This is a genomic window from Planococcus sp. ISL-110, assembly GCF_018613575.1.
In the GTDB taxonomy this organism is placed as follows: Bacteria; Bacillota; Bacilli; order Bacillales_A; family Planococcaceae; genus Planococcus.
The window spans coordinates 115,344-172,172 of record NZ_JAGGPX010000015.1 but is presented as its reverse complement, the minus strand read 5'-3'; the positions used below and the strand labels follow the sequence as shown (position 1 = coordinate 172,172).

At 45.4% G+C, this 56,829-nt stretch carries 58 protein-coding genes, 5 pseudogenes and 1 riboswitch (1 of these 64 cut by a window edge); of the genes and pseudogenes, 16 read left to right on the top strand and 47 right to left on the bottom strand.

Annotated elements, in window-relative coordinates:
• Positions 1-66: 66 nt before the first annotated feature.
• Positions 67-372, bottom strand: coding sequence for a TIGR04104 family putative zinc finger protein (locus J7I83_RS10915; protein ID WP_215100724.1), 306 nt, complete (start codon positions 370-372; stop codon positions 67-69).
• A gap of 18 nt (positions 373-390) precedes the next feature.
• Positions 391-657, bottom strand: coding sequence for a hypothetical protein (locus tag J7I83_RS10910; protein ID WP_215100723.1), 267 nt, complete (start codon positions 655-657; stop codon positions 391-393).
• 167 nt (positions 658-824) lie between these two features.
• Here J7I83_RS10910 and J7I83_RS10905 point away from each other — a divergent pair, with 167 nt between their 5' ends.
• A complete protein-coding gene (locus J7I83_RS10905) occupies positions 825-1,643 on the top strand; it encodes an aldo/keto reductase (protein ID WP_215100722.1) in 819 nt (272 codons plus the stop codon).
• 502 nt (positions 1,644-2,145) lie between these two features.
• Here J7I83_RS10905 and J7I83_RS10900 read toward each other — a convergent pair.
• Positions 2,146-3,213 (bottom strand): M42 family metallopeptidase, encoded by a 1,068-nt coding sequence (locus J7I83_RS10900; RefSeq protein ID WP_215100721.1) that lies wholly within the window; start codon positions 3,211-3,213, stop codon positions 2,146-2,148.
• Positions 3,214-3,703: 490 nt separating this feature from the next.
• Here J7I83_RS10900 and J7I83_RS10895 point away from each other — a divergent pair, with 490 nt between their 5' ends.
• The 3 genes from J7I83_RS10895 (at position 3,704) to J7I83_RS10885 (ending at position 7,420) form a co-directional block, all read left to right on the top strand.
• Complete coding sequence (locus J7I83_RS10895) at positions 3,704-4,522, top strand: alpha/beta fold hydrolase (protein WP_215100720.1); 819 nt, start codon at positions 3,704-3,706, stop codon at positions 4,520-4,522.
• 540 nt (positions 4,523-5,062) lie between these two features.
• The gene (locus J7I83_RS10890) at positions 5,063-6,397 is read left to right on the top strand and encodes a hypothetical protein (protein ID WP_215100719.1); all 1,335 of its coding nucleotides are present in this window, start codon (positions 5,063-5,065) and stop codon (positions 6,395-6,397) included.
• Between the two features lie 57 nt (positions 6,398-6,454).
• Positions 6,455-7,420 (top strand): class F sortase, encoded by a 966-nt coding sequence (locus J7I83_RS10885; protein ID WP_215100718.1) that lies wholly within the window; start codon positions 6,455-6,457, stop codon positions 7,418-7,420.
• Positions 7,421-7,480: 60 nt separating this feature from the next.
• Here the strand turns inward: J7I83_RS10885 and J7I83_RS10880 are convergent, their stop codons facing one another.
• The 3 genes from J7I83_RS10880 to J7I83_RS10870 are packed head-to-tail and all read right to left on the bottom strand — an operon-like array spanning position 7,481 to position 9,431.
• Entirely contained in the window at positions 7,481-7,972 is a 492-nt protein-coding gene (locus J7I83_RS10880) for a methylated-DNA--[protein]-cysteine S-methyltransferase (protein WP_215100717.1), read from the bottom strand.
• Positions 7,969-8,838, bottom strand: coding sequence for a DNA-3-methyladenine glycosylase family protein (locus J7I83_RS10875; protein WP_251047591.1), 870 nt, complete (start codon positions 8,836-8,838; stop codon positions 7,969-7,971). The genes J7I83_RS10880 and J7I83_RS10875 overlap by 4 nt, the downstream gene beginning before the upstream one ends.
• Before the next feature lie 23 nt (positions 8,839-8,861).
• Positions 8,862-9,431, bottom strand: a complete 570-nt coding sequence (locus J7I83_RS10870; protein ID WP_215100715.1) for a bifunctional transcriptional activator/DNA repair enzyme AdaA — start codon at positions 9,429-9,431, stop codon at positions 8,862-8,864.
• Between the two features lie 228 nt (positions 9,432-9,659).
• On the opposite strand from J7I83_RS10870, the gene J7I83_RS10865 reads away from it, so the two are divergent.
• The gene (locus J7I83_RS10865; protein WP_215100714.1) at positions 9,660-10,016 is read left to right on the top strand and encodes a hypothetical protein; all 357 of its coding nucleotides are present in this window, start codon (positions 9,660-9,662) and stop codon (positions 10,014-10,016) included.
• A 459-nt stretch (positions 10,017-10,475) separates the two neighbouring features.
• Here the strand turns inward: J7I83_RS10865 and J7I83_RS10860 are convergent, their stop codons facing one another.
• The 6 genes and pseudogenes from J7I83_RS10860 to J7I83_RS10835 all read right to left on the bottom strand — a co-directional run bounded on the left by J7I83_RS10860 (position 10,476) and on the right by J7I83_RS10835 (position 15,407).
• A complete protein-coding gene (locus J7I83_RS10860; protein WP_215100713.1) occupies positions 10,476-10,721 on the bottom strand; it encodes a hypothetical protein in 246 nt (81 codons plus the stop codon).
• A 221-nt stretch (positions 10,722-10,942) separates the two neighbouring features.
• Positions 10,943-11,629, bottom strand: a complete 687-nt coding sequence (locus tag J7I83_RS10855; protein WP_215100712.1) for a FusB/FusC family EF-G-binding protein — start codon at positions 11,627-11,629, stop codon at positions 10,943-10,945.
• Between the two features lie 407 nt (positions 11,630-12,036).
• Complete coding sequence (locus J7I83_RS10850) at positions 12,037-12,735, bottom strand: aspartate/glutamate racemase family protein (protein WP_215100711.1); 699 nt, start codon at positions 12,733-12,735, stop codon at positions 12,037-12,039.
• Positions 12,736-12,883: 148 nt separating this feature from the next.
• Positions 12,884-13,627, bottom strand: a complete 744-nt coding sequence (locus J7I83_RS10845; RefSeq protein ID WP_215100710.1) for an SDR family NAD(P)-dependent oxidoreductase — start codon at positions 13,625-13,627, stop codon at positions 12,884-12,886.
• A 91-nt stretch (positions 13,628-13,718) separates the two neighbouring features.
• Positions 13,719-14,183, bottom strand: a pseudogene (locus J7I83_RS10840) (ABC transporter permease subunit); the annotation flags it as partial.
• Between the two features lie 534 nt (positions 14,184-14,717).
• Complete coding sequence (locus J7I83_RS10835; protein WP_215100709.1) at positions 14,718-15,407, bottom strand: GntR family transcriptional regulator; 690 nt, start codon at positions 15,405-15,407, stop codon at positions 14,718-14,720.
• Positions 15,408-15,649: 242 nt separating this feature from the next.
• On the opposite strand from J7I83_RS10835, the gene J7I83_RS10830 reads away from it, so the two are divergent.
• Complete coding sequence (locus J7I83_RS10830) at positions 15,650-16,687, top strand: PTS sugar transporter subunit IIC (RefSeq protein ID WP_215100708.1); 1,038 nt, start codon at positions 15,650-15,652, stop codon at positions 16,685-16,687.
• A gap of 131 nt (positions 16,688-16,818) precedes the next feature.
• On the opposite strand, the gene pabB is transcribed toward J7I83_RS10830, so the two are convergent.
• The 12 genes and pseudogenes from pabB to J7I83_RS10770 all read right to left on the bottom strand — a co-directional run bounded on the left by pabB (position 16,819) and on the right by J7I83_RS10770 (position 27,367).
• Positions 16,819-18,576 carry an aminodeoxychorismate synthase component I gene (gene pabB / locus J7I83_RS10825; protein WP_215100707.1) on the bottom strand — a complete coding sequence of 586 codons (1,758 nt, stop codon included), beginning with the start codon at positions 18,574-18,576 and terminating at the stop codon, positions 16,819-16,821.
• Positions 18,551-19,174, bottom strand: a complete 624-nt coding sequence (locus J7I83_RS10820) for an anthranilate synthase component II (protein WP_215100706.1) — start codon at positions 19,172-19,174, stop codon at positions 18,551-18,553. Before J7I83_RS10820 ends, pabB begins: the two co-directional genes overlap by 26 nt.
• A 144-nt stretch (positions 19,175-19,318) precedes the next feature.
• Positions 19,319-19,666, bottom strand: coding sequence for a GNAT family N-acetyltransferase (locus tag J7I83_RS10815; RefSeq protein ID WP_215100705.1), 348 nt, complete (start codon positions 19,664-19,666; stop codon positions 19,319-19,321).
• Between the two features lie 26 nt (positions 19,667-19,692).
• Entirely contained in the window at positions 19,693-20,097 is a 405-nt protein-coding gene (locus tag J7I83_RS10810) for a DUF1259 domain-containing protein (protein ID WP_215100704.1), read from the bottom strand.
• A 507-nt stretch (positions 20,098-20,604) separates the two neighbouring features.
• Positions 20,605-20,784, bottom strand: coding sequence for a hypothetical protein (locus J7I83_RS10805; RefSeq protein WP_215100703.1), 180 nt, complete (start codon positions 20,782-20,784; stop codon positions 20,605-20,607).
• Between the two features lie 27 nt (positions 20,785-20,811).
• Positions 20,812-21,288, bottom strand: coding sequence for a flavodoxin domain-containing protein (locus tag J7I83_RS10800; RefSeq protein ID WP_215100702.1), 477 nt, complete (start codon positions 21,286-21,288; stop codon positions 20,812-20,814).
• Positions 21,269-22,315: a ribonucleotide-diphosphate reductase subunit beta gene (locus J7I83_RS10795; protein ID WP_215100701.1), complete on the bottom strand. Its 1,047-nt coding sequence runs from the start codon at positions 22,313-22,315 to the stop codon at positions 21,269-21,271. The genes J7I83_RS10800 and J7I83_RS10795 overlap by 20 nt, the downstream gene beginning before the upstream one ends.
• A 12-nt stretch (positions 22,316-22,327) precedes the next feature.
• Positions 22,328-23,257, bottom strand: a pseudogene (locus J7I83_RS10790) (ribonucleoside-diphosphate reductase subunit alpha); the annotation flags it as partial.
• A gap of 280 nt (positions 23,258-23,537) precedes the next feature.
• Positions 23,538-24,158 carry a hypothetical protein gene (locus tag J7I83_RS10785; protein ID WP_215100700.1) on the bottom strand — a complete coding sequence of 207 codons (621 nt, stop codon included), beginning with the start codon at positions 24,156-24,158 and terminating at the stop codon, positions 23,538-23,540.
• A 142-nt stretch (positions 24,159-24,300) separates the two neighbouring features.
• Positions 24,301-25,665, bottom strand: a pseudogene (locus J7I83_RS10780) (ribonucleotide reductase N-terminal alpha domain-containing protein); the annotation flags it as partial.
• Between the two features lies 1 nt (position 25,666).
• Entirely contained in the window at positions 25,667-26,152 is a 486-nt protein-coding gene (locus J7I83_RS10775) for an acyl-CoA thioesterase (protein ID WP_215100791.1), read from the bottom strand.
• Positions 26,153-26,306: 154 nt separating this feature from the next.
• A riboswitch (cobalamin riboswitch) is annotated at positions 26,307-26,484 on the bottom strand.
• Positions 26,485-26,587: 103 nt separating this feature from the next.
• Entirely contained in the window at positions 26,588-27,367 is a 780-nt protein-coding gene (locus J7I83_RS10770) for a PAS domain S-box protein (RefSeq protein WP_215100699.1), read from the bottom strand.
• A gap of 239 nt (positions 27,368-27,606) precedes the next feature.
• Between J7I83_RS10770 and J7I83_RS10765 the strand changes: the two genes are divergently transcribed.
• The gene (locus J7I83_RS10765; RefSeq protein ID WP_215100698.1) at positions 27,607-28,911 is read left to right on the top strand and encodes an MFS transporter; all 1,305 of its coding nucleotides are present in this window, start codon (positions 27,607-27,609) and stop codon (positions 28,909-28,911) included.
• 75 nt (positions 28,912-28,986) lie between these two features.
• On the opposite strand, the gene J7I83_RS10760 is transcribed toward J7I83_RS10765, so the two are convergent.
• From J7I83_RS10760 to J7I83_RS10725, 8 genes are all read right to left on the bottom strand, one after another.
• Positions 28,987-29,172, bottom strand: a complete 186-nt coding sequence (locus J7I83_RS10760) for a DUF3934 family protein (protein WP_215100697.1) — start codon at positions 29,170-29,172, stop codon at positions 28,987-28,989.
• Positions 29,173-29,470: 298 nt separating this feature from the next.
• Positions 29,471-29,947 (bottom strand): glutathione peroxidase, encoded by a 477-nt coding sequence (locus J7I83_RS10755; RefSeq protein ID WP_215100696.1) that lies wholly within the window; start codon positions 29,945-29,947, stop codon positions 29,471-29,473.
• A 40-nt stretch (positions 29,948-29,987) separates the two neighbouring features.
• Complete coding sequence (locus J7I83_RS10750) at positions 29,988-30,425, bottom strand: MarR family winged helix-turn-helix transcriptional regulator (RefSeq protein WP_215100695.1); 438 nt, start codon at positions 30,423-30,425, stop codon at positions 29,988-29,990.
• A 23-nt stretch (positions 30,426-30,448) separates the two neighbouring features.
• Positions 30,449-30,868, bottom strand: a complete 420-nt coding sequence (locus J7I83_RS10745) for an organic hydroperoxide resistance protein (RefSeq protein ID WP_215100694.1) — start codon at positions 30,866-30,868, stop codon at positions 30,449-30,451.
• Positions 30,869-31,045: 177 nt separating this feature from the next.
• Positions 31,046-31,603, bottom strand: a complete 558-nt coding sequence (locus tag J7I83_RS10740) for a methyltransferase family protein (RefSeq protein ID WP_215100693.1) — start codon at positions 31,601-31,603, stop codon at positions 31,046-31,048.
• A gap of 552 nt (positions 31,604-32,155) precedes the next feature.
• Positions 32,156-33,808: a b(o/a)3-type cytochrome-c oxidase subunit 1 gene (locus J7I83_RS10735; protein ID WP_215100692.1), complete on the bottom strand. Its 1,653-nt coding sequence runs from the start codon at positions 33,806-33,808 to the stop codon at positions 32,156-32,158.
• The gene (locus tag J7I83_RS10730; protein WP_215100691.1) at positions 33,805-34,278 is read right to left on the bottom strand and encodes a cytochrome c oxidase subunit II; all 474 of its coding nucleotides are present in this window, start codon (positions 34,276-34,278) and stop codon (positions 33,805-33,807) included. Before J7I83_RS10730 ends, J7I83_RS10735 begins: the two co-directional genes overlap by 4 nt.
• Before the next feature lie 301 nt (positions 34,279-34,579).
• Positions 34,580-35,242 (bottom strand): Crp/Fnr family transcriptional regulator, encoded by a 663-nt coding sequence (locus J7I83_RS10725; RefSeq protein WP_483313454.1) that lies wholly within the window; start codon positions 35,240-35,242, stop codon positions 34,580-34,582.
• Positions 35,243-35,464: 222 nt separating this feature from the next.
• On the opposite strand from J7I83_RS10725, the gene J7I83_RS10720 reads away from it, so the two are divergent.
• Together J7I83_RS10720 and J7I83_RS10715 are read left to right on the top strand one after the other, a co-directional pair.
• On the top strand, positions 35,465-35,929 hold the full coding sequence (locus tag J7I83_RS10720; RefSeq protein WP_215100689.1) for a universal stress protein: 465 nt from the start codon (positions 35,465-35,467) through the stop codon (positions 35,927-35,929).
• A gap of 343 nt (positions 35,930-36,272) precedes the next feature.
• On the top strand, positions 36,273-37,628 hold the full coding sequence (locus J7I83_RS10715) for a murein hydrolase activator EnvC family protein (RefSeq protein WP_215100688.1): 1,356 nt from the start codon (positions 36,273-36,275) through the stop codon (positions 37,626-37,628).
• Between the two features lie 181 nt (positions 37,629-37,809).
• On the opposite strand, the pseudogene J7I83_RS10710 reads toward J7I83_RS10715, so the two are convergent.
• Positions 37,810-38,825: pseudogene (locus tag J7I83_RS10710) on the bottom strand (NAD(P)-dependent alcohol dehydrogenase).
• Between the two features lie 286 nt (positions 38,826-39,111).
• On the opposite strand from J7I83_RS10710, the gene J7I83_RS10705 reads away from it, so the two are divergent.
• Both J7I83_RS10705 and J7I83_RS10700 read left to right on the top strand, forming a co-directional pair.
• Complete coding sequence (locus tag J7I83_RS10705) at positions 39,112-39,522, top strand: MerR family transcriptional regulator (RefSeq protein ID WP_215100687.1); 411 nt, start codon at positions 39,112-39,114, stop codon at positions 39,520-39,522.
• Between the two features lie 83 nt (positions 39,523-39,605).
• Entirely contained in the window at positions 39,606-40,151 is a 546-nt protein-coding gene (locus tag J7I83_RS10700) for a site-specific integrase (RefSeq protein WP_215100686.1), read from the top strand.
• Positions 40,152-40,262: 111 nt separating this feature from the next.
• Here J7I83_RS10700 and J7I83_RS10695 read toward each other — a convergent pair whose 3' ends face one another.
• Positions 40,263-41,768: a murein hydrolase activator EnvC family protein gene (locus J7I83_RS10695; RefSeq protein ID WP_251047587.1), complete on the bottom strand. Its 1,506-nt coding sequence runs from the start codon at positions 41,766-41,768 to the stop codon at positions 40,263-40,265.
• A 500-nt stretch (positions 41,769-42,268) separates the two neighbouring features.
• Here J7I83_RS10695 and J7I83_RS10690 point away from each other — a divergent pair, with 500 nt between their 5' ends.
• A complete protein-coding gene (locus J7I83_RS10690) occupies positions 42,269-43,309 on the top strand; it encodes a zinc-binding dehydrogenase (RefSeq protein ID WP_215100685.1) in 1,041 nt (346 codons plus the stop codon).
• A 1,186-nt stretch (positions 43,310-44,495) separates the two neighbouring features.
• On the opposite strand, the gene J7I83_RS10685 is transcribed toward J7I83_RS10690, so the two are convergent.
• The 4 genes and pseudogenes from J7I83_RS10685 to panB form a co-directional block, all read right to left on the bottom strand.
• The gene (locus J7I83_RS10685) at positions 44,496-45,092 is read right to left on the bottom strand and encodes a class I SAM-dependent methyltransferase (RefSeq protein WP_215100684.1); all 597 of its coding nucleotides are present in this window, start codon (positions 45,090-45,092) and stop codon (positions 44,496-44,498) included.
• A gap of 269 nt (positions 45,093-45,361) precedes the next feature.
• Positions 45,362-45,730: a sensor histidine kinase gene (locus tag J7I83_RS17995; RefSeq protein WP_353048262.1), complete on the bottom strand. Its 369-nt coding sequence runs from the start codon at positions 45,728-45,730 to the stop codon at positions 45,362-45,364.
• Positions 45,719-45,868, bottom strand: a pseudogene (locus J7I83_RS17990) (histidine kinase dimerization/phospho-acceptor domain-containing protein); the annotation flags it as partial. The gene J7I83_RS17995 and the pseudogene J7I83_RS17990, both read right to left, overlap by 12 nt.
• 51 nt (positions 45,869-45,919) lie before the next feature.
• Positions 45,920-46,756 carry a 3-methyl-2-oxobutanoate hydroxymethyltransferase gene (gene panB / locus J7I83_RS10675; RefSeq protein ID WP_215100682.1) on the bottom strand — a complete coding sequence of 279 codons (837 nt, stop codon included), beginning with the start codon at positions 46,754-46,756 and terminating at the stop codon, positions 45,920-45,922.
• Between the two features lie 481 nt (positions 46,757-47,237).
• Here panB and J7I83_RS10670 point away from each other — a divergent pair, with 481 nt between their 5' ends.
• The gene (locus J7I83_RS10670; RefSeq protein WP_215100681.1) at positions 47,238-48,008 is read left to right on the top strand and encodes a nucleotidyltransferase domain-containing protein; all 771 of its coding nucleotides are present in this window, start codon (positions 47,238-47,240) and stop codon (positions 48,006-48,008) included.
• 68 nt (positions 48,009-48,076) lie between these two features.
• On the opposite strand, the gene J7I83_RS10665 is transcribed toward J7I83_RS10670, so the two are convergent.
• The 9 genes from J7I83_RS10665 to gnd all read right to left on the bottom strand — a co-directional run bounded on the left by J7I83_RS10665 (position 48,077) and on the right by gnd (position 55,409).
• Positions 48,077-48,445, bottom strand: coding sequence for a DUF4181 domain-containing protein (locus J7I83_RS10665; protein WP_215100680.1), 369 nt, complete (start codon positions 48,443-48,445; stop codon positions 48,077-48,079).
• A gap of 25 nt (positions 48,446-48,470) precedes the next feature.
• Positions 48,471-49,028 carry a GNAT family N-acetyltransferase gene (locus tag J7I83_RS10660; protein ID WP_215100679.1) on the bottom strand — a complete coding sequence of 186 codons (558 nt, stop codon included), beginning with the start codon at positions 49,026-49,028 and terminating at the stop codon, positions 48,471-48,473.
• A complete protein-coding gene (locus J7I83_RS10655) occupies positions 48,979-49,542 on the bottom strand; it encodes a GNAT family N-acetyltransferase (protein WP_215100678.1) in 564 nt (187 codons plus the stop codon). Before J7I83_RS10655 ends, J7I83_RS10660 begins: the two co-directional genes overlap by 50 nt.
• 39 nt (positions 49,543-49,581) lie before the next feature.
• Complete coding sequence (locus J7I83_RS10650) at positions 49,582-50,121, bottom strand: GNAT family N-acetyltransferase (protein WP_215100677.1); 540 nt, start codon at positions 50,119-50,121, stop codon at positions 49,582-49,584.
• Between the two features lie 60 nt (positions 50,122-50,181).
• Positions 50,182-50,586 (bottom strand): GNAT family N-acetyltransferase, encoded by a 405-nt coding sequence (locus J7I83_RS10645; RefSeq protein ID WP_353048261.1) that lies wholly within the window; start codon positions 50,584-50,586, stop codon positions 50,182-50,184.
• Positions 50,587-50,766: 180 nt separating this feature from the next.
• The gene (locus tag J7I83_RS10640) at positions 50,767-51,198 is read right to left on the bottom strand and encodes a DUF4181 domain-containing protein (protein ID WP_215100676.1); all 432 of its coding nucleotides are present in this window, start codon (positions 51,196-51,198) and stop codon (positions 50,767-50,769) included.
• Positions 51,188-52,381, bottom strand: a complete 1,194-nt coding sequence (locus J7I83_RS10635; protein ID WP_215100675.1) for an FAD-binding dehydrogenase — start codon at positions 52,379-52,381, stop codon at positions 51,188-51,190. Before J7I83_RS10635 ends, J7I83_RS10640 begins: the two co-directional genes overlap by 11 nt.
• 370 nt (positions 52,382-52,751) lie before the next feature.
• Entirely contained in the window at positions 52,752-54,296 is a 1,545-nt protein-coding gene (gntK, locus tag J7I83_RS10630) for a gluconokinase (RefSeq protein ID WP_215100674.1), read from the bottom strand.
• Between the two features lie 228 nt (positions 54,297-54,524).
• On the bottom strand, positions 54,525-55,409 hold the full coding sequence (gnd, locus tag J7I83_RS10625; protein ID WP_215100673.1) for a phosphogluconate dehydrogenase (NAD(+)-dependent, decarboxylating): 885 nt from the start codon (positions 55,407-55,409) through the stop codon (positions 54,525-54,527).
• 128 nt (positions 55,410-55,537) lie between these two features.
• Here gnd and J7I83_RS10620 point away from each other — a divergent pair, with 128 nt between their 5' ends.
• From J7I83_RS10620 to J7I83_RS10610, 3 genes are all read left to right on the top strand, one after another.
• Entirely contained in the window at positions 55,538-56,389 is an 852-nt protein-coding gene (locus J7I83_RS10620) for a MurR/RpiR family transcriptional regulator (RefSeq protein WP_215100672.1), read from the top strand.
• Entirely contained in the window at positions 56,386-56,574 is a 189-nt protein-coding gene (locus tag J7I83_RS17835; RefSeq protein ID WP_215100788.1) for a diguanylate cyclase domain-containing protein, read from the top strand. The genes J7I83_RS10620 and J7I83_RS17835 overlap by 4 nt, the downstream gene beginning before the upstream one ends.
• Before the next feature lie 205 nt (positions 56,575-56,779).
• Positions 56,780-56,829, top strand: the 5' portion of a protein-coding gene (locus tag J7I83_RS10610; RefSeq protein ID WP_215100671.1) for a dicarboxylate/amino acid:cation symporter. Its footprint extends 1,174 nt past the window's final position; only the first 50 of its 1,224 coding nucleotides appear in the window; it begins with the start codon at positions 56,780-56,782; its stop codon lies beyond the right edge, outside the window.

Genomic DNA, 56,829 nt, shown 5'->3' with positions numbered 1-56,829 from the left:
CCATATTTTTGAAATACGGTCCCCGCGGCCTTTCCCTGCCCTTCTCTGTATAAATGCAAATTTAGTTTAAGGCTGGAATGTTTTATCTTCGCTGGACAGCTTCATAAAGAATGGATAAAGGCTCAGAGTCCCAATCAGCAAGATGGCGGCAAGTAAAATAACCCCCAGCACACCCAAATCAAAAATCCTCCCGGAAGAAATAATAAGAAATGCTGGCAGAAAGCTGAAGACGGCTGTTTTTTTTCTGGACTTCGGTATGATGTATTGCGGTTTTCCGCAGTACGGACAGTTTACTTTGTTCGTGAGTTTTAGGGTTTTCAGGACAATGGCCTTCCACTGCCATTTTCGGCCGCAATTTTCACAGCTGGGCATAAAATTCCACTCCATTCACTAAGATTGTCTTGTGTTATCTGCTGGCAGGTAGCGGGTAAAATAAGCGCCGGTGATCAGCAAGGCTACCGTTAGCGCCATAGAGGCGATTCCAAGAAAACCAAACCAATAGCCCGCTAAATTGATCACGCCGATCAGCAGAAAGCAGATCGAAGTCACCAGGCTTTTTGGATCCGTGATAGGCGTTTTTTTCGTTTTTACGATGATTTTATTGATGGAGAGCCCTAAAATAAGAAGCACCAGTAAAGTTGCTATAGTCGGCCACAAAGTCAGCCACCTCCTTTTATTTACCTGTTTTATATTTACGGCGCTAGCCGCGGAAAGTTTCGTATTTCGAATCTTTTGCGGCTTAGAGCATCCTAAATTCTGGACCCTGTCTCCAGAAAAGTCGTACAATCAAAAAGAACGATAAGCAAAGGGGAGGAAATTTTTCTATGGCAAACGACAAGTTTTTCACGTTCCACAATGGGGTCCAAATTCCCCATATCGGATTTGGCACTTGGCAGATTCCGAACGAAGAAGCATACGCGGCAGTGACGACTGCTTTGGAAAGCGGCTATACGCATATCGATACGGCTTTGGCCTATCAGAACGAGGAAAACGTCGGCAAAGCGATCCATGATTTCAATATTTCCAGGGAAAACATTTTCATCACCAGCAAGCTCCCGGCCCAAATCAAAGGCTATGATGTGACATTGGAAGCTTTTGAGGAAACGATCTCGAACCTTGGCGTCGATGTGCTGGATCTTTATTTGATTCATGCGCCGTGGCCATGGGACGACATAGGCAAGGACTGTACCGAGGGCAATATTGAATCGTGGAAAGCGATGGAAAAGCTTTATAAAGAAGGAAAGATCCGCGCAATCGGCGTCTCCAACTTCTCGGAAAAGGATATCCAGGCACTTCTGGATAACTGCGACATCGTACCGATGGCCAACCAGATCCCGTTTTATATTGGCCGCGATCAGGCGAGCCTGCTGCAGTTTTGCAAACAGCATGACATTGTCGTGGAAGCTTACTCACCACTGGCAACCGGCCAAATCTTGAACAGCCCTGAAATCAAAGCGATGGCTGCTAAATATGATGTAACGCCTGCTCAATTGTGCATCCGTTATTGCCTGGAACACGGCACATTGCCGCTCCCGAAATCAACGAATAAAGAACGCATTATCGAAAACAGCCAACTGGATTTCACCATCTCTCCAGAAGATGTCCAAAAGCTTGACGCTTTTGAAGACGTTCGCGCTAAATAACCAAAAACCGCCCTCGGGCGGTTTTTTTCATTTGAATAAAGGGTTTATTTTGCTGGAATTTAGTGTTCAATGCGGATTTTGGGGGAATCACCTTAAAATCGGAGTATTAATTTCCAGCTATTTGGATATACATTCCAAAACGGGCAAAATACAGTCCGTTCTGCGCCAAATACTGTCCAAAACTACCTGAATACTGTCCAAACAACCCTACTTACCAACCAAACTCAGTTCGCAAGAAAAAATGGAAACAGTTTGCCAGGGCAAACTGCCTTTGTCCGTGAGCAAAACCCGCTCACGGACGACAATCACTCTTGGATTTCCATATCGTACTTTCATTTATTGATTAGATACCCCGGCATCTTGCACACGGTACAAGGAAAAGTCATCCAGACTTCTCCGCGCACCGCAAAATGTTTCCAGCACTCCATAACACCATAGAAAAACCGGAGCCATTTTCATTGGCTCCGGTATTTTTCATACTTTATGAAAACATGGGCCGGGTTCAGACAAATTTCATATCGCCCCACTCCGAACTGTCGCTCAGCATTTCTTTAAGCAAGTTAAAGCCTGCTTCAAAATCCTTCAAATCCGCCATTTCAATCGGTGAATGGGAATAGCGGCGCGGGAATGTGATGGCCGCCCCTAAAATGCCTTCTTTCACAAGATGGATCGCCGATAAGTCTGTCGTCCCATTGGGCATGACCGACAACTGGATCGGTACATCGTATCTCTCCGCATATTTAATAATGAGGTCTTTCATCTGCGGAGCCATCAAATTGCCTTGTGCACCTCCGCCGGAAAATAAGGGCAACACCGGCCCCCTGCCAATGGAGATTGGATACGCATTGCCGTCCGGGGTATCTGTGCACGCAATGGTGTCAAGGATGATGGCGTAGTCGGGATCAATCTTATAGCCAGCGATTTGTGCACCGCGAAGGCCCACCTCTTCTTGTACGGTAATCACACCGACCAGGGTTCCGCTGAAATCCTTATCCTGAAAGGCTTTGAATAATTCCACAAGCATGACACAGCAGCTCCGGTTATCGATCGCCTTGCCGCAAATCAAGTCACTATTGGTAAACCTGTCCAAATCACTGATATAGGTGATCGAGTCGCCGATTTGAATGCCCATTTTCAAGACTTTTTTTATGGAGCGAGCCCCGACATCGACGTACATGTCGCTAATCGGCAAAACTGTGGTTTTTTCGCTGGCGGTCTGAAGATGGCCAGCTTTCACGCCGATGACGCCAAAATGGCCATTCACGTCCACTTTGCGTCCGACCAGCAATGCATCCATCATGCCGCCGGTTCGCTCTATCCGCAGGAACCCTTTGCTGTCGATGGCGCTGACCATGCAGCCTATTTCATCCGAATGCGCAGATACCAAAACCGTCGGGCCAGGTTTGTTGCCTTCCAGAACGGCATAAATATTGCCCATATGATCAATCTCCACAGCTGCCAGCGGTTCCAGCAATTCTGCCAGCCGTTTGACCACCTGGTGTTCTCTTCCCGGACTGCCGGGCAATGCCGCCAGCTCTTTTAGTTCTTGAAAAAATCGCTCTTTGAACATATACTCTCTCCCTTTCTTGAATACTCTACAACGCCTATTCTACTTGAAAATACATTATCAGTCTTTCGGAAAATTCCATTTATTCAGAACAGAAACTATTAAATACCCGCCGGCGGGCTCGCCTCTCCTCCATATAGTGAAAAACCGGCAAAATGTCGGTGCTGAAAACGGCAGGACATATCGTTGATGAGATGATCATCCGCCCCCGTATGGATAACTTCCCTGACAGAAAAACCATTACTGTTCCTGTTGATTGTGAACATCTTCCTTCTATAAATATTAGCCGTCCATGGTCCTGTGGCTCCGAATTTGATGCAGTAATTCGAATTTTTTATTTCTGTAAAAAGGAGCATTCCATCTTCGCGATGCGGTGCTCCTTTTTAGCCGTAAGTGAAAATAAAAACAAGTCTTTGATTCATGACAGTTTACTTAGTAACAGTAACGGGAACCTTATCTCCAATACAGTTTTTAAATTGGAGGAGGAGAAGTTTTGGGACATTACATTGAAGTGGAAGACGGCGTGAAAGTTTATGCAGAAGATATTGGTTCGGGGCAGCCCGTAGTATTTATTCATGGCTGGCCGTTGAACAGCAAATCGTTTGAATCGCAGGTCAGTATCCTCGCGCAGCAAAATTTCCGGTTTATCGGCATCGATCTCAGAGGCTATGGAAAATCGGATAAGCCATGGTCAGGCTATGATTACGATACGGCAGCCAGCGATGTCAAAGCCGTCGTTGATCATTTGAAACTTGATAATTTCGTCCTTGCCGGATTTTCCATGGGCGGTCCGATCGCAATACGCTACTTGTCGAAGTTCGGCGAACAAGGCGTAGACAAATTACTGCTGATGGGTGCTGCTGCACCATTGTTCACGCAACGTGATGATTTCAAACATAACCTCAAGCCGGAAGAAGTGGATGGCATCATCAAGCAGCTTAAAGAAGATCGCCCGGCTTTTCTTGCTCAATTCGCAGACATGTTCTTTGAGCAGAAAAAGTCACCGGAATTCCTGCATTGGTTCCAGATGCTCGGCCTTGAAGCCGGTGCCCATTCGACCATCAACTCTGCAATTGCCTTGAGAGATGAAGACCTGCGCGGCGAATTGGCGGGCATCACAGTCCCGACAGCCATTTTCCACGGAAAAAAAGATGGGATTTGCGCTTATGAATTGGGCGAAGAGCTGGAAAAACAAATACCCAATTCGGTCCTTGTTCCTTTTAAAAACAGTGGACACGGCATCCATGCAGATGAACCCGAGCGTTTCAACAATGAACTATTAAGCTTTCTAAGAAGCTCTGGCGTTAAATAAGAAACTTCAGAAGATGTTCAAAATTTGATGCTTTCGAAAATGTTCACGCCAAATGATTTAAAAAACCGCCACTCGGGCGGTTTTTTTCATTTTTACTCAGATTGTATTCCTGTAATCGGCAGGTTTAGGCTGAGTAGGAGAGAAATCGGCTCCAATTCCAGCTTTTCTAGGTTTTTTCGGCATGCTCGTTTCCAGTTAAATGGATATACAGTCCAAGTTGAACAAAATACAGTCCATTCCACGCCAAATACTGTCCAAATCAACCGGGATACTGTCCAAACGCACCCATTTACCGGCCAAGCCTAATTTCCCACCTACAAGAACAGAATGGAAACAGTTTGCCGCGGCAAACTGCCTCTGTCCGTGAGCAAAGCCCGTTCACGGACGACAACCGCTCTTTCATTTCCATATTGACGCTATATTTATTGATTAGCTGACTCCGTGTACAACTTCTTTTTTATTTTTTTGCGAAAATGTGATCTAATTCCTGAACCGCTCCGTTGTGTATGTAAGAAACTTTAAAATGAGGAGTGGTTTTATATGAAATGGAAAAAAGTCTTAGCACCCGTACTCGGAGCTGCGTTACTGATTCCTGGAATGGGCACAACTGCATTAGCAAATGAGAATTCACCAACTGAAACGACAGGCGTGGAACTACGCGCAACATTGGATTCCTTATTGTCGGAGCATTATGCACTGGCCGTAGATTCCATGATGAAAGTCTATGATGGCGATAAAGCCGCAGAAGCTGCAGTAGCGGCACTCGATGCCAACGCTGCTGACATGGAGCCGGTCATCGCCTCCGTTTACGGTGAAGAAGGCGGAGCTGCTTTTGTCGAAATCTTCGATATGCACAATATGGGCACGGACGATTACGCCGCTGCAGTTAAAGACGGCGACGAAGCCATGCAAGAAGAAGCGTTAGTCGAAATCCAATCATTTGTTGACGACATGGGCGCATTTCTTGGCACTGCAACAGAAGGCAATCTTCCAGAAGACGGCGCGACTGCAGCACTTCGCCAGCATGAGGATTATGTACAAGACACATTCGACCTGTATGTAGCCGGTGAATACGAAGCCGCTTACACTTCTTATCTGGAAGGCTTTACGCAAATCTTTGAAGCCGGAAGTGCCATCAGTGGAGCGATTTCCGTTCAATTCCCAGATCAGTTTTCTGATCCGAACACACCAGCCGGTGATTTCCGTTCGACGGTAAACCGCATTGCAGCTGAGCATTTCGCTTTGGCGCAACTGAGCATGACAAAAGGATATAATGGTTCTGAAGACTTTGATTTTGCCGATTGGGCACAAGACCAAAACACAGAAGAATTCCGTGCAGCCCTCGCTTCTGTCTACGGTGAAGAAGCAAGCAAGCAATTTGTAAAACTATGGAACAATGAACATATTTCCGTTCAAAGCGATTTATCTTCCGCTGCAGCAGCTGACGATCAGTCCGCTGTAGAAGAAGCAACAAACACCTTGACGAGCACGTTCGCAACGGACCTTGGAACGTTCCTCAACAGCGCGACGGAAGACCGTATGCCTCTAGATGAAACCATTGCAGGCGTACAAGCACATGAAACCTCAGTTGTAGATACATTCCAACAATACGTAGCAGGCGATTATGCAGCATCGTATGAAACGTACCGTACAGGCTATGCGATCATGTTTGATATCGGCAAAGGCTTGAGCGGCGCAATCGTTGATCAATTCCCTGAGAGCTTTAAAAATACGGCACCTGAAAAAATGCCGGCAACAGGACTTGGCGGCACTGCTGGCCAGTCGAATACCATGATTCTTTGGATCACATTGAGCACGATGATCTTATTGGCAGCTGGAACAATCACGTACCGCCAAACCAAAAACCAGCAATAACAGTTCAGGGAGGGCCAGTGGCTCTCTCTGTTCCTGATAGGAAAAGAGGGAATGCAGATGAAGCAACTTGTCACTATGGGAACGGCAATCATTTTATGTCTCGCTTTGTTTATCATTTTGGAGCCTTTGGCTGCCAGTCCAACGGCTGAAAGAGGAGTCGCCCCCCTCGTAGAGGCTGAACAAACCGAACAAGCGGCAGATGAGGAAGAGGTGTCCGGCAACTATGTTGATAAGATTGCAGAGTTTCCCATCCTTCCGGAACAGCGGGAAAAACTGCAAATGCTGCAGCGCGAACGCCAGGAAAGCATAAAAGGCATGGAACCTTCCCAGATTGAAGTTCCTTCCATCGGGGTCAAAGCGGCCATCGAACCGACTGGCATTTTGGATAACGGCGAAATGGGTGTGCCGGAAGATGTGGATCAGGTGGGCTGGTTTGAGCCCGGCTTTAAGGCCGGTGCCAAAGGCCATGCCGTGTTGGCTGGACATGTCGACAGCTTGACGGGTCCGGCGGTCTTTTATGAATTGAAAGATGTAAAGGTCGGGGAAACCGTTATTTTGACGGATGCCGATGGACGCGAGATGGTGTTCGAAGTGAAAAACTTGACCAGCTATGAAACCGATAGAGCGCCGATTGAAGAAATCTTCGGCAACTCTGATAAGCGGATGATCAACTTGATCACTTGCACCGGTGATTTTAACCGCGATATTGGCTCACATGAAGAACGGTTAGTCGTGACAGCGGAATTGGTGTCCGATTCAAGTGTCAGTGAAACGCAGCCAGAGCCACCTGCAAACGTGGCGGCTACTGCTTTCAACATCTCTTGGCATGCGGTGCGTGACGATGCCATTATCGGCTACCGCATTTATGAAAAAGATATTGAGACAGGCGAAATAGAGAAAATCGAAACCGTCTCGCTGTTTGACAGAAAGAAAGTTGAACTCGAAACGGATGACACGAAGCGCTATTTCGTCACTTCGGTGGATGTTGATTTGAACGAATCCGAAAAAGCCGAAGCACAATAAACATGAATATCACAAAACCCCAGCTAATCAAAATCAGCTGGGGTTTTATTATTGCTTAGTTTAGGGTTTGGGTGTTTTAGCAAACTCTTTTTCATGGCGGAGCAGCCATTCTTTCCGGGTCAGCGTACCGGCGTAGCCTGTCAGTTTGCCGGTGGATCCAATGATCCGGTGGCAAGGCACGACAATGGTCAGCTTGTTTTTGCTGTTGGCATTCCCCACCGCCCTTACGGCTTTGTCGCTGCCGATTGCTTTGGCAATTGCCCCGTATGAGACGGTTTCGGCATATGGAACCTCGGTTAATGCAGCCCATACCTTCTGCTGGAATGGAGTGCCTGTAGATGTGACAGGAAAATCGAATTCCATGCGCTGTCCTTTAAAGTATTCTTCCAGCTGCTGTTGGCAATCTACAATTACCTGCGGGCTGTCCGGACTGATTGGGTAATCGACTCTGTTTTTTTCGCTGAACAGGATGGAAATGATTGCTTCGTCCGTTCCGACGATTTCTACGATGCCGATTGGGGATTGGAATTCTGCATGATGCAATTCATTCATAATAAAGACCTCCATAGATAGAATGTGGCATATGCCTGCCACCCTTCCCAATTTTTCGCCAGCTCAGTGATTTCTTCGGCTGTCGGTTTCCGTTCCATTTCTAATTGGGCCTTTAATGCATTGTGCAGGCCGACGTCCGCCAGCGGAAAGGCCGATTGGCTGTTCAGGCATTTCATCATGACATAATTGGCCGACCATGCGCCAATCCCCCGAATCTCCAGTAAAGAACGCTCCATGTCCGTTTCTTGGAGCAGCTGTTCTTTTTGCAGATCGCCTTTAGCCATTGCCGCAGCAATGCCCAGAATGTACTCCGCTTTCCTCCCAGTCAGCTGCAGCGCCTTTAAGTCAGCAACGGTCAGTTCGGCGATGGTCTCAGGACTTGGAAACGCCCAATAGTGCTCGCCTTCGTAAATGAGCGATTCCCCGTAATTCTCGACAAACCTTTTCTTCAAGGTATAAGCGAACGCCAGATTGATTTGCTGGCCCATGACCGCCCATACAAGTGCTTCAAACAAATCCGGAACGCCGATGACCCGTAACCCGTGGTATTGTTGGACCACCTTACTCAGCACCGGATCCGTTTCCGCCATCGCATAAAATCCCTTCAAATCCGTTTTCAGATCAAACCATTCTTCCACATGGACAGCGGCCATTTTTCTTTCTGTTTCAGGCGGAGCACCGAGCGGGAACTCTAGGCGCAAAGTGCCACCTGCGGGACTTACATGAAACAGCACAAGCTGCCCGTTAAGTTTCAGCACTTTGGTCAAAGCTCCATCTTTAAGCTGATACAGATTTTCCTGAGAAGACCGGCCGAGGTGAATAAGACATTGTGCGAAATTGAAATCAGCTGGCGTTTTAATATCCATATATAGCTCATCATCCCCCTTCTTCATGACGAAACCGGCTCGTTCAGCTTCCGGAATTCATGCGGGGAGTGGGCCTTAAGCTTGCGAAAGATTTTATAGAAATTGGAGGGGCTTTGAAATCCCGTTTCAAAACATACGTCAAGATTGGATAAGTTGCTCTGCTTCAAGAGATGTGCTGCTTTGTCGATACGAATCCTCTCCAAACAGGAACGCGGAGTTTCGGACGTTTCCTGCTTGAATACGCGTTCGAGGTAAGATGGACTCATGCCAATATGGTCGGCTATGTCCTGCAGGCTGATGCTTTCCCGGTAATTGGCCGACAGGTAATCCATCACGTTACGGGCAAGTTCTTCATCGGGCGAATATTCCGTTTCAGGCTGGCATCTTTTGCATGCCCGAAATCCTTTCGCTTCGGCTTCGGCCATGGTCGAATAGAACTCGACATTGCTTTTCTTCGGTTTTCGGGACCGGCAAGATGGACGGCAGTAAATTTTGGTTGTTTTGACCGCTGTGTAGAAGAGGCCATCATACTTCCGGTCGCAGGCCATGACTTTTTCCCACATCTCTTCAAAGGAAAAACACATTTTCTCCATGACTCGGTCTCCTTCCGCTTTATTGAGTGTTCTTTGCTCCATTATATCCAAGAACTGCACAATCTTCAGCTTTCCGCTTTTTTTGTTTTCTCCATTTTATAACCGTGAACTGGGAGATGCATCCTCAATCTTGCCCTTACAGTCCGAAAAATCGCGAGCGAAAGAATTTTATTTCCAACCGCCTTCTCTTATAATGAAGAAGATATCTATGAAAGAAGGAATAAGTTCATGATACAAATTTTTTGGTACATATACGCGGCATTTCTAGCTACGTCCACGATTGGCTTCTTCATTCATGGCGGCTATCGGAGCGCCATTTTCCTGATTGATCTGGCATTCACGGTTATTGCCTGGGTAGGCCTTTTTGGGTTTGTCACCCATTACCAGATCTTCACGCCGTTTGTTTGGCAAGTGATCTTTGCGGCTGTGATCTTATGGGACTTGTTGTTTTTCTTCTTTATCAAGTCGCATGTCACGGCGGAAGAACCAGAAGCTGGCACTCTATCCATGACCATTATTTCCGGTGTGTTGATGTTGGTTTTTCTTAGCCCTCTCTATTATGCTTTATTCCAATATGCCTTTTAAGAGATTTACTTTGCTCCACGTGAAAGACCGCTGTGCTCCAATTTCATTTTGGACTACAGCGGTCTTTTTTGCGGATAGGCCGCTTACTGCTCCTGCCCTTTCAGTTCTTCCACTGGATTCTCGAGTTGTTCAAAGTCGTCAAGCCGGCAGCCCACCAAGGTTCCCGGAGTTCTGGCCGAAATGATATCGCCACTCACTTGCTTAAAACAATCGCCGCCTTCTGCTCTTTCTTCTAAATAGTCTTGAACTACTAAATAATAGGATATGGAGCAAAAAAGCGACGCATGGCGAAGACAGTGCAACCGGCTGAAAGCATCCGCCGGGATGGATAGCAGCTCCACTTGGGTGATGGATGGTGTCTAGGTGGATCTCATCATAATCAAAGATATGTGAAGACATGCCGTTGATCAGGCTGCCCCATAAAAGATCCACTTTTTCCGACCGGCCAAAAATTGCAACTTATTCAGCCGATTGGATATCTTCTTTTAATGCCAGCACCCTGTCTACAGAAGGATGCTGTGAAGCGCCATTGGCCACACCCATCCAGTTAAAGAGACTCTTCTTGCCATACATTTGAATCCTTTCTGGAATTTTTTCCAAGCTTGTCTTTAGAATGTTTTCGTCACCATAATCACATTCCACTTCTCTACCTTTTGCATCGTATGCATCCACGCTTGCCGAACATTGTTGCTGTGCTTTCTGCAAACTCTCCATCCTCCGATTTAATGGCTTCAAGAATCCGCTTATGCTCTTCGAGATTTTCAAGCGGCCGTCTGGAATAAGACAGTGCCCGGATTTTATTTTTCTCAGAAAAAAATCAATTTTAGGGCGAAAATTTTTTTATTATATACTACCATTTTTCCGACAAAAAAACCGCTCCATAAGCCATTGGAACGACTTCTGGAAACGGTTGCTTTCATGCTTGTTTATTTCTGGAACTGGCCGATAAATTCATTCAAGCGATTCAGGGTATTGACGTTGTCGTTGCAGGCAGCAGAATCTTGGCAAATGTAATTGCCGCGCTTGATAAATTGATCCTGCCCCGAGCTTTTCGTCTTGGCGATGAACATGCCGACTTTGCTGTGGCGATTGCAGATGGTGCAGATGCCCTGCTTTTCGCTGCGTGTAAAGCTCCCTTGAACACCGATAAGCCGATTGTTTTCATCAGCCACCAAATACATCAGACTGGAACTTTCTGTCCAAGCCAAATAGGAGGTTCTGTTGAAATTGATATTTTCCAGCTTCGGGCCTTTCATTTTTTTTGCTTTTGGGAATAATTTCTTTAATCCTTGGTCAGTGACTGCTTTAAATGGAATGATGTAGGGCTGGAGCTGTCCAAGGAATGCTTCCGCATCACCAAGTTCCTTCACCTGTACCAATGGATTGAGAAGTTTTTTCTGTTCCTCAGTGAGTGTGGGAAATAGCTTATAGACTTTCTCGTGCGCGAGATGCCTCAGGACATTCAATACTTCCATATCATTGGTGCTGGCCTGGCCTGCAACCAGAATTTTTGTCTGGTCCTTGATGAAATTGTATTGGTCGTTCCGGATAAAAGCTTTCGGATTTTCCGCTGCGCTGCCACTGTTCTGGTCTGTTTCTTTTACATGGATCATATGAGCCCACTCCTTATGTTTTTTGGTTGCGTATATAAGGAAGCAAACCGGGCATGAAGACAGCTGGGTTTTGCGGGAGCGCTTGATGGCTCCTGACATAACAACAACTCTCCAACTGCCAGGCTTTACAGCTGTTTTTCTGACACACCGACAACTAAATTGCGATCATCACTTGATAACACCCTCTCAAAAGGCGAGGCTTTTGCTTTTATCATACTTTATCCAGCTCTTGTTTTCCATCCATCAGATTTTCACCGGATTTACTGAAAAAGACTTGGAACAATAAAAAATAACCGTCTCTTGATGAGGACGGTTATCACGCAGCTTAAATTGGCTGTCCACAGTCACACCTGGTGTATGCGACAGCCTCTATATTCGATTTGAATGGCATATACCGACTCCTATGATCAGTCTTCCAAAATCATTTTCAAAATCTCATCCACATGGATCTCCACAGTGTTCAATTGTGGAATGTCCAGGTCTTCAGGTTTGAAGATCATCGGAAATTCAGTACAGCCGAGGATAAGGCCTTCGATCTGATGTTGCTCGATCATCCGTTCAGCGATAGCCAGGAACGCTTTTTTCGTTTTTTCTTTAACAATTCCCTGTTCCAGCTCCTCAACGATTTTCTCGTGAAGAAATAGTTGTTCATCCTTGTTTGGCACAAAAATCTCTTGTCCATTTCCGGTGAATGGCTTTTTGAAAAAATCGTTTTCCATGGTGAACTGGGTTCCCAGCAAGCCGATTTTTTGGAGCTCCAGATTCCGGGCCTTGCGGTATGTCGCTTCGACAATGCTGATCATTGGTATGTTCACTTTCTGCTGAATCTTTTCAAAGACGATATGCGGTGTATTGGCGGAAATGACTGCGAAGTCTGCCCCTGCTCTTTCCAGGCTCAGTACAGCGGCCGCCAAATATTCAGCCAGCTCTTCTTCCTGCCCGCTCTGGAGCAAGTCGAATATTTTGTACATGTTGATGCTATAGATCAGCAATTCCGGCAGGCTTTCTTGGCTTGCTGTCCGTTTCTGGAATTCGTTGATAATGGATCGGTAGTAGTCGACAGTGGATTCTGGTCCTGTACCGCCGATCATTCCCAGCTTCTTCATGCAGCTCCCCCCTTTTGATTCGGCATTGCTCATTTTAATGCCGTTCTTCATTGCCATAATGTGGCCTTATTTGAAAATTCCCTAATGAGCGGAAGTAAAACTTTCCAATAAAAAAAGCTGCAGGCAGCAGCTCCTTGTCGCATCTTACTTACTGAGCGGTATAGCCGCCGTCAATCATCAATGTACTGCCGGTCACAAATTCATTTTCAACGAGGAAGACGATGGCATGCGCAATTTCTTCCGGCTGCCCCAGTCTGCCGACAGGGTGCTTGCTCACCAATGCGTCATAAAAGTCGCCCAGGGCTTCTCTGCTGACCATACCGGATTCGACATAGCCAGGCGCCACTGCATTGACACGAATTCCATGCTCAGCGTACTGCAAAGCCAAGGACTTGGTCATCAGATTTACAGCACCTTTAGTTGCATTATAAGCAAAAGCACCACCCTCGCCGACAGATCCCAAAATCGAGGATGTATTGACGATGACCCCGCCATCCCCATTTACCAGCATGTTCTTGATGGCGTGTTTAGCACCGAAAAAGACGCCATCCTGGTTAATGGAAATGATTTTATGATAATCTTCATATGTCAATTCATGGGTGACACCGAGTACACCGATACCTGCGTTATTGACCATGATGTCAACTTTTCCGTAACGCTCGACTGTTGCGGAAACCAATTGTTCAACTGATGCTTCGCTCGCTACATCGACGTAAACGAAAGCCACATCGGTGTCTCCCTGATTCAGCTGCTGTTCCGCCTGCTTGCCGCCTTCTTCATTGTAATCCGCAATGACTACTTTCGCCCCTTTTTCAAGAAACGCTTTTGCTGTTGCCAAGCCGATGCCGGACGCCCCGCCGGTCACGATTGCCACTTTGCCTGTTAAATTCATTTATTCCGCCTCCTAGTATTGGAAAATACTCTCACCCTCTATTAAACCTCAGTAGTCTGATTATTACAACTTCCAAAGGGTACGCAAGTCTTTAGTTTGTAGATTTAGCAGGCGTTGGGAAATACCGCTCCTTCATTTTAGTCGACAGGATTTCCAGGATGATGGCAAAAACCAAAATCATGTAAGTGATCATTCCCACTTCACGCAAATCGAAATAGAATCCGGAAGCCATAAATAATTCAAAGCCGATTCCACCTGCTCCTGCAGCCGCCCCCATGGCGACAGCCACGGCAAAATTAATTTCGAAACGCAGGAAGGTCCAGGACAAAAGGTAGGTGAAAGTTGATGGGAGAACCGCGTGCACAACGATGTGCCACCAGTTCGCTCCCGTCGCACGCAAGGCTTCAATGATTCCTTGATCCACTTCTTCAAACGCTTCTGAAAAGGCTTTGACTAGATAAGCGATCGAGTGGAACAGCATGCCAAGCACTGCTGCCTCACTGCCTAATCCAGCTGAGATGGCAAAAATCAGTATCCATAAAACAGTTTTCACGGCATTCGTATTTCTCCGCGATGCTGGCTGCCAGTTCCTTTTGCCAAACGTCCGTCTCCTTTTCAGTTCTATTGCGTCTTTTCATACTCACTGCCTCCTCGTCTGTAAATTCATCGTAACTTGTCGCCAAGTGGCTGTGTATAAAGCTTTCGGAAAACTTATGTAAAGACCCTTCACAATTAAGGCATTAAAAAAACAGGCAAAGGATGATTTCTCCTTTGCCTGTTTCAGCTTGTTGAAAAAGTCTTCACGCTTTCATTTCGCTTCAGGCGGACGCGTTCCACGGGCACGGCCTCTATCGCTTCTGTAGAAGTCCCCCACCCACTTCATTCAAGGAAGATAGAGTTTACTAAGTGGTTTGGAGAAGCGTCCGTTCGACTCCTGCGGGAAAGCGAGACGGCCGAGACCCCGCAGGGAGCAAAGCGAACTAGGAGGCTTGGACGCGAGCGAGCGGTAAGCTTCGGAAAACCACGGCTTGTTAGAAGTTTCTCGACAGCCTAAAACAGGCAAAGGATGATTTCTCCTTTGCCTGTTTTCTTAATCCATTGTGATATCGTATTTAAATCTATCGCTGCGGTACAGGATTTCCGTGTACTCCAGCACCTTGCCAGCCGCTGCATCAATGCAGTCATTTTCCACCACCAGGAGCGGCACCATGCTTTTACAGTCTAGAAGTTGTTGTTCTGCTGACGTCGGAAAGGTAATGCTTAACAGCGTTTTGCTGCCGGCAAATTGGGTATGCCCATACTTACGGTAATAAGCAAACATTGAACTGATTCCGAGTCCTTCTGTTGCTATTTTAGGAAACATTTTCTCGCTTACATAGGAATTATGTATGGCAATCGGTTGTCCGTCGATAAAGCGGATTCGCGAAACCTTATAGACATTGTCCTCCTGATCACACCCCAATATGCTGTAGATCTTTTCCTCGTATCCAACTTTTTCACAGCCAATGAGACGTGTTTCCAAATCATAGCCTGCCTGCTCCATTTTTTCAGTAAAGCTGACCTTACCGGTTAAATGCAGTTGGATTTGTTTGGACTCATCTTTTAAAAACCGACCTTTGCCTTGCTTTGTAAAAAGGTAACCTCGTTCTTCCAGCTTAGTCAACGCCGCGTGCACGGTCATCCGCGTTTCTCCATAACGGTCCGCCAGTTCGTTTTCTGAAGGCAATTTTTCACCGGCTGTAAATTGCTTAGAGGCAATTTTCTCCATTAACTCATCCAAAATCTGCTTTTCTTTATCGAATGAAATAACAAATCCTCCTTATGAACTTTCATACCATTATTATACGCTAAATGTCCTTCTCTTCATCCATTATCATTATTAGTCTCCACACCGAATATACTCCAATATTCAATTACTTTCGCACACCAACGCGTTAATTGACTAAACTTTTTATTGATTTTTATCAAAGTTTTTATTATAGTAGTAACATATTTCGATTGATATAGATGGGAGCTGCAGAGATGAAAGAGTTTTTTGGTAAATTGTTGAATGGCATGAGCATCGGCATTGTAGTCGCCCTGATTCCGAATGCATTACTCGGGGAGATCTTAAAGTTATTGATCCCTCATTTTCCGCCCCTGCAGCATCTTTTTGACATCACAGTCTTCACTATGAGCTTATTGCCTGTAATGATCGGGGTCATGGTCGGAATTTCTTTTAAATTGACCTCCATCCAAACAGCCAGTGTCGGGATTGCCTCGATGGTCGGCAGCGGTGTGGTCCAAAAAACCACTGAAGGCGTCATGACATTAAACGGCATCGGCATTGTCATCAATATCGGGATCACCGCGGCATTGACTGTCTTGTTTGTCCAGTTTCTTGGTGATAAATTGAAGGCATATGCCATTCTACTGATGCCTACTTTGAGCATTCTGATTCCCGGCATGATTGGTTACCTGCTGCTGCCATTCATGAAACACTCGACCGGCATAATCGGCATAGCGGTTGCGCATATCACCTCTTTGCAGCCGGTGCTGATGGGTGCTTTGATTGCAATGATTTTCTGTATCATCATCCTGCTGCCGGTGTCGACAGTAGGTGTCGCCACGGTCATCATGCTTTCAGGCATCGGTGCCGGAGCTGCCAACCTTGGGATCGTTGCAGCCGGTGTCGGCCTGGCTATTTCCAGCTATAAAGCCAATTCAATGGGGACGGCACTTGCTCATGTACTGGGTTCTCCCAAAATTCAGATGAAGAACTTCTTGATGAAGCCGCAAATCGCTATACCCATGCTGATCACCGCCGCTGTGCTGGGTGCTTTGGCAGGCATCCTGAATATACAGGGAACTCCTTACAGTGCCGGATTCGGTTTATCCGGCCTGGTCGGTCCGCTGAATTATATGAACCTTGCGGAAGGCGGCTGGAACGGCCGCAATATCGCCATCATGCTCAGCACATTCCTAGTTCTACCGATCCTCTTGAATGTCGTTTTGCTGTATATCTTTACGCGTAAGCTGAAAATGATCAAATCTGCTGATTATAAACTCGATTTCGAATAAAGAGAAAGTTGGTTGGCCAGAGGGATTATTCTTATTCCCTCTGGCCATCCAATCACAATAAATCAAAAACCCAGCCGAGAGCTCCTTCTTCGGCTGGGTTTTACTGCTTTCAGAACTATTATATTGGCCGATTAGAACAGCGTTTCCAGGTTTTCCAGCTCGACGGCAAGCCAGCCGCGCACACCGTTGATCAGCCAAATAGCGTCACAGTCCCGAAGTGCTTCTTTATGGATGATTTTTTCTTCGATCAGTTTTTGATCCAATAGCTGTTGCCTGAAAGTACCTGCCAGCAAGCCGCAGGAAACCGGAGGCGTGAAGAATCGCCCGTTCTTTTCAACCACCACATTGCCGATGGTGAATTCCGTCAGCTGTCGGTTTTCATTCCATAACAAAACCGAAAACATATCGCTCGGAAGTTTGTTGCTAGCCTGGTCGTATACCTCACGGTGCGTCGTTTTATGGAACAGGAATGGGTTCCTGCTGTCTACTGCCGATAACGCCATGGCGCAATTTACCGGTTCTTCGATGGGAACCGTTTTCTGGGCCTGCAACTCCACTTGGCCTTTTTCATCCAGCAACAGTCGAATCTTGTAGGTGCCTTCTGGGTATTTTTTTGCCAGCTTCATTAATTCATCTTCAACTTCCTGAATATTTCCCGGGAAATGAAAATAAACGGCAGAATCTTGAAGGCGTGCCATGTGATACCGCAGCAAAGGGTATTTTCCATCCTCCAGCTTCAAGGATTCCAGCAGGCTGAACACCGGGCGCTTGGCTGTCAGTACTTCTGCTTTTGTCTGCAGTTCTCGGTATTCTCCTTCAGAAGTCGAATCCCAGGTGATGCCGCCTCCCACTCCATAACGCGCCGTCCCTTTTTCCTGGTCAAGGATGACTGTCCGGATCGGCACATTGAAGATAGCATCTTTGTCAGGGGTTATAAAACCGATAGCGCCGCAATACACTTCCCTCGGCGTCTGTTCCAGTTCGGCTATGTATTTCATAGTGCTGACTTTGGGAGCGCCAGTAATCGACCCGCATGGAAATAATGCCTGAAACCAGTCGAGGATGGTCGTTGTTTCATCCAGTTGCGCTCCAATGGTCGATGTCAGCTGATGAACAGTCGGATAGGTTTCCACTGTAAACAGCGGATCCGCTTTGACTGTACCCCGCTCCGCTAACCGGCTCATATCGTTTCGAAGCAGATCAACGATCATCAGGTTTTCAGCCCGTTCTTTTTCAGAAGCCCTCAGCTCTGTAATCCGGGTCCGGTCTTCCTGCGTTGTACGTCCTCTGGGTGCTGTGCCTTTCATCGGTTTGGCTGTCAGTTTGCCTTTGTGGACTTTAAAGAACAACTCAGGGGATGCCGACAGGACGCGGTACCTGCCAAGATTCAAATACGCACCATAGTCGGCTTGCTGATTTCTCGCCAGTTGACGGTAGAACGCCAGGTCGCTGCCCGCAAATTTGGCAACAAGGCGTTCGGTGTAATTCACCTGATAGGTATCGCCTTCTTCGATGGCTTGTTTGATCTGCTGAATCCCTTCTTTGTACCGTTCCACAGAGCTTGCCATCTTCCATTCTGAAACGCGGTATGGCTGCTCTTCCGAAATGGAAAAGCTTTTTTTCGGCTCATTGAAAATACCGAACCAGACAAGCGGCATTTCACCTCCCGGCTGTACATGCATTTCCGGATGAAAAGCCGGCGCTGCTTCGTAGGATACGTATCCCGCAGCGTAAAATCCGTCCCCAACTGCCTTTTCCACCTTCTCCATAATTTCTGGCACTTCCGAAAGGACGCTTGTTTCAAGAACACGTAAAGGTTCGCTGAACAGGAGCGGTTCAATTCTTCCGTCCTCATTCCGAAACTCATACAGTAGGTAAGGGTTTTGCACGTCCGGCACCTCCCTTATTATTTTCTTTCCACTGCTTTGCTGATTGATAGCTGTTCTTCAGCATATTGAAGCCCTCTGCAGTCAATATCGATTCTGGATGAAACTGCATGCCTTCAATCGGCAGATACTGATGGCGGACTGCCATAATCGCGCCATCTTCTGAACGGGCGGTTACTGACAGGCAGCCAGGCAGTGGTTCTTCCGCCACCAAAGAATGATAGCGGGTCACAGCTGTCGGGTTAGGGATCTCTTTGAACAGCCCATCCCCATTATGCGTCAACATGGAGACCTTTCCGTGCATCGGCTGGCTTCCTTTAACGATCCGTCCACCGAAATGCTCAATGATGGTTTGATGCCCCAGGCAAACGCCGAGTATGGGAATCTGCCCACTCAGCTCCGTCAGCACATCCCTGCTCGCCCCTTCTGCAGCAGGACGTCCAGGGCCGGGCGACAGGACAATCAGTTCCGGCATAAGATCTTCTATTTGTTTTGCAGTCAATTCCCCGTTTTGAAAAACCAGCACTGTAGAATCCAACTGCTGAAAATAATGAACCAGGTTGTAGGTGAATGAATCCTGGTTATCGATAATGATGATCATGATGAGCACCTCTTTAATTTCACTTTATTTAAATCTGTCAGATGCTTTTATTATACGCTGTGGACAGGCTAAGATGGAAATTTCTCCATAGCGAAAAGCCGACTGTGAATTAACATAGCCGACTTTTCTGTAAGGTGTTTTGTTTTAAACTCTGCACTTCATCATGAATACCTTTGTTTCCTCGGTCGGTTTCGCTCTCCGTTTTCCCATCAGCCTTTCGGTACGTGCCACCATTTTCTGGCCGATTCCCTCTCCCCGAAATGAAGGAATCACCGAAATGTGCTGGATGGTGAAGCTTTCATCATCTTCTATCTGAATACCGATGGCTCCTACGTAACCTTCGCCTTCTTTCCAAAGGAAAAGCTGCCAGTCGGGGCGTTCATTGTACCGTTGCATAGTCTTTTTCAGTTGTTTGACATTTCGCTCCTTGGGCATAAAGGACAACAGGCCCATAGCGATTTTTTCATGTGCTTGCTTGTATCTGTTCAGCATTGGAATCTCCTTTCTTCAGCAGCTGTTCAAACCAGGGAATTTTGCTCGATGGCATCAAAAGCAGAAGACAATCTGGCGGCAAAGTCCTCAGGCGCTTCTTCTGAAGACAGATAGACACAAATAATATCCGGATTAATGTCCATGCGGTGCTGGTAGTTGTTCGGCAACGGAATCGGATGCCGGTGAAGTGCATTTATAAAAAAAGCCAGCTCTCCTGGCAGCAAAAAAATCTCCGCCTGGTTGAATGCCTTTCCATTATCCTTAAGATTCTTAAAAGAAATGTCATGGTCTAATGTACAGCTAAAATTTTTATTATAAGAAGAAATGTTAATGGTCCTTTTTCTTTTGACCAAACATTCTCCCGCCTCCACTTCCACCTCTGCATTCATCAGCATACCCACTTGTTCAGCCAATTGCTCTAAGTGTTCCATCCTGCTCATCCTCTCTTTTTTTTCCAGACCTTTAAAATCATTGTTTAAAAAAGGAATTCGTCACACAAAAACGCCGAAAAGAATCGAAAGACTCTTTTCGGCGTTGTTTACAGCGCTATCGTCTGTCACATTCAGCCAAATCATTCAGGCATTATCAATTTTTCTTGAGCAATCAAACAACTGCAAATTAGCTTTTTAATGGCAACGCCAATATCTTCTGTTCCCCTAATTTGTCAGCTCTGGAAAGAGAAATGGTGTGTTGAGCTGAAGACTTTAACAAACGCCATGAGATATAAGTTTTTCCGCACCTATTGTTTATAGGCAGCGAGAATACAGGCCGAAAAGAATCCAGCTGTTTTGCAGCCGGAAATATTGAGTCACTCTTTCTTAGACTCTTTTCTTTTCTATACCCTTTTACACGAATAAAACACTTTTTCTCCAAAATAAAAAACCGCCTTTCGGCGATTTTCAACCAAACTTTGGTTCATTTTCAAATAGGGAAGACAATCAATATCCCCCTTCGGAATCGTCCTCTTCAGACTCCGAATCATCCATATCGGAATCCTCTTCGTTCTGCATTTCCATATCTTCGTTGTCTTCAGCCGGTTCATCGTTACCGCATGCGGTGAGCATCCCTATTGATAAAAAGCCAGCCACTCCGAGCTTTAACCATTTTCTTTGCACCATTTGCACCGCTCCTCATAACATCATATTTTAATTATCCATACCCGTTGTTTTGAGTGGGAAAACTTTGATCAGTTCCACTAATTTTTCGCAGCGCCTGCGGTCACTCGGCTGCGGCATCAATTCCACTTTCAGGGTTGCCAGCAATTGCGTCTTGACGTACAGCATGTCGCGGAAATGGTCGACCGCGCCGCAAAACTCCGCAAAAAAGCTGTCGCCAGTCCCGAAAGCGGCGGTCCTCAGCTCTTTGTTGTCCAGGCCCTCGATAGCTTGGTACAGCCTGCGCATTTCTTCCGGAATTTCCCCGCTTCCCCACGTATAGGTTCCGATCAATACCACCTCACAACTGGGCAGTTCGGACAAAGGAAATTCTTCTACACGGTACAAATTGGTTTCAAGACCCTGGCTCAATGCAGCCTCCTGCAGCATCTCCGCTAACTGCTCGGTATTGCCGGTGACAGATGCGTAGACGATGGTTAGTTTCGGGTTAAAGTTCGTCAAAGCCATTCGACTGCGACACTTTGGTATACGTCCGTGATTTCTGTTCGAAAAAGTCGGATTTCGTATCGTTCATCATGTCATCGCCAAATACTTGAATCCACGGCATCGGATTGCTGCGCTCTTCGTAAAGATTGTCCAATCCCAACTGGCGCAGCCGTTTGTTGGCCAAATACTCCACGTAGCCGGCAAACTCCTCCAAATCCAGTCCCTCGATATCGGCCAGAATATAATGCGCCCATTCTTTCTCGAGCGCCACCGCCCGATCGATGGTCGTGTAGATATATTGAATATTTTCATCCGTGTTCAATTCTGGATTTTCCGTCAACATGATCCGGATAAACTGGGCAATAAAATAAGCATGCTGCATTTCATCGCGCTGGATATAGCTGATCATCGTACTGGTTTTCAGCATTTTCTGCTGGCGCGCCAGGTGATAGAAAAAAGCAAAGCCGGCATAAAAATAAATGCCTTCCAGGTTAATGGAATTGACGCTCAGCTTGAACAGGTTTTGCGGCGTGGGATTTTGGCGGAACTCCTCGTAGGCATCCAGGATCCCTTCGTTGCGCTTTTGGACGACCGGATCGCTTTTCGCCTGGTCGAAGCGCGCATTCTGCTCGCTGACCGAGACCAGCGAACTCAAGATATAGGAATACGATTCGGTATGGACCGCTTCCTGCTGGGAAATAACTGCAAAAATGGCTTTAAAGCTGGAATCGGTGACATAATCCATCGCCTGGCTCATCGTAGGGGTCTGCAGGCTGTCGAGTGATGCCAGTTGCGTATTGATGCGCAAAAAGACGTCCTTCTCCACATCACTCAAGCTGTCCCATTGCTTGATATCGTCCTGCATATTAATTTCCTGCGCTTTCCAGAAGTTTGCTAGGAGAGCTTGATACAGATCGTACATTTGCGGATAGGCGATATCGTTCCAGTTCAGCAAGCCCGAAGACTGGCCGTTCAAGACGCCAGTCGATTTGTTCGGGTGCTCCGGATTCAATAGTTTAATCTTCGTCAACGGTTCATGCAGGGTCATCGGAATCCTCCTTTAGCTTTGGCACGCTTCGCATTCTTCAATTTCCGCCTGTGACGTGCTGCGGACGTAATAGGTCGTTTTCAGGTTTTGCTTCCACGCTTCCAAGTGAAGATCCAGCAATTCCTTGGCTTTGATGGTATGCGGCACATAAAAGTTAAAGCTGATGGATTGGTCGATATGCCGCTGCCGCGCTGCATTTTGGCGGATGCTCCATTTCTGGTCCAGCACGTGGCGCGCACGGCGGTAATAATCGTATGTGTTATGGTCTAAATCAGGCGCTGTCACCTTGAACTTGAAATTCTTTTTTTCTTCCGCGTATTCAACAGCGTAAAGGGGATCGATGCCATCTGTCGAACCGCCGATTTTGGCGGTCGATGAGTTCGGCGCGACGGCCATCATCCAGCCGTTGCGGACACCCGTTGATGCCACTGCTTGCTGCAATTGCTTCCAGCGTTCACCACTGTAGTTGCGGCGCTCAAAATACTCGCCGGTCTGCCATTCAGAACCCGCAAACTTGCTGAAGGCGCCTTTTTCTTCGGCCAGCTGCATCGAAGCGCAGATTGTCTGATAAGCAATTTCCTCGTACAGCGTATCTGCAAACTCCACAGCCTTTTCGGTTTCCCAATGGATGCCCTCGAGTGCAAGTAGGTGGTGCCATCCGAAAGTTCCGACGCCTACTCCGCGATATTTTTTATTCGTGGCATCGGCCTGCCCGACGGAAATCGTATTCAGGTCGATGACGTTATCCAGCATACGTACCTGGACCCGTATCACCCGCTCCAAGACGTCCGCTTTGAACGCTCTTGGCAAATTGATCGAAGACAAGTTGCAGACGACAAAATCGCCCGGCTTGCGAATCATCACAAGGTTGCCATCTTCATCGGTGTATTCTTTCATGATGGTAGTTGCTGACATGTTTTGCATAATTTCTGTCCTTCTATTCAATTGAGTTCGCTAAACTCAATTCGCATTCTAGATGCAGCTGCATGTCGCCATGCAGAGTAGACTATATCATCACCCTTATACTTGGGTGCCCACCGTTTCGGACCGCTTGGCCCTACTCTACTCGCTTCCGCATAATGCGTGCTTTCGATAGTCGTTCGGCATTTACTCTTTAATTATGAAGTGATTGGGAAAGTTTTTAGAATACATTCGGTTTCTCATACTATGGGTTGAAATTCCATGAGCACTAGCAGCTTTAGCAATGCTTTCGTATTGAACATCACCTACTTGACATCTGTAAGCACTCGTTTTGTGTGGGTCGTTCAGCTTTTTCGTAGAGTCTTTTATAATTCGGAAAATGTTCAGAGCCTAACCGATAATTAAGAGTTGTAGTTTTACTATTCAGTATTTCCGCTGCTTCTTTACCAGAAGAGTACTCTACATTATCGATTATTACCACTCTAGAATTTGCTTTCCTAACAGAGTCAATCATTTTTTGACTTTTAACTTTGCCATATTGATGATTACTTTTTCCAGACATCTGTTGAATTCTTTGCAGTCTTATTGACTCCTTATTAGGGTTCATTGTAAAAACATCCCCACCAATAGAAGTGAATTTGACATTGTAATAATCTGGAGACTCTACTGCTTTATACAATAAAATGTAGTACTCCTCCAACGCATTAAGTTCTTCAGATGAATTAGCTTCTGCTAGAATGATTCTTGAAAAATTTCCCAACCCATATTTCTTAATTGCTCGTTTAAGATATAGACCTGACCCCATGTACACTTCCCAATTATTCTTACGTGTATATATGCACTTTCCAATATACTTCATATTGTTAATTTGATTAGTTGTTTCGTATATAAAGCCAAAAGGATTAACCACATCTATCACCACATTGATTTTTCCTTATTATGCTCTATTACTATACAACTTTCAAAATTAAAGAGATTTAGCACGGGATTGACTTCAATTAAAAGTGTTTCCCCGTTTAGATGGGTTTTCGGCAGCCATTACTGACTGAAGGTGCTAAGAATTAACACAAATTACTGCAGTAAATTGACGTCAGCCCTCTGCCTCTTGTGTGCTTGTTCGGGTTTTGGCGGTTGACTTCGTCCCGGTAGAACATATACGGCGTACCGGTCTCCAGCTGGGAAACCATGATGCGCGCCATAATTTCCATGGCACGGTATGTTTTGCGCGGCAATAAGGGATGCTCTACAGCCTCCTGGTATTTCTCGCGGAAGTATTTTTTATCGGTCTCGTCATAAAAATCCTCAAGTCCGAGCGCGTTGCCGTCTTCGTCTTTCCAGCCCATCACTTGCTTGATTTGGTGCGGACAGAACGTATGCCATTCACCGATGCTGCGTCCATTTTCATCTTTTTCCTGCAGCCGTTCCATAAACAGATCTGGAATCGACACGCCGGTGAAAATATCGTGCGCTTTGCGGCGCTCGTCACCATTATTGGTTTTCAGATCCAGGAAGCCATTCATGATGTCTTTATGGAAGACATCCAGGTAAATCGCTACTGCGCCCTGACGCTGGCCTAGTTGATCAACGCTGACCGCCGTATCATTGACCAGGCGAATCCACGGCACGACGCCTGAAGAATTGCCTTTGAACTTTTTGATATCCGAGCCCAAAGCCCGCACTTTTCCGTAATAAATTCCGATGCCGCCACCGTCTTTGCTGAGGCGCGCGATGTCCCAGTTATTCAAATAGATGCCGTCCAGTGAATCATCGACAGTATCGATAAAGCAGGAAGACAATTGCCCGAAGCTTTTGCCGGCATTCGACAAAGTTGGTGTCGCTACCGTCATGTACAGATGGCTCATGGCCCAATACGCTTCTTTAACCAGCTCCAGCCGGCGCTCTTTCGGCTCGTTCTGCATCAAGGTCATCGCAATGACAAGAAAACGTTCCTGCGGAAGTTCAAACAGCCGCCCTTCATAGTCTTTCGCCAAATAACGGTCAGCCAGCAGAAAAAGGCCGATGTAGTTGAACAGCAGGTCCCGCTCGGGCGCAATTTCTTCGCCCACTTCGGTGATTTCCTCTTTCGAATAAGCCGCCAGAAGCTCTCCTGAATAAATACCGATCTTCGAAAGCTCGTCAATCAAGCTGTAAAAGTCGCCATATTTTCGGAAAGCGGCATAGTTCCGGCTGCTTCCGGCTTTTTCATACAAGTCGCTGGCATACAATTCTGCTGCGGTATATGTCCAGTTGGGCTCATCCATCGTGATGCGGTTCAGCGCATAAAGCAAGGATTGCTCGCCTTTTGCCTGTCCAGCCAATTTTGCTGTCCGTTCCAGCAATTCCCGCGTATCGAGTCCGTATACGTCCGTTGCCCGTTGAAGAGCTTTTTCCACTGCGTTCATTTCCGTTGCCTCAATTTTTGTGTTCATATCAGCACAACTCCTTTGCGTATTCGTTCACTTTCATGCGACGTTGTTTCCGTTCCTGTGCGCTTTTGAATAATTTTTCCTCAGCCGCCGTTTCCGGAATCACGCCGGTTACAGGCGTCGGTTTGCCGTCGCTGTCGACTGCCACCATCGTCAAGATGGCCGTCGTCGTCAAACTTCTGCCGCCGGTTTCAATTTGCTGGCATTCGGCTTTGACATACACTTCCATCGATGTTCTTCCGGTAGATATAACCACGCCCTCTAATATAAGGACATCTCCCACTTTCGCAGAAGACAGGAAATTCACAGTGTCGATCGAAGCCGTCACGACTGCTTTTCCGCTATGCCTCATCGCTGTGATGGCGGCAATTTCATCAATATATGCCAACACGGTGCCTCCGAAGATGGTGCCCATATGATTGGTGTCAGGCGGCAACACCAGCCTTGTTTGAATAGTTCTTGCCACGCCTGCAGCTAATGCCTGTGCCATTTTCATTCATTCCTCCATCTTTGTAAAAAAAAAAAAGAAAACCCCATCCTCTCAGGGAGGATGGGGTTGAAAACGCAGAATATCGAATGAAAACAGCAAAAACCAGCTGCTCCACACAAAATACCTTCGTTATCCCTCTCAGCTCCCGGAGAAGATCTAAACTATAACGAAGGCAGGTCTCCTGGCTTGTGCGTCACCCTTGCCATCTCCTTCCCGTCCGTTGGACAGTGGATTATGATAGCTCGTCAGCACTTACAGTTGCGGGAACAGCTCCGGAATTCTACCGGATTCCCTATTAAGCCTTTTCAGGCACCTTCATTATTGGTCATACTATATATAGTGTATATTTTTCAAAAAACACTAAATATTGTATTTCTAACTATAAATCACTTTGGTCGCTTTGACAAGAACTTTCAAGCGCAAAGCAGAAGATTCTTAAGTCACAGTTAAATACTGCTTTAAAGCCTGTTTGACTGTGCCCATTGTCTTCAATTGGCTGAAGTCCACACGTGCTTCGATCGCTTTTAATGCCAACTCGGGACGAATCCCTGTGAAAATGAGCTCGATGCCGAGCAGTCGCATAATATGATCGATTTTATAAAGGAATTCCCCTACAACATTATCAATATTGTAGATTCCGGATACATCAACGATAAGGCAACTCAGATTCTCTCCCTGAATTTTTTGCGGAATGGCATCGAGCAACCGATTGCTTCGGTCGCCGTCGACCGAACCTACAAGCGGCAGCACTGCAAGACCATCAATGATAGGGACAATAGGTGTGGAAATTTCGTTTTTCAATTGTAGCAGGTCGCGTTCTGTTTGTTTCTGTTCGGTCACATCGCGGATGATCGATTGGATTGCAATCGTCTCTCCGTACTGAACTGGGTAACAGTACAATTCAACATCCGCTTCAGTCCCATCAAAGCGTTTAACGGTTGTCTCCATTAATCCCCCGATGGTACGGTCTTCCATGCCTGTACGGACGCGTTCAGTGATTAATTCTTTATAGTCTTCAGTGAAAACATCCACGACGTTCGCATCGATGAGCGCATCTTTGTCGATTTTGAAAAAATCCGCTCCTGGCTGATTTATATATAAAACTTTCTGATTCGAATGAATAACGATCGTTTCATCCGAATACTCCGCTATTTGCTGATAAATTTTTTCTTTTTCTGTAATGCTCAATTGTGCAGCTGATGATACAGTTGGCATTTTCTCTCACTCCTTTTGGCTAAGAAACTGCCTTGCCATCCATTTTACACTTTTTCAGAAAAACTTTCAGTGTCTGCCGAAACGGAAAAATTTCTGAATAGCCAGGCTTTTTGCAAATACCACCTCAAAACTTGTAAAGCAGAAAAATTATGCTATGATAAGAAATTGTGATTTTAAACTTTTTTTGATGTGGTTTTGGAAATACAGTAACCTTGCGTTATGGATATTGGAGATGCACGATGAAAAAATTAACAGGAAACACTTTTCATTACGGCTGGGTCATCATCGCGATTGCTGCCTTGTCTCAATTTTTTTCTGGTCCCGGACAAACTTATTCCAACTCGATTTTTATTGATTATTATATAGAAGAGTTCGGCTGGAGCCGCTCGATGGTTTCCGGTATTTATTCAGCGGCCACGTTAACGGCAGGCTTTCTTTTGTTTTTTGTCGGACGCTTGATCGACCGCAATGGTTCGCGGAAAATGGCGGTTGCCGTATCCATTGCCCTTGCCGTTGCTTGCTTTTTCAATAGTTTTGTGACGAGTCTGGTCATGCTGTTTATCGGCTTCTTTTTTATCCGGCTTCTTGGGCAAGGCTCCATGGCACTTATCTCAAGCTCGCTCATCCCGCAATGGTTTATCAAAAAGCGAGGCCGCGCCATCAGCATTGCCGCAATCGGCGGCTTGGTCAGTTCCGCGGCTTTTCCGCTGCTCAATGTCTGGCTAATTGAAGCGTTCGGTTGGCGCAGTTCGTGGCTGATTTTGGGGATCATCATCATTGTCTGTTTTACACCGCTCGCTCTTTTCCTCATTCAAAACTCTCCTGAAGAAATGGGTTTGCTGCCGGATAACGGAGCTGTGCTGAAAAAAGACTCCGAAAAAAAACCGGTTGAAGAAATCAGCTGGTCAGTGAAGGAAGCTTCGAAAACCCGTGCTTTTTGGCTGTTGCTCTTGTGTGCGGCCATCCCGGGAATCGTCAATACCGGCTTGACCTTTCATCTGGTCTCCATCTTCGCCGAGAAATCCTTATCACTCGAAACCGCAGCCGGTATCTTAAGCTTAACCGCATTGATCGGCTTGCCCGTCACTTTCATCACGGGAGTTTTGCTGGAAAAAGTTAAAGTGCAGTACATGCTGATACTTGTATTTGCAGGCGAGCTGCTGTCCTTATTTCTCCTGCAAAAGGCTGATTTTTTGGCAGCTGCCGTCGTTTTCGGTCTGGTTTGGGGTGTCAGCATGGGCATTGAACGGATCGTCATGGCTGTTGTCTGGCCTAATTATTTCGGCAGAAAGCACATCGGCAGCATCAGCGGCATTGCCATGGCGATGGTCGTCACAGGATCTGCACTTGGTCCATTACCGCTCGGTATCGCTTTTGATGTTTTTGGCGGCTATCTGGAAATCTTATGGTTTTTGATGATTTTTCCGATTTTCGGGATTATTGCGGCTTTGCTGGCGAATCCACCGCAGAAGCAGGCGGCCGTAAAAAAAGCCATTTCCAAGGAACTTTATGGACCTGCAGAAAACCCTTTACTCGCAGAGTAAAGGGTTTTTTGATTCAGCAGAAATATGGGACACATAAAAAAAGTTGCCCAATTGGACAACCCATTACTTTTCTATCTATGCATCGAACGATTCAGCAGCCAGTTCTTTCTCTGTTTTTGGTTCGTCGACTTTTTTATTGGTTTTGCTGGTGTAAGGCTTAAAACTTTTGGCTTTATTGGCGCCAGCTTTCCAACGGGTCCAGCCTTTCTTGCCGGTTCCCTGGCCTGTACCGCTTTTCACTTTCGCTTTTGCTTTGCTCATTCTAATCACTCCATTACTTACGATGAAGTACAGCTTATCACATCAAGGCCTAGAGTGAAACAGAAATGTTCTTCTTATGTGCGGGAAAGCCCTTTTTTCAGCATGCCCAACTCCAATTCATAATTGACGAAGCAGCGCAGCGATGCAGGAGCAGATCTTTGCCCTTCACCGTCTTCTACTCTTTCTTCTAAGAGGATTACAAACACTAAAAAACAAGAACAACCTGTTGCATCAGCCAAAACATGTTTTGAGCAATATCTATAGCGAAACAACAGTTATTTCAATTAATTGACTAACCCTACTTGCCAAGCACTTTCTGGATGTCCCTTTCAAAGGATTCGGGTTTGTCTTTTGGAGAAAACCGCGACACGATGTTGCCATTCTGGTCAATCAGGAACTTTGTGAAATTCCATTTGATCCCGCTCGATAGGAACCCTTTTGTGTTGTCGGTCAGATAGCTGAAAAGCGGATGCGCATCCTTGCCGTTGACCTTCACCAGGTCGTGCATCGGGAATGTCACACCATAAGTCATGCGGCAAGCTTCCTGGGCTTCTTCTCCGGTGGCTTTTTCCTGGCCGAATTGATTGGACGGGAAGCCTAACACTACTAACCCCTGGTCCTTATAGTCTTTGTACATTTTTTCCAGGCTGTCGAATTGGTCTCTTAGGCCACATTTGGTCGCCGTATTGACGATTAGCATGGCTTGTCCTTTATATTCGCTTAATTGATAGTCTTTTCCGTTCGGCTTTGTCACCGAAATATCGTAAATGTTCATCTGGCATCGCTCCTTATTTGGTGGTTCAAGGCAGATTCCCTTACAGATCCATGGTTTTAAAAGAAGCATTCAGCTCTTTCAGGTTTTTCATCAGCGTGATGGCGTTGACTCCCATAAAGTTGCAGCTGGTGAGTTTCTCAAAGACGGCCTGTGCGACATCCGTTTGTTCAGTTCGGGCCTTTTCTGTCAATGAAATGATAAATGCGCGCTTATCCGTTTCAGATTGCTGTTTGGTCAGCCGCCCTTGTTCAATCATGCGGTTGATGATCGGGTTCAAGGTTCCTGTGCCAAGGCCCAGCCGTTCGCCGATATTTTTCGCCTGCAATTCGTCTTCCTCCCATAGAACCAGAAGCACGAGATACTGCGGAAATGTCAGATTGAACGACTCTAATGCTTTTGCATACATCTTTGAAAAATTGCTGGAAGCTTTGTAGACTTCAAAGCATAGTTGCTGTTCAAGTTTTGTGGTTTTTTCCATTTGCATCTCACCTATACTAATTATTATAGAACGCTTATTTCCACATCCACTGATCCTTTGATCGCTTTTGAATACGGGCAATTCTGGTGCGCTTTTTTCACGTATTCGTGTTTTTTCTCTTCATCGATACCAATAATGTCAACAACAAGCTTTACTGCCAGCTTAACCCCGCCATTATCTTTATCTCCGATCAGTGCAACTGTTGCTGTCACTTCGCTTTTCTCTATTTCCACTTTACCAGCTTCCAATACCAATTCCAATGCGCTGTTGAAGCATGCGCTGTAGCCAGCCGCAAAAAGCTGCTCCGGATTTGTCGCAGTTGTTGCAGAACCCCCAAGAGCCTGTGGTTTTGCTACATCCAAATAGAAAATATTGTCCGGTGAATAAACAGCACCCTCTCTTCCACCTGTATTGATCATTGTTGTTTCAAATAGTGTTTTCATTATATATGTTCCTCCATCCATTTACATCTCACACGATCTACATTAAACTACATCGTACACGATGTAAAAAGAACTGCTCACGTACATAAAAACCTTTATACGCTGCAATGGCGAATAAAGGCTTTTGGTTAGGTACCGCCTATTTTCAATAACTGATGTTTCTCCACCCTGTTGATGTCAGTAGATGAAGGGAATCAGCCGCGCACGCTCTTTCATCCATTGCTGATAATCCGGTCCGAACTTCTCGATCAGCAGCCGTTCTTCGTAATTGATTCGCTGCAGCAAAGCCCATACCATTGCTGCGCCTCCAAGAGCTGCAGCAATGGGGCTGCTGAAAAACAGCGCCATGCCAAGTGTAATCAGCAACAAACCGGTATACAGCGGATGGCGCAGCTTCCGGTAAGGGCCGGTGCTGACAATCTCATCGCCTTCACGAACTGTAACGTAACGTGTGAATTGAGACTTCAGATGCAAAATCCCCCAAAACCGCAGAAAAACCCCCAGCGCCAGTAAAATGATTCCCAGCAATTGACTAATAACAGCAACACTTTCGAACGGCTCCAGTTCCTGCAAAAATGCCGCCGCAAGGATTGTGCCGATCAAAGCCGCTAAAATAGAGAAAAAAGTGCGTTTTTCCAATGGATCGCCTTGCCCGATGCCGCGATTTCGAAAAAGCAGGAATTCACTGATCCAAATCAAGCCTATCGCTGTAAAAATCATTTCGATAATGGTCATAGCACAAGCCTCAACTTCCTGTTCTTTTCCTTCCAATATTATAGAACATTTTGAAGGAATACAATTTCCAGCCCTTGCCAAACAGGCTTATAAAAACTCGACAGTAGAGAAACTCTTAACAAGCCGTTGTTTTCCGAAGCTCGCCGCTCGCTTTCGGGCCCGCACCCTGCTGCTCTTACTTGTTGTTCGAGCGGATGAGTTTTTTGCGGGAATTTTGGCTGAACGACTGCAAATTTCATTGAACGACTGTAAATCCTGCTGAACGACTGCAAATTGGACTGAACGACCGTAAATTTATTTGAACGACCACAAATTTATGCGAACGACCGTAAATCTACAGCGCATGGATCTGAAGACAGATAAAAGCCTTTTGCCGACTTAGCAAAAGGCTCTTTCGTAAAATGTTATCCAACTTTCCTGAATCACTTTGAAAAACCGCTGGTTCTGCCTGCAATTCACTCTTCCGTAGAAGAGATTTCGACCAGCATCGCCGTAAATGCGATAAAGACAATCGTCAATGAAATTACCATCGTGAACATTGTTCCTCAACTCCTACCAAGTTTTGAATCCTTCCGAGCCTGGAGGTGCATGTTGTATCATATGGCTTAACGGAATTGCATAAGCGATTAGAATAAGCAGAACAGCGAGACCAATCCAAATCCACCAATTTTCCAGCCATTTTGGCGTACGCGACATGTCGCTTTCCGCCATTGGGAAATCCACCATATCTTTTGGCTCAACAGCCTTAGGCGACAAGAACATGGTCATGACAACGATATAGATTAGGATCATTGCAGACACGAAGAGAATGCTTCCGCCGATTGCCATTGTGACATGGTTCGTTAAGAGGCCATCAAACCAATCCATCGCAGAAGGATGATCGTTGTAGCCTGAATAAGCTGTTCTTCTTGGAGCGCCGAGAAGACCCAAGAGATGCTGTGCCGTTGACATCAAGACCATACCGATTGACCAAGTGATAATTTGGACCAGTCCGAGTACTTTCATGGACTTGGTGAATTTTCTTCCCGTCAGATAAGGGATCAGCCAGAACGTCAATCCCATGAAGGTCATAGCTACTGGAGTTCCAACCGTAATGTGGAAATGTCCAACAATCCATAAAGTATTATGGACCACTTCGTTCAACTGAAAGCTGGCATTGATGATACCACCAGCTCCGCCCGGAATAAAGAAGGCCATTGCGATGAAGATGGAAGTAAAGCGGATATCTTTCCAGGGCAGTTTGGTAAACCAGCCGAAAAGGCCTTTCCCGCCATTTTTGCGTCCTGCAATTTCAAATGTCGCGAACATCGAGAACGCCGTCATCAAAGAAGGAACAATGACCATAAACGTCAGGACAACCTGTAGAAATTTCCAGAAGTTCGAAATCCCGGGTTCTGTCAGCTGATGATGAAAGCCGACTGGAATTGAAAACAGGATAAAGAGAACAAAAGACAAACGTGCCAATGAATCACTGAATACTTTTACGCCAAGGATTTTCGGTACGATGACATACCAAGCCATATACGCCGGCAGTAGCCAGAAATACACTAATGGATGTCCGAAAAACCAGAACAAGGTACGGCTGAGCTCTACATCAATGGTATCGGTCCAGCCGAAGGCCCAAGGGATGTATTGGAACACGACTGTTGCTACCACACCCAGACACGCGATAATCCACATGATGATAGTGGTGATGGTCATGAACGCGAACAACGGGCTCAACTGCCCTTTGTTATTTTTCCGCCACACTCGGTAATGCCCAACCAATGCGAAACTGCTGATCCACGTTCCAATGATGAACAACGCAAGTCCTACATAATAAAATCCACTTGCCTTCAGCGGTGCATAAAAGGTGTACAGGACAGAAGCTTCTCCTGCTATGATCATTGCTGTCGCCATCACGGTCCCAAGCAATGTTACCCAGAAGCCGACCCAGGAAAACAAACGGACTTTTGGCCCAAAGCTTCCGAGGCTTTTGCTCATACCGGTAATAAAGAAACCAAAAATGAAAAATGTCGTAAATATAAGTGCGAGCAGAACGCCATGTGCCGTTAAAATTTGGTAATAATCCAACCAAGCCGGCAGCTGAAGGGCATCATTGCGGATAAAAACCTGAAGCAGCCCACCTAAAGTACCGATTAAAAATGCGACATACGCTACTCCAATATTCCATAAAGCGAGTTTTCGATCTTGCACAGCAATCATTCCTCGTACACCTCTATCTCTGTATACATCATATGGTGCCCCGTTCCGCAGTATTCATTGCAAAGAATCAAATAAGTGCCGGGTTTTTCAAATGTGTAGGATTTTGTCGTAATGCGGCCTGGAACGACCATCATATTGACTTTTGTATTATCTATGGTGAAACTGTGGACCACATCGGTACTGGTCACTTTAAAAACGATTTCCTTACCAACCGGCACTTTCAGGTCAGGAGCCGTATAGCCGAAGGCCAGGGCAACAATGGCCACCTGATATGTATCGTCGTCCAATTGGGTAACACCCGGATTATCAAACGGCGCGGTCTCGTTCACTTTTTTGGGATCGATGGTGTCCATCCCTCCCGCAGGAGTATGACCTTGAGAAAATGCGCTCACTCCGACTACGCTTAAAAACACAATCAGTGAGACAATGCCGAATACCAGCCAAATTTTTTCATATTTATGAAGATGCATTCCAATTCATTCCTTTCTCTCTGCCTTAACGGGCTACATACAATAAATAAACGGCAACCCACATCACAACGATGATCAGTCCCACTATAAACACACTCACTAAAGTACCTTTTAGGTTAGGTTCCGGCTCCCTGCTTTCCTGACTCATTTCTTCTCACCTCTTATGCAAATCATTCTTACTTTTAGCCTATGCTATACCCATGTTTTGTACTGTGACATTTATCACAGCTAAGAGGTATTTTTAACAGATTGACAAATTTCAGACAAAAAAAAGAGCCTGCCTCAGGGGCAAGCTTTTTTGCTAATCAATTTTGCACAAATAGATGGGACAGTTCTCACAATTTGTTTCTACCTTTAAGTGCTCAATATCGTGAAGAAGTATTTTCCCTTCGAATAAGGTCACCACACCACGCTTTTTCAGATCGTTCAGCATCCGATTGACCACTTCCCTCGTCATTCCGCAAAAGTTCGCCAATTCCTGGTTGGTTAGCACCATATCGATCAAAATACCTTTTTCCGTTTGAACCCCATAGCTATTGGAAAGCCTGATCAAAGTGGAGTACAACGCCCCTTTTTTGCCATGGAGAAGCAAATCCCGGAATTTTGTCTGGGTTTTCTGCTGATCGATGCCCATCCACTTCATAAAAGCCATGGACAGCCGCCCGTTTGAAAGCAGCGCTTCTTCCAGATCGTTTATCGAAATATAGAGACAGATCGTGTCTTCGATTGCCCGTGCATCGAGCATGTATTTAGGTGCTTCAGAAAAAATGGTCACTTCGCCGACCATTTGGCCCGGTCCGCAAATTTTCAGTGTAAGCTCCCGGCCGTTCGGCGTCACTTTTTCAATCCGGATTTTTCCCGAACGAATGATGAAGACTCCGCCAATGGCATCTCCTTCACGAAATAGATAGCTGTCCTTCTTCAATTCTTTGACTTGATGGCGCATGGACAGCAACTCCTCCATGCCAACCAATGCATCTCCGTTTCCTGTATCAGCCTTCAACTCGACCCCACCTTTCCTGATTCTTTCCGAATGTTTCATTTACTTTATTTTACCATGAATCCCCTAATTTATTACGTAAAAGTTCATCATTCCGACATTTATTTCCAAAAGCTTATAAAAATAAGAAGGAACTCTATGTGCCGGCAGCGAATTTACTAGTTAAGAGACGAGGAGGAATGCTTTATGACTTTAAAATATTCCAATATTCTAGTAGCAGTAGACGGTTCTAAAGAATCCGAATTGGCATTTAAGAAAGGCGCAGCCGCAGCGGCTCGCAACAAGGCTACTTTGCACCTGGCCCATATTATCGATAACCGTTCATTTGGTTCGATTGAAGCTTATGACCGCACAATTGCTGACCGCACGAAAAAAACATCTACAGAACTACTGGCTAAGTACAAAGATGAAGCACTGGCTGCTGGTGTCGAAAACGTAAACGTCATCATTGAATACGGAATTCCAAAAATCGCCATACCAAAAGAATTGGCACCTAAACTCAATGCCGATGTCATCATTTGTGGTGCTACCGGTTTAAATGCTGCTGAACGATTCATAATGGGCAGTGTCTCCGAACGAATTGTCCGCACAGCCAAATGCGACGTGCTGATTGTTCGCAGAGAACAAGCTGACGTACTAGCAGACGAATAGATAAAAGCCTTTCCCCAATAAAAATTTGGAGAAAGGCTTTTTTTGGTCTTTTTTCCTCCTTCATATAGTCTACCCACTCTCTTTATCCGCTGACAATCCACTTACTTTTTAACCAGATATTAAAACAAGTCTTTAGAACTAATTAGTCAGTTGTCTGACACTTTGTCATGTTCGAAGTCAAATTGATAAGAAACTGTAATAATAACTAGGTTTATGCGGTGGTACAATGGGTCTGCTGGATTTTTCCTCAGGCAACTGAATTGCCAGGAAAAATCATTGATTTGGTATAAATTTTTCAGGATAACTTATAGATAGCCACGGAAAACGAAAGGGGAGCAAGAGTTTGAATACAATATCAAAATTTCTGATGATCGCTTTATCAGCTGTATTGGCGTTAACAATGTTTTTGCCTACCGCAAATGCTGACAAACTGAGCGATTTAGAGAAACAAAAACAGGAGGTTCAACAAAAGCAAAGCGAATTGAACTCCGGAATTCAACAAAAAACAAGCGAAATCTCTCAAAACCAAACCACACTCGAAAAAATCATCGCAAAAATCCGCGAGTTGGATAACCAAATCATCGAAACACAAACTAAAATTGACGTTGCTCAAGCCGAAATCGACCAGACAAAAGTCGAGATCGACGAATTGAAAAAATCTATTGAAGAGTTGGAAAGAAAAATTGCAGCACGCGAAGAGCTTCTAAAAGAACGGGCACGTGCAATTCAGTTAAGCGGCGGCTCAGTTGATTACATAGATGTACTTCTTGGAGCAAACAGCTTTGTCGATTTCATCGACCGATTCTCAGCAGTCAACATCTTAATTGAAGCAGACCGTGAAATCATGCTTGAGCAAGCAGCAGACAAGAAACTTTTAGCAGAACAAAAAGCGGAAGTCGAAACGAAGCTGGCTGAACAGGAAGCTAAAAAAGCGGAATTGGTCAACTTAAAAAATTCACTTGATGCGCAAAAAAATGAACAAGCTAAACTTGAAAGTGACTTGAAAGCAGAACAAAAGCGCTTAGCCAAAGAAAAATCAACGCTTGAAACAGAACACAGTGAAACGGCGGACATCAGTGCCGATCTTGAGAAAAAAATCGGTGCAGAGCAAGCACGTCTTGCAGAAATCGCACGCAAAGCAGAAGAAGCACGTTTAGCTAAAGAAGCAGCCGCACGTAAAGCGGAAGCCAAGCGTCAAGCAGCAGCATCTGCTGCTGCTTCAGTAGCTTTGACACCTCCACCTGCTCCTGCCGCAAGCGTTACACAAGCTTCTGTTTCTTCCAATGTCGGCAGTTCAACATTCATCCTGCCTTCGACCGGCCGATTCACTTCTGGATACGGTGGCCGTGACATCGGTGCTGGAGCAGAATCCCATCTTGGAATGGATATTGCAAACTCACCTGGAACACCGATTGTTGCTGCAGCCAGCGGTATGGTTTCCTATGCCGGCAATATGGGCGGATATGGAAATGTCGTGATTCTTACACATTCCATCAATGGCCAGACGCACGCGACTGTCTATGCACATATGAACTCAATCAATGTGTCCGTAGGCCAATCAGTTTCCCAGGGGCAACAAGTCGGCGGAATGGGCAACACAGGCCGTTCAACCGGCACACATCTTCACTTTGAAATTCACGTAGGACCTTGGAATGGCGCGCGTTCAAACGCTGTCAACCCTGCTCCATACGTACGATAATATATAAAAAAACCGGCATCTCTTATGAGATGCCGGTTTTTTTATATTGTTGAGAAAGAATCCAGTCATACAAGGGTCGTTCAAATTGGAACCACTCCCCCATTGTTTTAGTGGTTCCAGCTGAGAATTCGTAAAGTGTTCACTGTCACTTTGTTAGGACAAGATCATGGATTGTTGCTGCTTATATTGTAATGACGTCGATTACGAATCGGTACTTCACATCTGAAGCTAATACGCGATCATAAGCTTCAGCAATCTGGTCCGCTGAAATGACTTCAATGTTCGGAACAATGTTGTGTTCTGCACAGAAATCCAACATTTCCTGAGTTTCACGGATTCCCTCGATCATCGAACCTGCAAACGACCGGCGATGGCCGATAAGAGAAAATACATTTACGGATAGCGGCTCTGCAGGCGCACGCACGTTTACTAGAGCGCCAGCAATAAGAAGTAAGAGTCCATGTCGAGTTTGGCGCTTACCATGTTGATGATCAAATCAAAGGTGCCCGCAAGTTTCTCGAAAGTTTCAGGGTCGCTAGTGGCATAGTGCTCTTTTGCCCCGAATTTCAAGCTGTCTTCTTGCTTATTCAATGTTTGTGACAAGACGGTAACTTCAGCACCCATGGCATGTGAAATCTTAACAGCCATGGGTCCAAGGCCGCCCATACCAACGACCGCCACTTTCGCATTCCAATGATTGAGCGGTGAAAAAGTTGTAATACCAGCACAAAGCAATCGTGCCGCAGCATCGAGTCCAATATTATCTGGAATTCGGACGACAAAACCTTCTGTTACCACGATGTGAGTAGAATAGCCGCCTTGAGTCTGTTCGCCGTATTTGTCGATACCGGCATAAGTCGGAACATTTCCTTTGAGGCAATACTATTCTTCGCCTTTTTCGCAATTCTCGCATTCGCCGCAAGAATCAACCATACAGCCCACTCCTACACGATCTCCAACTTTGTATTTAGTGACCTCTGCTCCAACTTCTGTAACAATCCCAGCAATTTCATGGCCAGGTACAAGAGGATAGTTTACTGGGCCCCATTCGCCGTGTGCAGTATGAATGTCTGAATGGCATATCCCTGAATATTTGAATTCAATCAGGACGTCTTAGGTGTCAAGATCGCGGCGTTTAATTTCCGTTTCTTGAAAAGGCGCGTCCGGACCGTTGACCGCTCGTGATTTAACAGTAATCTTTTAAAAATCTCATACATATTTTCAAGAGAATTTTCTTGTACTGTCTATTAACGAAAAACCACAATCAGGTTCTCCATTAATTTTTTATACAATGCTTTTTTCTCTTTCCTACTCAACCTTAAGGGGTATAGTTAACTCTAGGTCAAGCAGGAAGCAGCGATGTCTCTTCTAGATTCCTCTGTTTCGTGTAAGAAAGCTTTGACATTCAACAAATCAAATGATAATTTTTTTCAAATCCTTGAGTTGACTCGAAGTATAGCTTATAAAAAAGAGAAGAAAAATAATGAAGACTTTTTCCATCAGCACAGTTGCAAAAGAATTGGATTTGACCGTATATACCTTGCGCTATTGCGATAAGGAAAGACTTATGCCTTTTGTAGAATGGACACCAAATGGGACACGCTTGTTTAAAGAAACCGACATCAGCGCATTAAAAATCGTGGAATGCTTGAAAGCTAGTGGCATGCCTATTAAGGAAATCAAGAACTTCATTGACTGGTGCTCTGATGGAGACTCCACATTGCAGCAAAGATATGACATATTCATGGAACGAAAAGCTACGGTTGAAGCACAGAAGGAAGAACTGAAAAAGACCATGGAAATCATCGAACATAAATGCTTCTATTACAAGACCGCTTTGGAGGCTGGAACGGAAGATATTCATAAAAATAAAAAAATTGGGGGTTTGGACTGACATAGAGCTGACCACCCCACTTTGACTTGGAAAGCAAGTCGCCTCTAATCATGTTAGTTACTGTATGAATACAGCCACAAACATTGTGGCAATACAGTCGTCATCCTTTCCTTCAACGTGTTAAAGTCGCTCTTCACTTACCTGACGCAAGAGGCAGAGGCCAGGGAACCGTATTTTTACCGGAACGTCATAAGCAAAGTTGTGCGGCAACGAAAAAAGAGACGGCCAGCCGCCGAGCGCAGAAAATCAGTTCCGTTATACTGAATGAGCATGAAATCAATGATTTTCTGCAATTCATCGAACATGGCTACAAAGCGGACCTGGAGAATGGACTCGCACGCCAACGGTTTAAACGGGACAATGAACGGGACCGGGCCATCAAATATTTGAAGGCCTATTTGGACATTCGGGAAAGCCGCTATCCTTGTTCAAACAAAGTTTCTTTCCTATTTGTGATGATTTTACGGCGGCACAGTTCGTCCTTAGTCTCGGCGGGCCACAGCAACATCAAAACCACTTCTCTCTATACAAACCTGTCCATGTCCAACAAGGACAATGATCAAGTGTCATCAGTACGGATGACGAAAAATCAATTACTGCCTACAGACATGAAATTTAAAAAAAGATGACTCCGGCACAATACCCGGCGTCATCTCGTCGCAGCTTAGCTGCAGTGTACTTTTATTAAACTGTCCATTAAATGGGGCTCAGTCAATGATGCACACTGTTTTTAATTGATATTAAAAATAATTCATCGGATTCACGGCGTTTGAACGCGCTCCGTTCCATGAGCCAATGTGGATTTCAAAGTGAAGGTGAGGTCCGGTAGAACGTCCGGTGCTGCCGACTAGTCCAATCGTTTGACCTTGTGAGATCGCTTGGCCATTAGAAACCTTAATGGCACTCATATGAGCGTAAACCGTTGCATAGGATTGACCATTAATTGAATGTGTCAAAATCACGACGTTTCCGTAAGCACCCATCGTACCTGCAAAGGAAACATATCCTGTCGCTGCTGCAGAAATGGGTGTGCCCGTTACATTGGCAATATCCTGCCCTAGATGCGATTCAGCTCCGTCCCCGATATCCCGTCCGCCAAAGCCAGACGAATAGCGGCCTGGTGCAGGTCGGATAAACATCGCGCTTGGTGCAGGTGCAGCTACAGCTTCTTCAGGAGCACTTATAGCTGGGCTTTCGACTTTCGGCTTACTGATGGATGCTGTTTTGGCTGAGGCTGCCTTCGCATTATTTGCAGCTTCCGCTTCACGGGCTGCTTGAGCATTGGCTTCTTCCTTGGCTGCAGCTTGAGCACTGGCTTCTTCTCGCGCTGCAGCAAGTGCCTTGGCTTCTTTCTGCGCTGCAGCTAGTGCATTGGCTTCTTCTTGCGCTGCAGCTAGAGCACGCGCTTCTGCTGCGGCTTTTTCAGCTGCTATTTTCCGTTGGCGCTCTTCCTCTGCTTTTCGGGCAACTTCAGCTAAACGGGCTTGTTCATCGGCAATTTGTTGTTCCAGATCCGCACTGATTTCAACGTATTCGTCCCGTTTATTTTCCAAGCCGCCTTTTTCAGTTGCCAACCGTTGCTGTTCGGCTTCCATATTCTTAACCAGACCCGCCTGTTCTTTCTTTTGGCCATCTAAAGATGCTTTTAAACCGACCAATTCAGCACGGCGCGACTCCTGTTCGCCAAGTTTGGCTTCCACTTGCGCTTTTTGTTCAGCCAACAATTTTTTGTCGGACGCCTGATTGCGCATGATTTCACGGTCTGCTTCAATTAACGTATTGACGGCTGAGAATCGGTCGATGAAATCGACAAAGCTATTTGCCCCGAGAAGAACATCCACGTAATCCACCGAACCACCGCTCAATTGGATGGCACGAGCCCGTTCCTTGAGAAGCCCTTTACGTTCTTCAATTTTCCGCTCAAGTTTTTCAATCGATTTTCTCAACTCATCGATTTCCACTATCGTTTGATCGATTTGGGCTTGGACGTTGTTAACCTTTGCTTCTGTATCGTTGATCTGTGTATTCAAATCCGCTATCTTCGCCGCCAGCTGTTCCAGTGTTGATGCATTTTGATTGATTTTTCCTTCTTTTTCAGTGATGCCCGAATTCAGTTCACTTTGCTGCTGTTGTGCTTCTTGCTGCTTTTGTTCCATTTCGCTTAGTATGTCCGCACTAGACATTGGTACTAAAATTGATAAGGCCAATATAGAGGACAAACCCGTTACCATCCATTTTGAAATCAAGTGTTTGTTCCCCTTCCAGAATCTTTCTCGTACTTTAAACTATTTATCGCTCGGCTAAATCTTAAAGTTGATCAATCTATGAAGCATAAATCTATATAAATTAAGTGTATATAAGTTAAGACGGAGTATGTTTCCTGAAAAATTCCGACTCGCTAAGTGTAACAGCTAAACATTTAGTTTCGGTTACAGTTGTGTTTCATTTTCTTCCAATAACGAAATGCAACTGTATTATTTTGATAATTTAGATTATTAATTCAGATGGGTGCTTCATGCTGTAAATAAAAAGGAGGATATATGCCAGTTCAGCGAGTGAATCGATGTTTTTCCGGACGAACTATCCAGTCAATGTTTAACTACCGGGTCAGGATAGTTGAATAAGCCACTAATAAAGATAATAATAGCGAGTGAATAGCTAATGTTTTTTGAAAGGCGTCCATTTATTTAAGCTATGGATGTAATGAATTTTATACCAATTCAAACAATAGAAAGGTGATAACTCTATGAAAGCTGTTCAAGTGACTGGGTACGGTGATGTAGATAAGTTAGAAATAGTTGAATTAGCTATGCCAGAACCTAAAGACAATGAAGTGCTCATTAAGGTAAAGGCTTGTGCCATTAATAATACGGAAATTTGGATGAGAGAAGGAGCTTACGGCACTGGTTCGAAGTCCGGATGGCGACCAGAAGGAGTACACTTTCCCCGAACTCCCGGTTCAGATATATCAGGGCGAATAGTAAAGGCAGGGAAACTTGTAGAGAGATCCATGATTGGAAAAGATGTTGTCCTTTTCCCATTCACATCAAGTGGAGATGAAGGATCTGAACATATTTCAGAAGATATGTCCTTCATTGGTTCAGAATATGATGGTGGATATGCGGAATACGTGGTGTGGAATGCTGATCTTTGCTTTGATATGCCTCTTCCCAACTATACAGAAAGTGCGGTTTTTTCTGTTAGTGGGTTGACTGCATGGCACATGACAGAACAAATTCAAGCTCAACCTGGAGAGACTATTATGGTGACTGGGGCAAACGGTGGTGTTGGATCTTTAAATGTACAAATTGCCTCTAAAGTATTTGGTGCTAAGGTCATTGCGATTGTGGGTGACCTAGAGTTGAAAGAAAAAATGAAGGAACTCGGAGCAACAAACGTGTTGTCTTACAAATCAAATAATCTTGCTGAAGAAATAATAAAAGTGAATGGCGGTCCGGTTGACTCGGTATTAGATGTTGTGGGCGATGCTTTGTTCTCGACCTCCCTTCAGGTATTGAAGAAGGGTGGAAAATTCTGTACCTCTGGGTCTGCAGGTGGTCAGAATACAGAACTTGATTTTAGAACTTTGTATTTAAAACATATTACTGTTTATGGATCTGTTTTGGGCACTAGGGAAGAATTTAAACGTATGCTAAACGCTATTTCTGAAGGTAAAATTAAACCGGTCATCGATCGAACTTTTCCTTTGGAAAAAGCAAGAGAAGCTCAAATTTATTTTAAAAAGACGGGGAAATTAGGAAAGATTGTCTTGTTGCCGGAAGAATAAGCAAATTCCAAAAAAGTATTCTATTATTATAGTTTTATCATATTGCTAAACTTTGAATGCATGTTTTAAAGCGGATCACCTGCGTTGTTTAATATAACCGTTCGTAAAAATAGACATTTTCGGACGCTTTCCAGACATAGTTAAAGAAAATATTCTGCAACTATGAGAAAACCCGGCATCTTTTCCAAGATGCCGGGTTTTTCCTTCTATCTATTCTTTTCCTCCGTACAGCTGCTGAAGTTCTTCTTCTGTCATTTTTTAACTAGAATATTGCTTCTAAAATAACCTTTCATAAACTCAAACTCCATTAGACGATAAAAGACGCATAGAAGATGATATTCAATCTTTTCTCCCCTCTATAGTCCATTACTTAATTTTTAAAGGATATTTTATTGGTTACAGCTGAATTAATTTGAACTAAATAAATATTGATTTAATGTATTATTTAAAATAGGTACTTATTACCAAATAAATAATTATTCACCTATATTAAAGTGTTATAATACCTATATTAAGTTATACATAAGACCTTTATAATTTGATATAATTAAAAAAAAATGTAACGATGAATTTATTGCCGTATTCAACATGAATTGACGATTTACACACAAAAAAAAATAGGACGAACCAAGACATTGGTTCGTCCTATTTTTTTAATGGAAAAGGCGACATAATGGTTACAGAATCTTTAGATTCTCAACTCTACATAAAATAGCCCTATTCTCTTCTTATTTGAAATAGGTTTGAGTATGTGGGATCTGTTGAGAACATGCAGAAAAATTCGGAATCGATAAGAAGAGATAAAGCTTCCAAATGAAACACAGGAGAAGATGGAGTATTAATGAGCAGAAACGAAAGAACAAACCATTGGCCAAACCTAATAAAAGTCCCTGGTTCTCATCAGAGACAATGTTGTTATTTCAAAAACGCTGCTCCCTCTAAATTTAATGCATCTGCGATTGGGCAATAATGAGTAACTCCTTCCAGGATGTCGTTAGATTGATAGTTCCCGTTACACAAAATAACTAAACTGCGTTTCTCTTCTCTGCACCTAAGACAACTGAAAAATATTGAGAGAGTTATCTGAATCCCCTTTTCATCCATTCCGTTCATGTCTCTTTGTATTAATTGAAAAGAAATTAGCAAAAAAAGATTACCCTTTTGCCAGCAACATTTTTGGTGCTGGTTATAGTTTTTGTCCAACAAATTGAATAACATGTGATAAACCATTATGGAGATCGCCTTCGTTTCGAACAACTTCTCCTAAGAAAAAGTGAACGATACGCCAATCGCTAAATTCGCTAAGAAATTCCTCTGGCTGATAAAGAAAATCCAACTCTTTCGGACCTCCGCTTTGATAAGGGAGTTGATAGCCGGAATAAACTTCCGCAACAAAATACCCTCCCGGTTTCACAGCTTGCTTTACTCCTTTGAGTGTTTTTCTCCGAATCTCACCAGGGAAATGACCGAAAACACATACAACTTCGTCCCACTGATTTTCTTCCCACGTGACATCTGCCAAATCGACAAGTTCCGTATGTACCTGAACACCTTGATTTTTTGCCAACTTATTCACTTTATCAAGTCCAGATTCTGCAAAATCCCACGCAACGACATCCAGCCCTTGTTCAGCCAAGAAAACAGCGTTTCTTCCTTCCCCTTCTGCAATTGACAAAACTTTTCCGCTTACCGGTAATAGAGGCTGGATTCCCTTTAAAAACACATTAGGCGCAGTTCCATAAACGTAGTTCTCATTTCCGTATCGTTCATTCCAAACATTCATAAATTCCCATCCTCGCTTTTTAAGAAGTATGTGTTCACTTTCCCCTAACTCTTTTGAGCAGTAAATTAAGACTTTGTTAATCCTTAGTCTTTTTTCAATGCTTTCAAAAAAGAAAAATTTTTAAACCTGCAACTCACTACTTCCAGCTTGGAAATAAGCTCATTCTATTTATTGCCTAATTTCTCTGCACAGGATATCAGAAAATAATATAAGTTCAGGATACGCCTTTTTCTAAAGGTATCGTAAACCCAAAAACGTAGCGTCCATTTTTAATGTCCAAACCTTATTTCATCTTTATGAAGCTCGACGATTTCCTTCGAAATGGCCAATCCGAGACCACTTCCACCAGTATTGCGAGTTCGTGAAGGGTCGGTGCGGTAAAAGCATTCAAATATTTTTTCCGCATCCGCTTTAGAAATTCCCTGGCCTTGACTGATGATGGCCACATGATATTCGTTTTCGGTAATGCTTCCCTCCATCTGAATCGGCGCAGTGCCTTCGTAATAGCGGATGGCGTTATCCAGAATGTTGCTCAATACCTGCCGGATCATCAGGCTCATTTCTTCGCACTTTATCTCCACCAATGTTTTCGTGGCAGCTATATCCCACTCTTTTAATTGCTCCAACCGCTCAACCATTGCTGTTAGGCGTTTTGCTTCCCCGTGGAGTGAGTGGAATAATGCGGTATTCCCTTCAATGACCCCGTTACTGAGGGCCTTCATACAACCGTTTAAATTCGATAAAGGCGTCCTGAATTCATGGGACAAATCCGAAACAACTTTTTGCCTGGACTGTTCCTTGAGTTTTAAATGTTGGACAAGTTCATTCTATTCTTTTCCTCCATACAGTTGCTGAAGTTCTTCTTCTTTCATGGTGAAACGATGCTCTTCAGCCGGAAACGCCCCAGATTTCACTTCGTCAACATATTGGGTCAAGCCTTTTTTCATGATGTCGCCGGTTTCTGCATAAGACCGCACAAATTTCGCCAAATGATGCGCCCCGTATTTCAGGACGTCGTGGTAGACCAGGACCTGCCCATCCGTTTCACTGCCGGCTCCGATGCCGATCACCGGAATCGTCAGCGCCGCCGTGACTTTCTGTGCCAATTGATAGGGAATGCATTCGAGAACCAGCATGCAGGCTCCCGCCGCTTCACATGCCCGTGCATCTTCAATCAGCTTTTGAGCAGCATCCGCCGTCTTCCCTTGAACTTTATAGCCACCCAAAACGCCGGCTGTCTGTGGAAGCAATCCCAAGTGAGCGACAACTGGGATGCCGGTGCGCGTCAGTAATTTCACGACGTCCACAACTTCATCTGCGCCTTCGAGTTTTACTGCCTCCGCTCCCGTTTCCTGAAAAATGCGCACCGCATTGTCGAGTGTGCGTTCTGCACTTCCATGAAATGAAGCAAATGGCATATCCACGACTAAAAACGTATCGGGTGCGCCGCGACGGGCCGCTTTTCCGTGATGGATCATATCATCGACAGTGACTTTCACCGTAGAATCATATCCCAAGACGACCATTCCAAGGGAATCACCCACTAAAATCACATCTACACCAGCCTGCTCGGCAAGCTTTGCTGATGGGTAATCATAGGCCGTAAGCATGGCGATTTTTTCATTCTGTGCTTTCATTTTGATGAGTGATGCTGTATTCTTCATTTTTTTCTCTCCTTTTGGGAGGAAAAACCGAAATAAAGCCCATCGGTTCCAAAACTGGACAGACGGGCGGTAAGTTTATTAGTGGTTTTCTCCGTCCCTGTCGATTTATGATCAAGGCAGAACTATGAAATTGTTGAGTTTTTTTACCGGGTGCAGTTCAACAATGATACCGCCCTTATTGCCACTATAGCAGAAGCAGGCTTGTTGGAACATCGTTTAGATATCGCTGGAATCTTTTATCATTGGAGGATGGAAGAGTAACCACAAAAAACGCGTTCAACTTATATACTTTCAATCTTTTCACTTTATTGTGTCCCTTATTTTGTCCGGTTCCATTGAGAAACCGCCACCGACCATGGCAATGATTTGGCGCATTTTTTCATCCTTCCCGAAATGCTTATTTCTATTTATTCTTCAAATTGGAAGTTTTATCCTTTTGTGCTATAGTAAAAAAAACAAATTCAGCCATCGGGGGATTATCATGCCAGCACAGGAAATCGCGGTAGAAAAGATAACAGCCAGTCTAACCCAAAGTCCCTATGTCCGAGCCATTTTCCTGAAAGGATCCATGGGCAGAAATGAGCACGACGAGCATTCGGATATCGACCTGTATTGCCTGGTCGAAAAAGAGCAGGAAGAATTGTTCCTAAGAGAGCGCATCACTCATCTGCAGGCTTATCGGCCAGTGCTGTTTCAGGACGACATCTTCATCATTGCCCCTCAACTCATAGCAGTGTTTGATGATTTGCTGCATATCGACCTGTTTACGGTAACTGTGGAATCATTCCCGGCAAAGGATTTTTTTAAGGTTGTCTATGATCCCGAAAATCTGCTGGACCAATTTGAAGAATCGCAGAGCCTGGAGCTCAGCAAAGAGGAATACACAGACCATGTCATTGATGTTGCCTGGTTTTTATTCCAGTACCGTAAAGCGGCTGCCAGAGGAAATAACATTTGGGCAGTGAAGATGCTGTGGCACGTCCTTGAACATTTAGCGCGGGTTTTATTATACCGGTACGCACCGGCACGGGCACAGTTGGGATTAAAAGCCGCAAGCCAGTCGCTTCCCGAATTTGTCTTTTCAGAAATCGAGAACATCTCCAGTCTCATGACTCCAGCGGATCATGCGCAGGCCGCTTCACAAATCCGGCAGCTGCTGGCCAAAGAAGCCGTCTGGATAGATGAACGCATATCCGGTCGCGATAAAATTATGCCGTTGATGAAAAAGATAATCGAAATACAGAAAAATTGAACAAGCGAAAACCAGATCCGAAGGCTAAACATCCACAAAATCTTCTGCAAGCGGAGGACAACCTTTCATTATGGCAGAATAAAAAAACTCAGCAGCAGCACTGCGGCAATGGCTGATTCTGCCAATTGGCTGATCCAAACATTTTCGCTTTTCGCGTATTTCCATTCCATCAAAGCCCGGCTAAGCGAACTGATGAAGAAAAACAAAAAGAGGTAATATACCCAATTGATGGTTCCCATTAATTGATTTCCCAAGGTCACTGCACCGACAAGAAAACCGATCATGAGAACCGCTTCGATTAACGCATGTGCCCGGTTCAAGGGCCAATACAACCATTCTTTGCGCTTGGAAATTTCCCAGCGCTTTTTTACGTAACGCCCTACAAAAAAGTTTGCAATAATATAAAACAAACAAAGCATGAGTGCCTTGGCTATCAAGCTTTTTCCGCCTCCTTTTCAACAGTCAGTCAGACCCTTCTTCAGCCAGCCACTCTGTTCTCAGCAACGAGAAGATATAGGCATCATGAGATTGATTTCGTTGATGCAAATAGCCGCGCAATCGCCCCTCTAATGTAAAACCAAGCTTTTCCAAAAGCCGGTTTGATGAAATGTTTTCCGGAAACGTTACTGCTCCAATCCGATACAGATCGAGTTCTGCAAAAGAATGCTTTAAAACACCGCGAATTGCTTCCTGCATCAATTGCTGGCGCCAATAATCGGGATGCAGCTCATAGCCGACTTCCGCTTTTTTTGCTTTTAGGTTCAGGTTGTTCAAACCAATTGTCCCGATAAACTGCTCTGTCTCCTTAAGGCGAATCGCCCAACGCATCCCTCTTTCCACATTAAAACTGGCATGGAATGAACGGATCATTTCGACTGCCTCTTCCCGGTGGACTAAAGGTTCCATCCCGTAATAGACAATAACCTCTTCGCGTGACATGATATCAAAAAATAAGTTCGCGTCCTTTTCTTCAACCTTCTCCAGGCGCAGCCTCTTTGTTTCCAGTATTGGGAATTCCATCATTGTCCTCCTTTTCAATGGTGTAGACATAAACTTTTTTCCCGGACAGGACAATTTCTTTTTCCACTGCCATGCCGATATGCTTCGCGACTTTTTGCGAAGCACGGTTATTCCGCTGGATCAGCGAAATGAGCCGGTCTCTTCCCAGCTGATGCAAGCCATAATCACGCAAAGCCTCTGCCGCTTCTTTGGCATAGCCTTGACCCCAGAACTCTTTGGCTACCCAATAGCCAACTTCCAGTTCATCAACCTCTTCAATGGTTTGAGACACCAGTCCGGCATGGCCGATCCGTCTGCCATCTGTCTTCCGGATCAGCAGCAGAAGACCGCTTTGTGAATGTTCCTGATAGGAGCGATAGATCCAGTATAGAAATTTAAGGGCTTCGCTTCTATCTCTCGTCTGCCCTTTGCCGATATAACGGATCATTTCAGGATCGGATAGCAATGACCATAAAAACTGAAAATCCTCATCCCTATAAGCTCGAAATTCGAGCCTGTCAGACTGAAGGTACATGATATCAAACCCCTTTACTGATTTCAAAACCAGAAGTTTCTAAAGATCACGCGGATTTATGATGGCCAACACTTGATGATCCCGCCATTGGCCGTTAATCTGGACGTTTTTTATGGCAATTCCTTCTTTATGGAAGCCTGCCTTTTCCAGAACCCGAATGGAAGCATCATTTCCCGGCATGACCCCAGCTTCGATGCGGTGCAATGCCAGCTTCCGAAAAGCATAAGCCACAATCAGCTTTACAGCTTCTGTCGTATAACCTTTATTGTTGTGTTTTTTGTCCATGGCATATCCCAGCACCGCGCTTTGCAGCGGGCCTCTCATTACCTGAACCAGACTGATTGTACCAACCAGTAAACCTGTTTCATTCTCAAAAATCCCAAAGCTGTAGGCCTGGTCATTTTCTTTCTGATCCGCATAAATTTCAATCATCTCCCGCTGGATCAGCAATGTATAGAAATCCGGATAGCGTGTCATTGAATACGCTTCAAAAAAATTCCGGTTGTCCTTTTCCAGCTTCAGCTTTTCCGCTGCATCTTCAGGACTCAAAAACCGGATATGCACCCGCTCACCTCTCATTTAGACATCACTCCTTTAGTTTAGAACGTTCCACGTGAAACAAGCTGCCAGTACACCTGTTTACTCTCCCATGGTTTTGCGGAAGCCATAAAAAGGCCGGTAGCCCTGTGCTTCGTAGAAGCTGCGGGAGGTGCTGCTGGCCAGCAACTCCATGCGTGTTTTCGGATACTGGCTATGAACAAACTGCAGCAGTTTTTTGCCGATTCCTGATTTCCGGTAATTTTGCCTTACCAGCAATTCGCAGATATAGAGCGAAATAAATCCGTCTGTCAGTCCACGCAAATACCCGATCAATTGCCCGTCAATTTCAGCAACGACTGCCAAAGTAGAGTTGGTCCAGGCCTGTTTTAAATCTTGTTCCTTCGTGACAAGGTTGTTCCATTGCTCCTGTTTGTTCAATTCATGGATGGCCGGGAAATCATCTTCCTGGTAAGGCCGGATTAAAATATCTTCTTGTGGATTCACTGGCTCTCCTCTCTTCCTGCTTTCGTTCAGCAATGTGATTATTTCTTCGTTTTGCTGAATCTGCTTTTCCGAATTAAGGCGGATAATCCTAACCCACCTCAATGCCATGGCCGCAATGAAAATAGGGATAACTATAGCAAGTGCTGCGATGGCATCTCCCATCTTTTTCCCTTCTTTATTTTAGATATTAAATATAACCGAGACAAAGTCCCGAAATAAACTCACGCCAAAAGTGATCAGAATGACGGTACCCGCCAATGCTTCCAGCAGCGTGTACATATAGTCGTTTGGGTTTTCCGCGTGATTTTTCTCAAATCCTGCGCGAATCAAGATCTGCAGGGTCCCGATAACAGCAGTGATGATCAATATGTACATACTGATTACTGGACCGTATTCAATAAGTGCAAAAGACATGATAAAGACAACAATACCCGCTCCCACATTCAATATCCTGTCCCATTTTTTATGAAGATCATTTACATGTTCAGTTGAAAAAAATTTTCTTCTCTGCACACCGAGAATTTTTCTTAGGGACAAATTCACCAAAAAAATACTGGACAAGGTTCCGAACAAAAAAAGTACGACCCGCCATCCTACATCTTCAAAAACCACTCCCACAACCCCCTTCGCCTGCGACTGCCCTTCCTGCTGTTCTTCCCGAAAACAGGCATCCGCCAAGAAAAGTTTCTTCAAGCGACCGGTAGCCGTGGACACCGCCGCCACCGAAGTCTGCCACTTCTCCCGCAGCATACAATCCAGGCACCGATTGGCCGTTGTCATCCAGCACTCTGGAGGACAAGTCCGTCTGCAATCCGCCCAAGGTTTTACGGCTGACGATATTCAGGCGAACCGCAATGAGCGGCCCTTTTTTCCGGTCCAGCAACTTATGCAGCGCAGCCACCCGGATCAGCCGGTCTCCCCGATAATTTCGGGCGCCATGTTTGCTCCAGACCGGATTCCAGTTTTTAATGCCTTCGGTATAATGCCACATCCGGTCGCGGTTGACGATGCGCCCTCCTGCTTTTTCCGTGATGGCGAGCATTCTTCCGTCGACATGCTCAGGCACACCCGACAGCATGGTTTCCGGAGCTTTTCCCAAACGGCTTGGCCAATTTCTTCTGATCAACTCATGATTGCCTCCGATGCCGCCGCTCGTCACAACGACAGCTGGTGCTCTATAGCAGAAATCATCTACTCCTTGCCTTGAACTCGCCTCTCCACGCTCTGCATCACTCGGCTCGAGGATCGAACCGGATACACCCATCACCACTCCATCTTCAGTCAGCAGCTCGTCCACTTGACGCCTGGACCGAAACTCGATCAGGCCTTTTTTCATATGTTCACGCACTCGCCTCTCGAACGGCGCTACGATGCCGGGCCCGGTTCCCCAGACGATATGAAAGCGTGGCACCGAGTTGCCATGGCCTTCCGCCAAATAGCCGCCTCTTTCTGCCCAGCCAACGACCGGAAAAAATTTGACGCCCATGCCGGCAAGCCATGTCCGTTTTTCATTCGCCGCAAAATCCACGTAGGCTTCTGCCCATCTCTTTCCCCAATGATCCTCGTCTTGCTCCCTGTCAAAACCGGCTGCCCCAAGCCAGTCCTGCCACGCCAATTCTTGTGAATCATTGATGCCCATACGCCGCTGTTCAGGCGAATCGATCAAAAACAGACCGCCAAAGGAAGCTTCCGGCTCCTGGTCAAGCAGCATTACTTTTTTGCCCGCGTCAGCGATTTCCGCTGCCGCCACCAGCCCCGCAAGGCCTGCCCCCACAATAATCGCATCAAATTCCATCCCTACATCCCCCCTTGATGTTGAATGATTCAGGTACTGTTTTTTCTCCGCGGGGTTGTGTCCCCACGGAGTGAAGTTTATCTTTATCGTATCATGTGGGTTTGGAAAATTATAGATATTTTTAGCCGTTTTCTGATTGTTTGATTTATTCTAGTTGTAAATTCGGCTGAACGACCGTATTTTTTTCTGAGCGACCGCAAATTCTCCTGAGCGACTGTATTTCTTGTTGAACGACTGCAAATTTTGCTGAGCGACCATAAAACCAGCGCGAAACAACCAACAGATTTCATTGGAATAAATAAAGAAAATATTTCCAGTCGACCAACCTAAAAACACCCGGAACCAGCTTTCTGGTCCCGGGTGTCGCGTATTACTCCAAATGCTTCCGTTGGAAGTCTGAAATATTTTCGTATTCTTCTGTCAGCAGACGCGATAAGCGAATGTAAATCGGCATCAGCTCTCGGTATACACCAGCTGCTGCTTCGTCCGGCTCATGCGTATGTGTCTGGCCAATCATTTCAGAGACGATGCTGAAATCCTCGATTTCTCCTGTGGCGTACATACCGAGAACGACAGCGCCGAGGCAGGAGCTTTCAAAGCTTTCCGGAATGATCACCGGCTTGCCGAAAACGTCCGCCAACAGTTGGCGCCACATTTCCGAACGGGCAAAGCCACCCGATGCCTGGATACGTGTCGGTTCACCGGTCAATTCCTCGACCGCAAGCAATACGGTATACAAATTGAAGACGATGCCTTCAATAACTGAGCGGATCATATGCTGCTTTTTATGATGGATGCTCAGTCCGAAAAACGAGCCACGAGCATTGGCATCCCAAAGCGGCGCACGCTCCCCCGTCAAATACGGATGGAACAGCAGCCCGTCTGCGCCAGGATTGACCGTTTCAGCGATTTTTGTCAGCACTTCGTACGGATCGATGCCGAGGCGTTTCGCTGTTTCCACTTCTGATGAAGCAAACTCATCCCGCAGCCAGCGCAGGACGATGCCGCCATTGTTGACGGGTCCACCGACCACCCAATGGTTTTCAGTCAATGCATAGCAGAAAGTCCGTCCTTTCGGATCTGTTTTCGGTTCTGCGGTAACGGTGCGGATAGCGCCGCTCGAGCCGATTGTTACTGCCAAAACGCCCGGTTCGATGGCGTCAACGCCAAGATTGGCTAAGACACCATCGCTTGCGCCAATGATAAAGGGGACGTCTTCCGGAATGCCCATGAACAGGGCATGTTCCGGAACGAGCCCTGTCATCCCATGCGTTGTCGGAACCGGCCGTGACAGGTATTCAGGCGTAATGCCCGCCACTGCCAACGCCTCTTCGTCCCAATCCAAATTCCGCAGGTTGAAGAGCCCTGTAGCAGAAGCGATTGAATGGTCGACCACATATTCCCCGAACAATTCATGGAAGACATACTCCTTGATGCCGATAAACTTCGCTGCCTGTTCGCAGACTTCCGGCATGTCATCTTTCAGCCATACCAATTTTGCCAAAGGCGACATGGCATGGATTGGCGTGCCGGTGCGCAAGTAAATTTCATGGCCATTCAGCTGTTCTTTTATGTGCTTGGCGTGCTTCGAACTTCTTGTATCGGCCCAGGTGATGCTTTGCGTCAGCAGGTTTCCTGAGGCATCTACCGCGATGAGGCTATGCATCGCCGAACTGAAGGACACCAGTTTCAGCTGCTGCAGATCAATATCGCTTTTGCGGATTGTTTTTCGCACAGAGGTTAATACTGCACGGAAGATTTCTTCCGGGTCCTGTTCCGCTATGAGCGGACTCGGCGTTTCCAGTGCGTAAAAAACGGTAGCGGCTGCTATTACGTTACCGGATTTATCGAACAAAACGGCTTTGGTTGAAGTGGTGCCGATATCCACCCCAAGATAATACGACAGTTCAGGCATTGGAACCCTCCTCTGTATACAAGAAAGAGAAAAAGGAAGCATGCCCTTTTTCTCTTCAAGTTTAATTTAGATACAAATGCTTATGATCAACACTACCACGAAACCGGTGAGACCGATAATGGTTTCCATCACCGTCCAGGATTTCAATTTATCTATGGCGACAGCGCATATCCACACAAAACAGTGTGAACGATCACCTGTTATTGTTTAATCCTTTAACACTTGCTCCTATTTCTTCTCTACTGCATGCCCGCCGAATTCATTGCGCTGTGCTGCCACGACTTTTCCTGCAAAGGTATCGTCTTCCAATGAACGGTAGCGCATCATGAGCGACAAAGTGATGACCGGTGCCGGAACATTTAAATCAAGCGCCGTTTCCACGGTCCATTTGCCTTCACCTGAAGAATTCATGACGCCTTTGATGCTGTCGAGTTTAGCGTCTTTTGAAAATGCGTTTTTCGTCATTTCCATCAAGTACGAGCTGATGATGGATCCATTATTCCAAACGCCAGCCACTTTTTCGTAGTCAAAATCAAATGGGCTTTTGTTCAGGATGTCGAACCCTTCCGCGATAGACTGCATCATGCCGTATTCAATTCCGTTATGGATCATTTTCAGGAAATGTCCACTTCCCGCTTCTCCTGTGTACAAATAGCCGTCTGGTACGGAAATGTCCTGCAATAACGGTTCAATGGTTTTGAACTTTTCTGCATCGCCGCCGATCATTGCACAAATTCCGTGGCGTGCCCCTTCTGTTCCGCCGCTCGTCCCGCAATCAAAAAAGTAAATGCCCTGCTCTTTCAAGGTTGCTGCACGACGTACCGTATCCTTGTAGTTCGAGTTTCCGCCATCAATAATGGAGTCTCCCTCTTGGAGCAAAGGCGTTAATTGGGCGATGACCGATTCGGTAATTTCACCCGCCGGTACCATCAACCAAAGCGTACGAGGTGCCTTTAGCTCTTTCACCATTTCTTCAATAGAAGAAACTTGGCTGAAACCACTTTCTTCAATTGCCGCGTGGCTGTCATATCCGACAACTTTATGGCTGTGGTCCACCAAGTTAAGCGCCAAGTTCAATCCCATTTTCCCTAAACCAATAATCCCGATTTCCATTGTGGAATCCTCCTCTATAATAAAAGAATTTTTTTCTTTAATGAATTAATTGTATCAAATATTTTTCCATTCGCAACATGTTATTGTATAATAGACGAAAATACTTTTATAGAAACGAGGCGCGGATCATGAAAGAACAGCAATTTGCGCTGGCTGCCATACGCGGTAGTTACCGCCATTTCAGTGAAAAAGAAAAAAAGATTGCCGATTATGTATTGAATGACCCAAAGAATATCATCCACTTGACCATCAACCAGATTGCCGACGAACTGGGGCTGGCTGAATCGACCATTTTCCGCTTTTGCCAACGAATCGGCTTTAAGGGATTCCAGGCCTTTAAAATATCGCTTGCTGCAGAAGTAGTAGCACCGTTAAAAGACATTCATGAAAAAATTGAAGAAGGCGATAGCATCAGCGCTGTCACCGAAAAAGTCTTCCGCTCCAATATCAAGACCTTGGAAGACACCCTGCAAATTGTCGATTCGGAAGCGATGGAGCAGGCGACTGAAAAATTGATGAAAGCCCGGAAAATCGACTTCTATGGAAACGGCGGTTCCGCTATGGTAGCCATGGACGGTTACCATAAATTTGTCCGCCTGGGTCTCCAAGTCTCCATGAATCTGGATTCCCACATGCAGCTGATGGCTGCATCCCAGCTTCAATCGGACGATGTAGCGATTGTCATTTCCCATTCTGGCTCGACCACTGACGTTTTGGACGTCCTAAGGGTCTTAAAAGAAAAAAGCGTTACCATCATCTGTGTCACCAACTTCGCCAAATCACCTTTATCCAAAGAAGCGGATATCGCTCTTTACACGCTTTCAGAAGAAACCGATTTCCGCTCCGAGGCCTTGTCATCCCGCATCGCCCAATTGAGTTTGATCGATGCGCTTTACACCAACTTGATGATCGCCCGCGGCGATGAAGGCAAAAAAGCCCTTCAGAACCTGCGCGAAGCGATGGCTCATAGACGTTTATAGACACAGAAAAACTCGTTCCTTGCATTAATGGCGTTGAAATCTTCAGCCCGCCGAGCATTGGCATAGCCGTCTATCCACTGGACGCCGAAAACCCTATGGATTTAATGAAAAAAGCCGACAAAGCCATGTACGAGGTCAAAGCCGATGGCAAAGGCCATTTTCAATTCAGTAAAGAAGCGATATAAATAACCCCCACACAGCAACTTTCAATGCTGCATGGGGGTTATTTTATTGCTGCCAACCAGTCAATCCTTGAAAAGGCAATTCTTTTCCTGCCTTCTCACAGTCCAAGCAGACATTTTGACAGCTCTGCACTGTCTGTTATAAGTTAGTAATGTTAATTCCGATAGAATTTATCAGGATTACTTTTTTCAGAAAAGGAGAGTGACTATGAAAGCCTTATGGAGACGATACTTGAATGCTTCATTGATTTTTAAAAT

Excerpts from the sequence above, each read along its gene's own strand:
- J7I83_RS10855 (WP_215100712.1), bottom strand. The coding sequence starts at position 11,629 with ATGATCCATGTAAAAGAAACAGACCAGAACAGTGGCAGCGCAGCGGAA.
- J7I83_RS10745 (WP_215100694.1), bottom strand. The coding sequence starts at position 30,868 with ATGAAAACACTATTTGAAACAACAATGATCAATACAGGTGGAAGAGAG.
- J7I83_RS17995 (WP_353048262.1), bottom strand. The coding sequence starts at position 45,730 with ATGGTTGAGCGGTTGGAGCAATTAAAAGAGTGGGATATAGCTGCCACG.
- gnd (WP_215100673.1), bottom strand. The coding sequence starts at position 55,409 with ATGGAAATCGGGATTATTGGTTTAGGGAAAATGGGATTGAACTTGGCG.
- J7I83_RS10815 (WP_215100705.1), bottom strand. The coding sequence starts at position 19,666 with ATGCTGAACAGATACAAGCAAGCACATGAAAAAATCGCTATGGGCCTG.
- J7I83_RS10890 (WP_215100719.1), top strand. The coding sequence starts at position 5,063 with ATGAAATGGAAAAAAGTCTTAGCACCCGTACTCGGAGCTGCGTTACTG.
- J7I83_RS10800 (WP_215100702.1), bottom strand. The coding sequence starts at position 21,288 with ATGGCTTTGACGAACTTTAACCCGAAACTAACCATCGTCTACGCATCT.
- J7I83_RS10885 (WP_215100718.1), top strand. The coding sequence starts at position 6,455 with ATGAAGCAACTTGTCACTATGGGAACGGCAATCATTTTATGTCTCGCT.
- J7I83_RS10850 (WP_215100711.1), bottom strand. The coding sequence starts at position 12,735 with ATGAAGAAGCTGGGAATGATCGGCGGTACAGGACCAGAATCCACTGTC.
- J7I83_RS10765 (WP_215100698.1), top strand. The coding sequence starts at position 27,607 with ATGAAAAAATTAACAGGAAACACTTTTCATTACGGCTGGGTCATCATC.
- J7I83_RS10900 (WP_215100721.1), bottom strand. The coding sequence starts at position 3,213 with ATGTTCAAAGAGCGATTTTTTCAAGAACTAAAAGAGCTGGCGGCATTG.
- gntK (WP_215100674.1), bottom strand. The coding sequence starts at position 54,296 with ATGCCTGAACTGTCGTATTATCTTGGGGTGGATATCGGCACCACTTCA.
- J7I83_RS10720 (WP_215100689.1), top strand. The coding sequence starts at position 35,465 with ATGACTTTAAAATATTCCAATATTCTAGTAGCAGTAGACGGTTCTAAA.
- J7I83_RS10725 (WP_483313454.1), bottom strand. The coding sequence starts at position 35,242 with ATGGAGGAGTTGCTGTCCATGCGCCATCAAGTCAAAGAATTGAAGAAG.
- J7I83_RS10655 (WP_215100678.1), bottom strand. The coding sequence starts at position 49,542 with ATGTACCTTCAGTCTGACAGGCTCGAATTTCGAGCTTATAGGGATGAG.
- J7I83_RS10705 (WP_215100687.1), top strand. The coding sequence starts at position 39,112 with ATGAAGACTTTTTCCATCAGCACAGTTGCAAAAGAATTGGATTTGACC.
- J7I83_RS10635 (WP_215100675.1), bottom strand. The coding sequence starts at position 52,381 with ATGGAATTTGATGCGATTATTGTGGGGGCAGGCCTTGCGGGGCTGGTG.
- J7I83_RS10820 (WP_215100706.1), bottom strand. The coding sequence starts at position 19,174 with ATGATCATCATTATCGATAACCAGGATTCATTCACCTACAACCTGGTT.
- J7I83_RS10755 (WP_215100696.1), bottom strand. The coding sequence starts at position 29,947 with ATGAACATTTACGATATTTCGGTGACAAAGCCGAACGGAAAAGACTAT.
- J7I83_RS10750 (WP_215100695.1), bottom strand. The coding sequence starts at position 30,425 with ATGGAAAAAACCACAAAACTTGAACAGCAACTATGCTTTGAAGTCTAC.
- J7I83_RS10845 (WP_215100710.1), bottom strand. The coding sequence starts at position 13,627 with ATGAATTTAACAGGCAAAGTGGCAATCGTGACCGGCGGGGCGTCCGGC.
- J7I83_RS10880 (WP_215100717.1), bottom strand. The coding sequence starts at position 7,972 with ATGAATGAATTGCATCATGCAGAATTCCAATCCCCAATCGGCATCGTA.
- J7I83_RS10865 (WP_215100714.1), top strand. The coding sequence starts at position 9,660 with ATGATACAAATTTTTTGGTACATATACGCGGCATTTCTAGCTACGTCC.
- J7I83_RS10660 (WP_215100679.1), bottom strand. The coding sequence starts at position 49,028 with ATGGAATTCCCAATACTGGAAACAAAGAGGCTGCGCCTGGAGAAGGTT.
- J7I83_RS10905 (WP_215100722.1), top strand. The coding sequence starts at position 825 with ATGGCAAACGACAAGTTTTTCACGTTCCACAATGGGGTCCAAATTCCC.
- J7I83_RS10685 (WP_215100684.1), bottom strand. The coding sequence starts at position 45,092 with ATGAATGTTTGGAATGAACGATACGGAAATGAGAACTACGTTTATGGA.
- J7I83_RS10735 (WP_215100692.1), bottom strand. The coding sequence starts at position 33,808 with ATGATTGCTGTGCAAGATCGAAAACTCGCTTTATGGAATATTGGAGTA.
- J7I83_RS10770 (WP_215100699.1), bottom strand. The coding sequence starts at position 27,367 with ATGCCAACTGTATCATCAGCTGCACAATTGAGCATTACAGAAAAAGAA.
- panB (WP_215100682.1), bottom strand. The coding sequence starts at position 46,756 with ATGAAGAATACAGCATCACTCATCAAAATGAAAGCACAGAATGAAAAA.
- J7I83_RS10915 (WP_215100724.1), bottom strand. The coding sequence starts at position 372 with ATGCCCAGCTGTGAAAATTGCGGCCGAAAATGGCAGTGGAAGGCCATT.
- J7I83_RS10870 (WP_215100715.1), bottom strand. The coding sequence starts at position 9,431 with ATGGAGAAAATGTGTTTTTCCTTTGAAGAGATGTGGGAAAAAGTCATG.
- J7I83_RS10805 (WP_215100703.1), bottom strand. The coding sequence starts at position 20,784 with ATGGTGCAAAGAAAATGGTTAAAGCTCGGAGTGGCTGGCTTTTTATCA.
- J7I83_RS10830 (WP_215100708.1), top strand. The coding sequence starts at position 15,650 with ATGAAAGAGTTTTTTGGTAAATTGTTGAATGGCATGAGCATCGGCATT.
- J7I83_RS10690 (WP_215100685.1), top strand. The coding sequence starts at position 42,269 with ATGAAAGCTGTTCAAGTGACTGGGTACGGTGATGTAGATAAGTTAGAA.
- J7I83_RS10760 (WP_215100697.1), bottom strand. The coding sequence starts at position 29,172 with ATGAGCAAAGCAAAAGCGAAAGTGAAAAGCGGTACAGGCCAGGGAACC.
- J7I83_RS10875 (WP_251047591.1), bottom strand. The coding sequence starts at position 8,838 with ATGGATATTAAAACGCCAGCTGATTTCAATTTCGCACAATGTCTTATT.
- J7I83_RS10740 (WP_215100693.1), bottom strand. The coding sequence starts at position 31,603 with ATGACCATTATCGAAATGATTTTTACAGCGATAGGCTTGATTTGGATC.
- J7I83_RS10730 (WP_215100691.1), bottom strand. The coding sequence starts at position 34,278 with ATGCATCTTCATAAATATGAAAAAATTTGGCTGGTATTCGGCATTGTC.
- J7I83_RS10620 (WP_215100672.1), top strand. The coding sequence starts at position 55,538 with ATGAAAGAACAGCAATTTGCGCTGGCTGCCATACGCGGTAGTTACCGC.
- J7I83_RS10650 (WP_215100677.1), bottom strand. The coding sequence starts at position 50,121 with ATGAGAGGTGAGCGGGTGCATATCCGGTTTTTGAGTCCTGAAGATGCA.
- J7I83_RS10670 (WP_215100681.1), top strand. The coding sequence starts at position 47,238 with ATGCCAGCACAGGAAATCGCGGTAGAAAAGATAACAGCCAGTCTAACC.
- J7I83_RS10810 (WP_215100704.1), bottom strand. The coding sequence starts at position 20,097 with ATGGAACACTTAGAGCAATTGGCTGAACAAGTGGGTATGCTGATGAAT.
- J7I83_RS10775 (WP_215100791.1), bottom strand. The coding sequence starts at position 26,152 with ATGGCACAGGCATTAGCTGCAGGCGTGGCAAGAACTATTCAAACAAGG.
- J7I83_RS10795 (WP_215100701.1), bottom strand. The coding sequence starts at position 22,315 with ATGACCCTGCATGAACCGTTGACGAAGATTAAACTATTGAATCCGGAG.